The sequence below is a fragment of the Thermococcus sp. MAR1 genome, from assembly GCF_012027305.1.
Taxonomy (GTDB): domain Archaea; phylum Methanobacteriota_B; class Thermococci; order Thermococcales; family Thermococcaceae; genus Thermococcus.
In genome coordinates, this window is the sequence record NZ_SNUF01000001.1 from 165,750 (window position 1) to 219,671 (window position 53,922).

Here is a 53,922-nt window from a genome sequence, read left to right on the forward strand (position 1 = left end):
TGATGCTACCGAGGCGCGTTAAGGAAGTTGCTGCATCGCTCTACCGTAAGGCCGTTATGAAGAAGCTCATCAGGGGAAGGTCCATAGAAGGCATGGTTTCAGCGGCACTCTACGCCGCCTGCAGAATGGAGAGCATCCCGAGGACTCTCGACGAGATTGCTGCGGTTTCGAAAGTCACGAAGAAGGAGATAGGTCGGAGCTATCGCTTCCTCGCGAGGGGGCTTGGTCTGAACCTCCGGCCGACAAGTCCGATAGAGTACGTTGACAGGTTTGGTGATGCCCTCGGCGTTAGTCAGCGGACGAAGAAGCGCGCCAAGGAGATACTCCAGGAGGCCATTAAGAGGGGTATCACTAGCGGAAAGGGTCCTACAGGTCTCGCGGCGGCGGCACTCTACGTTGCCTCCCTCCTGGAGGGGGAGAAGAAGACCCAGCGCGAGGTAGCTGAGGTAGCGCACGTGACCGAGGTCACCGTCAGGAACCGGTACAAGGAACTCGTGGAGAAGCTCAACATAAACGTCCCGATATGAGGGATGCCCTTGCTGATAGCGGTAACGGGCGACACGCATCACGGTGACAAAACGAGGAACCTCCCTTCCCTTCTTTTCCAGCATCTTGAAGAGAAAACTCCGGATTTGATACTCCACACGGGAGACGTTACGTCCCATGAACTCCTGGAGAGGCTTGAGGATTTCGCGCCGGTTATAGCAGTTCGCGGCAACGCCGACCACCTCAACCTTCCAGAGGAGAAGCTAATCGATGTAGAGGGCGTGAGTATCGGTCTCCTCCACGGTCATCAGTTTTTCTCGCTCAACGCTCAGTTTTTGACGCTTAAGGCACTGGACATGGGTGTGGACGTTCTAATTTTCGGTCACACCCATCGCTTTTACCACGATACATACTCTGTCCACGGGAAAAGAGTGGTTCTTCTCAACCCCGGCTCGCCAACGTTTCCGAGGATGGATTCCGCAGGTTTTGCATTTTTGAGGGTCAGCGACGAAGGCGTTAGAGTCGAAAGAATACGTTTCTGGTGAGGGTTTAAAACTTTCAGAAAAGCTAAGGAAGGAAAAGAAAGGCCATCAGCTCTTGATGGCGAGCTTGATGTCCTCGGCCTTGACGGTCTTCCTGCCGGCGTGGTGGGCGAGGTCGACCGCCTTCTTGGCGATCTCCATGGCCTTCTCCTCAAGGTGCTCGGCCAGGAGCTTGGCGGCGTCCTCGCTGACGCGGGCGGCGCCGGCCTTCCTTATCAACCTGTCAACTGGGGCAATCGGCAACTCAGCCATTTTCCCAACCTCCTAAACGTTGTTTTGCAGGTATCTGCGTTCTATTTTAGGAAGGAAGGTCTATATAAACCTTTCGGAAACTGGGGCCTCTGGAGCCAATAATCGGCCATTTTTGGGTGAGATGTTGAGAAATCTATTATCCTTAGCCTACTGACTTATGAACGGGCAAATACTAACTTGAGGGCAAAGTTTCAAAAACGACAAATCGGGCGTTAAATCGTATTTAGGGGCCCACTAAACCTTTGATTTCTAAAAGGAAAGCAGGAGTTTGGAGCGTTGACGCAGGAAAAGCGTCTCCAATACTCACATAGAGGCAGGAATGCCCCAGTTCTGCACCACAGCATTTTTATAGGTGGCGGTGATATCTTTAGGTTACTCAGGAGGTGAAAGCATGGTAGAGAAGTTTGACAAGATATACGACTACTACGTGGACAAGGGCTATGAGCCCAACAAGAAGAGGGACATAATAGCCGTGTTCCGCGTAACCCCTGCCGAGGGGTACACCATCGAGGCGGCCGCGGGAGCTGTTGCTGCCGAGAGCTCAACCGGAACCTGGACGACCCTCTACGAGTGGTATGAGAAGGACAGGTGGGCGGACCTTTCCGCCAAGGCCTACGACTTCCACGACATGGGCGACGGCAGCTGGATAGTGAAGATAGCATATCCCTTCCACGCCTTCGAGGAGGCAAACCTTCCCGGGCTTCTTGCGAGCATAGCGGGCAACGTCTTCGGAATGAAGCGCGTTAAAGCTCTACGCCTTGAGGATCTGTACTTCCCCGAGAAGCTCATCAGGGAGTTCAACGGCCCGGCATTCGGTATAGACGGTGTCAGGAAGATGCTCGACATAAATGACAGGCCCCTCTACGGTGTCGTTCCAAAGCCCAAGGTCGGCTATTCACCCGAGGAGTTCGAGAAGCTCGCCTACGACCTGCTCTCCAACGGTGCTGACTACATGAAGGACGACGAGAACCTCACGAGCCCCTGGTACAACCGCTTTGATGAGCGCGCAGAGATAATGGCAAGGGTGATAGAGAGGGTTGAGAACGAAACCGGCGAGAAGAAGACCTGGTTTGCCAACGTAACCGCGCCGCTCCTTGAGATGGAGCGCAGGCTGGAGGTTCTGGCCGATCTCGGCCTCAAGCACGCGATGGTCGACGTCGTTATAACCGGCTGGGGCGCACTCGAGTACATAACCGAGCTCGCCGCCGATTACGGTCTGGCAGTCCACGGTCACAGGGCCATGCACGCGACCTTCACGAGGGACCCCTACCACGGCATCTCGATGTTCGTCCTGGCGAAGCTCTACAGGCTTGTCGGTATCGACCAGCTCCACGTCGGAACCGCCGGAGCCGGCAAGCTCGAGGGAGGAAAGTGGGACGTCATCCAGAACGCGAGGATCCTGAGGGAGAAGCACTACAAGCCGGACGAGAACGACCTCTTCCACATGGAGCAGAAGTTCTACGGCATAAAGGCAGCATCCCCGACCAGTTCGGGCGGCCTTCACCCAGGCAACATTCAACCCGTCATAGAGGCCCTTGGAAGGGATATCGTCCTGCAGCTTGGCGGTGGAACGCTCGGACACCCCGATGGACCGGCCGCTGGAGCCAGGGCAGTCAGACAGGCGATAGATGCCATCATGCAGGGCATCCCGCTCGACGAGTACGCAAAAACTCATGAGGAACTCGCCAGAGCCCTAGAAAAGTGGGGCCACGTCACTCCAGTCTGATACTGCCAACTTTTTTCTTCCATTTTCGTCTTCCGTTCAAATTTCCAGCCGGAGGAGATTTAACAGCTGAAAACCTTCTTTTCTTGGTGGGAATCATGGTTCACCCAGGCGGATTCTTGGAGGTAATCACCGGTCCGATGTTCGCTGGAAAGACAACCGAGCTGATAAAGCGCATTGAGAGGCAGATGTTCGCGAAGAGGAAGGCGGCTCTCTTCAAGCCGAGCATAGACAACAGATATTCCGAGGATGAAGTCGTTGCCCACAACGGTTTGAAGTATGAAGCCTTCGTTATCCCGACCGATGAGGAAGGGGTTAAGAGGATTGTGGAAATAACGAAAAGAGAGGGCTACGAGGTCATAGGCATTGACGAGGTGCAGTTCTTTCCCATGGCAATCGTGGAGACCCTTGAGAAACTCGCCGACGAGGGAATCTACGTGATTGCGAGCGGGCTCAACCTCGACTTTAAAGCCGACCCCTTCCCCGTCATGAGGGAACTGCTCGTTCGGGCGGACAACATAGTATATCTTACTGCCGTGTGCACGGTCTGCGGGAAGCCAGCTACCCGGACCCAGCGCCTCATAGACGGAAAACCGGCACCCCGTGACTCGCCCGTGATACTCGTCGGCGGAAGCGAGAGCTACGAAGCCAGATGCAGGGAGCATCACCTCGTTCCTTAATTTCTTCCAATTTCCCAAATCACCGAAAAGCTTAAAGTAATCTTTTCTTACATCAGGTTAGGGAAAGGGGGTGAGACCATGGAGTCAAATAAGAACATGGGGAGGTTACTTGACATACTCGGAAACGAGACGCGAAGGAGGATACTCATCCTGCTCACCAAGAGACCGTACTTCGTGAGCGAGCTTAGCCAGGAGCTTGGAGTGGGCCAGAAGGCAGTGCTTGAACACCTCAGGATACTCGAGAGCGCGGGGCTCATTGAAGGGAGAACCGAGAAGATACCGCGCGGCAGGCCCAGGAAGTACTACACCATAAAGCGCGGCTTCCGCCTTGAGGTCCTGCTCACACCCTACGCATTCGGCACGGAGATGTACGAGCCCAAGGCCCCGAGACAGACCAAGGAGTACGCCCAGGCTAGGGCTCTTATAAAGTCAACGGAGCCGGCCGAGGAGAAGATAGACGAGCTTCTGGCTTTTCTGGCCGAAATACAGGGCAGAATAGAGGAGATAATCAGGATGAAGCAGGAGCTCGAGGAGGTTCGCCTGCTCACGGAGACCTACATCGAGAGCCTCTTCCGCCGCATTGCCCAGGAAAACGAGAGGGAATTCGAGAGGCTGATGAAAGAGTTCAGGGCCAGACTTCCGAGAAAAATACTCGAAGACCTTGAAGACTTTTAGGAAGCGGCTTGAAGAGAATAAATCCTAGAAAAGGGCCTCAGAGCATCTTGCCCTCTTCCTTCATCCTCACGAGCCGGGTTATGTAGCCCGCTATCCTGTTCCTGATGGTCTTGCTGGTGACGTTGGTGAGCTCCTCAACCTTCTTCTTGTTGTGCTCAAAGTCCCTCGTGAACTCGTTCGGGTAGCGGTCAAACAGCTCGCGGGCAACCCTCTTGATGAACGTCTGCTTGATGTTTCCCATCATCAATCCCCCCGTTAGCTTGATTCTTACAGCCGTAACTCACATTATAAGAGGCCTTTTAAAAGTTTTCCCAGAACCGGCAAAAACAAAGCTGTTCCTCACTCCTTTATGAGCTTCCTGCGGAGGAGTTCGAGCACGTCAACGCTGGTTTTTCCGGGATAGACTTTCCCAAGGGAATTCACCCTCACGATGGCGAACCCAGCGTTGATCCTCAGGAGGCCCTTAACGGCGCGCCCCAGGTTCATCCTATCACCCTGTGTGGTATTTCTCCGCTACACTTAAAAAGTTTTTCACTCATTTGACCGGAGATTTATAAACCCCCGCTCGAAGCTGAAATCATGCTAAGGGAGGTAATCCGCTGCAGGGGTCATGAGAACGTCAGGGCAACGCACAGATCAACGCTGGAGTTCACGAAGGAGGATTACCTAACACCCCGCGGTGACTGCATACTCTGCATCGAGGCCGACAAGGGGTTAAAAGACCTTAGCGATGAGTTCAAGGCCGCTCTAAAGGCCGGAAGGAAGCTCCTAATACGAATAAAGGTTGGGGATCTGGTTGATGAGGTTCTCGCCGAGGGAAGTCCAGACCTGATCCTCGACCACGAGTACTCAATGGTCGTCCGTAAGAGCGAATACATTGACGCCAGAACCCTTGCCATAAGGGCGAACAAAGCAGCTAAGGACATAGACAGGAAAATAGTGGAGCTCCTGAAAAAACCTAAAACCGAGGCCGAAGTTGAGCTCATCGTCCTTGGGTAGCCGATTGGTCCCCCCGTTCTTCCAATGTCCCTTTATCATTTGCCTCCAGATCGTCCCTGGAAAGGACACCGAAGAGTGCTATCTTCTCCACGTCTGTCAGGACATCTTCAATGTTGAGGGGAGGCAGTTCCCTCCTCAGGATTGAGAGCTGGGTTTCCTGGAAGGAGCTTTCTTCGACCGCAACGATCAGGGTGGACCCTGTCATTATCATGTAGTCCCTCAGGGCGGAGAGAAGCTTCATGACGCTCTTGAAGTCGTTGTACAGCAGGAGATGCTCAAGCCCGTCAAGGACTACGAGCACTCCTCCACCTTTCTCGGAGATGAACTTCATTATCTCCCCCTGGAGGACGTGGAGTTTGGAGGGGTCGACGGAATCAGGGGCGCCTATGCGGGTTATCCATATTTTCCTGTCAAATTCACGACACCCCTTGGTGGTCAGGCTCCTCCCGAGGTAGAGGGTCGCCGTGGCGAACTTGCACAGAGGCTCTATTTTGGGGAGCTTCGATGCCGGAACTGTGAAACCCCCCACGGGGAGAGGGTTTTTCTCACCCTCTGGAGGGGCTGATGGAAGTTTTGGGGGAAGTTTGGGAATTCCGGGCGCTTCTCCCTGCCCTAACTGGTGGAGGAGTTCGAGATATGTGAAAATAGCGACCAGGATGGTGACGTAGGAGAGCGTGAAGAAAGTTGCCATAATCCACCATACCCTGAGGCCGGTTCCGGACTCCAGTATCGTTCCTATGCTTCCTATCATGGAAAAAACGCTGGAGACCAGTGCGAGATAGGCAAGTTTTCTCGAAATTGGAGTCTCAAGGATTCTAAGGTACCCCCATGCCCGGTAAGCGGCAGCCGTCGAGATTAAGAGTATAAGGGCGCCGGCAACGAGACCCGGAAGGTTGTAGATATCCATGAAAGTCCCTCTCGCTAATTTTGTCCCCTCAACTACTTAAGATTTTGGTGGCTTTTTATCTCTCCCCTCGCAAGACCCACGTGTCTATCGGCCGCACCGTAGTAGAGGTAGCATCTACCCTCGTGCTCTATCATTGCCTCCGCGAACACCACGTTGTCAACCCACCCGTGCAGCTCCCAGTCGAAGGTCGGCCTGAGGATGGGCTTCTCGGTCCTCCATATGAGCTTTCTTGGGTCTTCCAGATCAAAGAGAGCCGCGTGCGTGTAATAAACGAGCTTTTCGCCCTCGTGGAAGGCTTCGCTGTGTATCAGGAGTATTCCGTCCCCTGTGCGGATTGGAGGGGGTCCGGGCTCAACGAGATGACCCCTAGGCATCAGGACGGGTTCCCTCTCATACTCCCAGTGAATGAGGTTCTTTGAGTAGGCGAGCCAGACGTTTGAGTCGCCGAAGTACATGATGTAGTGTCCCTTAAACGGCCCAGACTTCATTTTCTCCGGCAGAATAGCCCCACTCTTTGTCCAGTTGAGCTTTCCGTTCTTGGGGAAAGGAAACTCTTCAAAAACCACGCCATGTTTCTCCCAGTTCAGCAGATTCTTCGAGGTGGCGATGCAGAGCCGTGCCGTCTTTCCATCGTAGCCCGTGTAGGTCATGTAGTAGGTCTCTCCAATCCTCACAACGCGTGGATCCTCAACGCCGAGGCCCTCCCAGCTGTATTCCGGTTCCATGACCGGCTCGGGGTGCCTGATGAAGTTGACTCCGTCCTCACTCAGTGCCAGGCCGATCCTTCCGGTTGTCTTGTCACCTTTGGCCTCCGCACGGTAGAGCATGACCACCTTTCCTCTCCTTTTGACCACCGCGGGGTTGTAGACGTTCTTTGAGTCGAATCCTTCATCTGAAGGGGAAAGCACGGGTTTTGGAAGCTTTTCAAACCTGAACTCATAGGGGCTCAACGCTAACACCCCCATTGGCCACTATGAGATATTTCCTTCCTCCAAATGAAAGGCCTCTCAGGACGATGTTTATTCCTTCTGCCGGCTGGATGGTAAGCCCATCCCCCGTCTCCATTCCCAGTGAGGCTGTGACGAAGGCGAAAACGCTCGCCGCGCTCCAGACCTGGGGGGAGTTGGCCCTAGGCACCGGGACGAGTTCGTCCAGTCCGCTGTACAGCTCAGGAAGTTCTTTCTCGGGCATGAGCTTCGCTGCTGCGAGTATTCTGTCCGTGAGCTCCTTCGCAAGGTCGGCCCTTCCAGCCCTCGCGAGACCGAGGGCTATCAGCGCGTTGTCGTGCGGCCATACGCTTCCGCGGTGGTAGCTGAAGGGGTTGTAGGCTTTCTCTCTGGCACTGAGGGTTCTTATCCCGTACCGGGAGAGCATGTCCGGCTGGAAAAGCCTCTCCGCTAGTTCCCTCTCGTGATCGGCTATACCCGTCAGGAGCAGGTGCCCCATGTTCGAGGAGACGACTCTGAGTGGCCTTCCATCCCCGTCCAGCGCGAGGGCGTAGTAGGAGCCGAGCCAGAAGTCGCGGTTGAACCTTTTCCTGAGCCGTTCTGCCTCCCCGATTAAGGCCCCTCCATCGAGGTCGGTCAGCCCAAGCTCCCCTGCGAGCTTGAGCGCCCAGTAGGCGTAGCCCTGTACCTCGACGAGCGCTATCGGCGGCTTTGGAAGCTTCCCCTCTTCATCAACTATGGCATCCCTAGAATCCTTCCACCCCTTGTTGCCGAGTATCCCCGGGACGTAGGTTATGTAACCATCATCGAGCTTTCCGAGTATCCACTCGACGGCAGCGGTCAGGTTCGGCTTCAGTTCCTCTATCAGCCTCCTATCCTTGGTCCAGCGCAGGTACTCGCCCGCCAGCGCCACGTAGAGTGGGGTGGCATCGACCGTGCCGTAGTAGGGCGCGAAGGGAACCCTCCCAGACTGGGCGAGCTGACCAAGGCGGAACTCATGCGGTATCTTCCCCGGCTCCTCCTCGTTCTTCGGGTCGGTTTTCTTCCCCTGGAGTCTCCCGAAGAGCCTCAGCGTGCCGGCGGCGTATTCCGGGTAGTACGGCAGGAGAAAGAGTGAGGTTATTATAGCGTCCCTTCCGAAGGGGCATGCGAAGTAGGGAATTCCCGCGAGGGGAACCAGCCCGAAGCGCGTGAACAGCGTCAGGGCGTTTATGTTCTCAACCGCCCTCTCGAATATCCCGTCGATGGCGGGTGAGCCTGTGAAGGCGACGTTTTTTATCGTTTCCCTTTTCTCTGCGAGTATCTCCGAGACCCTGCCCTCGATTTTAGGAATGAACCGGACGTAGAGGACCGCCTTCCCGAGGGGAGGTAGCTCAAGTTCCGCCCTTAAGAGACTTTCCTCCCTCTCCATGTTGGTCTCGATGAAGAGGCTCCTCCTTCCGGCGGGGCTTTCCCTCAGGTGCCTTCCTCCGGCTGGGGCTATTGCCTCCCCGCCCTTCAGCCCCATGAAGCCCCGGACTTGGAATATGTCCTCAAGGGGAGCCTCGTAGGTGTATCTGACATTGACACCGAGCGGTTTTTCGGATGTATTGTAAAAGGAGAACTTCTCCTCGTAAACCCCGTCAAGGGTTCTCAGCCTCACAAGGATTCCCCGTTCGCCGAGGGAGAAGTGTGAAACCGCCCGGGTAAAGGTAGACGATGCCCCGATGAAGCCCGGCTCCGGAGAAACTTCAAGCTTGGCTTTTCTGACGAATCTGGTGTCAAGAAAATAAAAGCCGTCGTAGTGGGAGGGCATGTCTCCCCTCTCGTCGCTCAGGACGAAGGCCCCGTTGCCGGCTAGGATGGTTCTCATGGCTACCCCTCAAGGAAGGACTTTACCTCACCTGCATCGCCAAGGTCTATCGCCTTTACCCCCCATAGCCTCGCGGTAAAGCGGAGCTCCTCGGTGTAGTCGCCGGGGACCAGCGAGAGGTGGTTGGCCCCCATGGCGGAGATGAACGTTTCTTTGTCGAGCGGGTTCCTTATGGCCGTATGCGGCCACTGCTTGCCCCATTTGAGCTTTGATTCCATTTCCCCCGTTATCTCAAGGCCCTCCGCGAGGAAGTAGAGGAGGTAGTACTCTCCCCCGCGACGTATGAGCCTCGCCACGGTGAACTCCGCCGGAGGGGTTCTGTAGGTTAGCGCCCCGCCGCTCGCCCCCTGGCACTGTCCCTGGACGGTTGTTGCCTTGAGGTTCTCCTCCGGGTTCTCGCTCAGCCTTGCGTAGTAGAGCGAAGCCGCGCCGCAGTTGGCTATCATGACGACCTCGTCGTCCACATACTTTATATCTCCGAAGAGCGGGGGCTTTCCGCTCAGATAGAAGAGGAGCGCCGAGCTTATCGTGCCCTTGACGTCGCCCTCGCACGTCGCCGGGACTACCTCCTTCTCGCCCTCTGCATCGAGGCTGAACGGAAAGAGTGCGGGAATCAGACAGGCCGTAACGCCGTAGACCTCGCTCAGCTCCGGCTGACACTTTACCGAGACGGCTGAGACGTTACTCTGCTCTTTCCAGCTCTCCTTTGCGGCGAGGTAGAGCGCTATCTGTCTCCTCAACACCTCAGGCGTCAGCATGAGGTCGTCGAACTTGACTTCCATTTTCTCGGTCAGCCAGTCGTAGAACTCCTCCACGCGGACCCTCAATCTTTCGTCCGAGAGCATCTCCTCTGCCTTCCTCACCAGGACGTACTGGTCAAGGGTTATGAAGTCGCCGACGATTCTCTTAAGCCTCGGCAGGTCGTCCATGAGGTGCTCCATTCCGAGGGTGTACGGGGCTCCCCAGAGGAGGAGGGACTTCTTGGACAGCTTTGAGACGGCTTCAACGGCCCTTGCCCAGGCCTTTACCTTTTCAACGTCTCCTTTGAGGCGGACGTGGTTGAGGGCGTACTCGTTCACAGCGCTCTCCCAGAGCGAGGCACCAACGGATGTGACGCATGTAGTCCCGGCCCACGCAGGATCATCGTCGGCGTAGAGCAGTATTGGCCTCTTGGTCTCCCTAACGAGTGCTGTAACGAGGTTGCTCTCCGTCCAGTGCCACAGGCCCGCTATGATTCCGGAGGCGGAGCTCCCCCCGACTATCTTGGCGGCCCTGAAGCTCTCATCCATCGAATCTACCCCGAAGTTCTTACCGGCCTTTAAAGCCCCGTATTTTCCAAGCCTCTCGTTCACGTCGAGGACTTCAAAGCCTGCTCTCCTCAGCTCCCCAATGAGGGCGGAGTGCTTCTCCATCAACGCCCTCTCGCGCTCGATCGAGAGGGCCGTTGGCCGGGGGTCGGTGAAGGTGATAACGGCTATCATGGAACAACACCTTGGTATCCCAATTGCAGGAAACGTATATAACGGTTGTCGGAGGAAACAACCAAAAGTTGTTGCTTGTGGTGATGACGATGATGGTCTCCATCGGCGAAGTCCTCATCGACTTCATAGCCCTGCAGGAGGGGAAGCTTAAGGATGTGAAGTCCTTCGAGAAGCACCCCGGCGGCGCTCCTGCGAACGTTGCCGTCGGCCTTTCCAGGCTCGGAGTTGAGAGCGCCCTGGTGAGCAAGGTCGGAGACGACCCTTTCGGGGACTTCCTGATCGAAAGGCTCACAGATGAAGGTGTTAAGACATTCATCCCGAGAGACCCTGAGAGGCACACCGGCGTCGTTTTCGTCCAGCTCATCGGTGCCAGGCCGGAGTTCATACTCTACGACGGCGTTGCCTACTTCAACCTGAAGCCTGAGGACGTGGAGACTGCCCTTCTTGAGAGGGCGGAAGTTGTCCACTTCGGGAGCGTTCTCTTCGCCAGGGAGCCTTCGCGTTCGACGCTCTTCGGGATTCTGGAGGGACTTAAGGGAAAGGTTCCGCTGAGCTACGACGTCAACATAAGGCTCGACCTCTGGCGCGGAAGGGAGGATGAGATGCTCCAAGATATTGAGAGGGCCCTGAAACTTGCCGATATAGTCAAGCTCGGTGATGGGGAGCTGGCGTACCTTAGAGACAACGGAATAAGCCCCGAAGACTTCGACCTCAAACTATTCGCGGTGACTCTGGGTGCAGAGGGAAGCGAGCTGAGGATCGGAGGCGCTGAGGTTCATATCCCTGCTTACAGTGTCGAACCGGTTGACACCACCGGGGCTGGAGATGCCTTTATGGCCGCCCTCCTGGCTGGTCTCCACTACTCGAACCTGCTCGGTGAGAATTCCATAGATGAGGAGCACCTCAGAAAAATCGGCCGCTTCGCAAACCTCGTAGCCGCGCTCTCAACGACCCTACGGGGGGCCTGGAGCGTTCCAAAAATGGAGGAAATAGTCCTGATGAAAGAGGTGAGGGAGCTCTACCACCGCTCCAGCAGGTAGTCCTTTTCCTCAAGGAATACCTTCGCCCTCTCCTCTATCAGTTTTTCAGCCTCAAGGGTGCTCATGTCCATCGTTCTTTTGACGAAGTCCGCCGTCTTCGCGAAGTACAGCGGCACGAGGGGTTCCGCCTCGGTTAGAATTCCGTTCCTGTACGCCACGGCTCCGTCGTAGAGGACGTGGCTCCAGAGCCTGTCGTCGAACTCAAAGGTCTTGAGTGCACTCACCACCCCCTTGAGCGTCTCTTCACTAAGCGCCCTCCTCAGCACAGGTTCGTGCTGGGCGAATAGCTCCTTCGCCCTTATCTCCAGGAGCTCCAGGGTCACCTTTACCGGCTCGGGTTCACCTTCCTCAAGCTCCCCGAATACCGGGACGGGCTCTATCGTTCTCACGTGCTTCCAGATGTCCTCGTACTTCTTCATCAGCATGAACAGCGTTCCGACGACCTGGTTGAACATGGGGCCGAGGGAAGCGGCAGGATCCTTGGGGTCGTGTATCTTCATCCCCAACGCCGCCTGGGTGATTTTGAAGCCCCTAGCTATGGCAGTCGTCGTCAGGAAAATATCCACGCCGAAGCGCGCCACGTGTGTCTTCCAGACCTCCTCGTCTTCGAGGTAGGCCTCCATGAGCCTTCTGCTTATTCCGAAGTCCCCCCCTATCGGCTGTCTGACGTTCTTTCCGTAGAGAGAGGCCGTCATCGGGTAGGCTATGTTGTTGGTTATCGTGCCGTCCCACTTGTGCCTTATGTAGAGCGGCGCCACGAAATCGTAGCCCTCCTCGATGGGCCTGGCAAAGCGGTATATCCACTCGGGGGTTATGCTCCTTAAATCACTGTCGACGAAGACTATGGCATCGGCGTCTCTCCCGAGGGCGAACTCCATGAGCTCCTTCATGGCACTGCCCTTTCCCGGGATGGGCCATCTGTAAACGAAGCTGTGAACTTTGACACCATCCGGAACCTCTGTTCCCAAAACGGCGTCCCTCGTCCCATCGGTGCTTCCCCCGTCGGCGTTGACGACTATTCCTCCACCGAAATACTTCTTCAGCCCCTCAGCGGCCTGCTTCACGACAAAAGAGATTGTTTCCGCGTTGTTGTAACTGGGAATTCCAACGATGACCTTCATCTTTTCCACCCCATAAATTTACAACCATTTAAAGTGGTTTATTTTGAAAAGGATTATATACCTTTCGACCGTATCTGGAAGCAGGCGATGTCCATGGAGCTGAAGGTCGGAGTGATCGGCTGCGGAAACATCTTCAACCTCGCCCACAAAAAGGCGCTGAGGGGAATAGAGGGGATTAAGGTCGTTGCCTGCATGGACATAGACGCTGCCAGGGCGAAGGAAGGTGCTAAGGAGCTCGGGGCGAAGGCGTTCACGGGGCTCGATGAGTTCCTTGACCTAGACCTCGACGTCGTGGAGATACTGACGCCGACGTACACCCATGCCGAGCTGGCCATTGCGGCCCTTAAGGCTGGAAAGCACGTGGTAGTGGAGAAGCCGATAGCCCTCACCGTTGAAGAGGGCGAGAGGATGATAAAAACCGCCGAAAAGAAAGACCTGCATCTCTTCGTTGGCCACGTGAGGCGGTTTGACAAGAGATGGATTCAGATGAAGGAGGTCATAAAGAAGCGCAACATCCTTCCCATGCACATCAGGAAGGCCGAAGTCCAGAACCTCCCCTTCCCGAAGGACTACTGGTACTGGGACGAAAAGAGAAGTGGCGGCGTCGCCGTTGACCTCGGAGTGCACGTCACGGACTTCCTGCGCTGGTTCTTTGAGAGCGAACCTGTAAGCGTCTACGCCGTTGGAAAGGCGATAAAGGAAGAGGCTAGAGCCAATGGGACGTTCGACCACTTCATGATGATGATAAAGTTTGAGGGAGAAAAGACGGGCATAGCCGAGGTCAGCTGGGCGTATCCCTATCCCTCGCGCTACGGCGTATTCTACCACCACGTCGACATCATAGGCAAGAACGGCAGGATACGCTATACCCCTCTGGATACCCCGGTCGTCGGCGTTGCCAAGGCCAACTTCGAGATGCCCCGCTTCTCACCGCTCCTTTCAACGTTTCCAGACGCCTTCGAGAGGGAACTGAGGCACTTCTTCAACTGCATCAGGGGCAGGGAGGAACCAGTGGTTACAGCGGAGGACGCCCTTATTGCGCTGAAGATTGCAGAAAAGGCCAAGGAAAGCGCCCGGAAGGGGGAGGTGGTTGAGATATGAGGAAGCTCAACTTTGGAATAATCAGCTACGCCCACCCGCATGCCCTCCGTTTTGCCTCGGTAATTGCTAGGGGCAAGAGGACAAAGCTCGTCGCCATATCCGGGGACGGCTCGAACTCTGACGTGGCCAGGGCCGAGGCGAGGAAGTATGGGGCGAAGTTCTACAAGGGCTACGAAGCCCTCTTGAGGGACGAAAACGTGGAGGCCGTTTACATTGCCATAGAGACTTACCGGCACAGGGAAGTAGCCGTGAGGGCCGCGGAGGAGGGCAAGCACATACTCCTTGAGAAGCCTATTGCCTTGAACCTCAAGGACGCTGATGAGGTCATTAAGGCCGCTAAAAAGGCCGGTGTTAAGCTCATGCTGCCCTTCAACCCCAGGTTCACGGAGCCCCTCGTGAAGGCCAAAGAGATGATCGATGCCGGCGAGATAGGTGCTCTGGAGTACATACAAACGATCTCTGAAAACGTTAAGCCTCCGATATTCCTCCAGGGGCTGGATATGGGATGGTTCTTGGACGTCAAAAAGTCTGGAGGCGGTGGCTTCATGGACACTGCGCCTCACGGCGTTGACTCCCTACTCTGGCTAACTGGGGATGTGCCAAAAAAGGTCTATGCGGATATTGGGAGCAAAATATACGGCTTCCCTGTGGATGACATCGGAACGGCGGTTCTTGAGTTCAAGAAAGGTGTTCTGGCAGTTCTCACAGCCGGATGGGGCAATCCCAAGGGCTATTCCTACGGTATCGAGATAAAGTACTACCTCGTTGGCAGGGAGGGGTTCCTCGACGTTAGAACCGCTTATCCCGACTTCACTGTCTATCAGGACAGGGCCGAGAAGATATACTGGGACAGACCGGACGTGAGGGGAATAGTGAGTTCCTTCACGAGGGCCGTCTTGAAGGATGGTGATGTTCCCATAACGGGTGAAGACGCCAAGAAGAACCTTGCGATAATCCTTGCCGCATACGAATCTTCCAGAACAGGGAAAACCGTGAAGCCAAGACTTTAATTCCAAACTTTTACTTTTTTGTAATACAACCACTTTAAGTGGTTCTAAACATAAGCCTTATATAGTTTGCTCACTTAGGTTCGTTGAAGTACCTTATTGAGGGATAGGGTGATGCCCCATGATTAGGAGGTTGTTTGGTGTTCTGTTGGCGGCGGTTGTGTTGTTCGCCGTAGTGTCCAGTGGCTGTATCTCCCCAGGAGGTGGGGAGAAGGTAACAGTGACGTTTCTGTCAACCCAGCTGAATCCGCCCGAAGAGAGGGCCTTTGTCCAGGATGAGTTGCTGAAGGGCTTTACGGACGAAACGGGGATCGAGGTAAACTTCGTACCAATCTCATACACGGACATGGTTACGAGACTTGAGGGCGAGATGCAGACCGGCAAGGTTACCATAGACCTCATCGGTGACCTCCACGGTGGTATGGATTACATGGCATCGAAGGGATGGCTTGAAGACCTTGGAGGAATGCCCAAGCTTGAGGGGAGAACCTTCATCAATACCTTTGAGAGGTACGCCCACATACGCGGCCAGAAGGTGTATATCCCCTGGATGAGCGCCACCTACGTCATGGTTGTCAACAAGGAAGCCTTCAAGTACCTTCCCGAGGGACTGACCGAAGAAGATGTGATGAAGGGAACCGACAAGTGGACTTACGATGCCCTCCTCCAGTGGGCCAAGAACCTCAAAGAGGCCAAGGGACAGCCAGAACTCGGCTTCCCTGCCGGACCGAAGGGCCTCTTCGTCAGGTTCCTCCATGGCTACATCTATCCAAGCTACACCGGCTATCAGGCCAAGGAATTCGACAGCCCCGAGGCCGTTGAGATGTGGAACTACCTCAAGGAGCTCTGGCCCTACGTGCATCCGTCCAGCACCACGTGGGACGCCATGGCCGACCCGCTCCTCAAGGGGGAGGTTCTTATAGCATGGGACCACACGGCTAGGATTAAGAACGCCATAGAGACCAAGCCTGACCAGTTCGTCGTCGTTCCAGTTCCGAGGGGGCCGAAGGGCAGGGGATTCATAGTCGTCCTTGCCGGGCTCGCCATACCGAAGGGAGCACCCCACAAGGATCAGGCCTGGAAGCTCATAGACTACCTAACCAAGCCTGAGACCCAGGTCAAGGTTCTGGAGAAGGTTGGGTTCTTCCCAACCGTTGAAGAAGCCAGCGGAAAGCTGCCGGAGGGACCGCTTAAGATACTCGCCAAGGGTGTTCAGGCCCAGGCCAGCACGCAGGATGCCCTGGTTGTCATGATACCAAACCTGGGAGACAAGGGAGGTCAGTTCAAGGAGTACTACAAGCAGGCCTTCGAGAGGATAGTCCTAAACAACGAGGACCCCGCGACCGTAACCAAGGAGATAAAGCCTGATCTCATAAAACTCTTCGAGGAAGTTGGAGTGCCGGTGCCGTGAGGGATAGCCATGGAACGGCGCTCTCTCGTCCCCTATCTTTTAATTTTACCCGCTTTCCTTTACCTGCTGTTTTTCGTTGGCTATCCCCTTGTTCAGGCCCTGTACCTAGCTTTTACTCAGAACGGTGCTTTCTCGCTGGAGGTTTGGAGGAGAACATTTAGCGATTACTATTTCTGGAGCGCGTTTAAATACACCATCCTTCTCGCTGGTGTCATAGTCCCCACTCAGGTCGCCCTCGCAGTTGTTCTTGCCCTTCTTATGAACCGGGTCTTCAAGGGCAAGGACGCCGCCCTCTACGCCCTGATAATTCCCCTCACCATAAGCGACGTGGCGGCCGGCTTGATATGGTACTCAATGCTCTCCCCATACGGTTTCATAAACAAACTTCTGATGAATCTTGGAGTTATCAGCCAGCCCCTGTACTTCTTCGGCTACGAGTACCGTATGAGGGAGTTCTTCGCAATAGTTATAGCCGAGCTGTGGCGCTCCACGGCGATAGTCTTTGTGATAATCCTCGCCGGCCTTCAGATGATAAGCAAGGAGTACATAGAGGCCGCCGAAGTCTTTGGGGCCAACTACTGGACAAGGCTCAGGCGCATTGTTCTGCCGCTCCTAAAACCCAGCATCCAGAGCGCCCTCATAATAAGGACTCTCTTTGCGATGCAGATCTTCGGTATCGTCTGGATACTGGCTGGTAGGGATATCCCGGTTCTCGCAGGGGAAGGCTACTATCAGCTTACGGAGATAAAAGATGCAGGCGTTGCTTCGGTTTACGCCCTTGTAATAGCGGCCCTCTCCATACTTCTCGGGGCACTCTACATCAAGTTCCTCCGCGCTGAGTACCTGGAGGTGGGAGAATGAACGATGAAACCAAGTACGCCCTCAAAAAGGTGGGGTTCTACACCGCCGTTTTCACGGCCGCCGTCTGGATAGTGATCCCGATCATCATCTCCTTCCTCTACGCCTTCACCACCAAGACCGACTACTATGACCCGACCAAGATAGTTCCGACGAGCTTCACGAGCGAGTACGTTCGCACGATACTCTTCACCCTCGGAGCGTGGGACGGGATAAAGAACAGCGTCATAGTGGCGGTGCTCACCATAATCATAAGCTTTATCCTAGGGGTTCCGGCGGGGTACTCGATAGCCAAATACATGTTCCCTGGCAAGGACCACATAAAACTCTCCATAGTGGCCCTCAGGATGTTCCCGATTCCGGTCATGGCTATACCGCTCCTGGTTCTCTACATAGACCTCCACCTCGCCGACACGCTCCTCGGCGTGGCCCTTGCACACACGGCAATGGCGCTTCCCTTCGTCGTCCTCATAACGTCGAGCATCTTCGCCGGGGTATCCAAGGAGTACGAGGAGGCCGCGATGGTTTTTGGCCTTACCAGGTTCGGCTCTTTCAGGAAGATAACCCTCCCCCTGGCCCTTCCTGGATTGGCGGCGGCTGCCATGTTCACCTTCGTCATGAGCTGGAACGAGGTCTTCGTAGCCTCGATCCTAACCTTGAACAACAGAACTCTACCGGCTCAGATACTCTCGATAATGGCCGGCTCCAGTGGCGGTGCCGCGCCGGACTACTATAAGTTCGCGGCGGCCTTCATAATGACCCTCCCTGCGATGCTGTTCATACTCTTCGCCCGGAGGTATCTGGTCACGATGTGGGGTATAACGCTCAAGTGAGGTGTTACCATGGTTGAGGTCAAGCTTGAGGGAATAACCAAGAGGTTTGGGAACTTCGAGGCCGTTAAGGATCTCACCCTCACGATAAAGGATGGGGAGTTTCTCGTGCTCCTCGGACCCAGCGGCTGCGGAAAGACGACAACGCTGAGGATGATTTCCGGCCTGGAGACGCCAACAGAGGGCAGGATATACTTCGGCGACAGGGACGTGACCTACCTGCCCCCCAAGGACAGGAACATCTCGATGGTCTTTCAGAGCTACGCAGTATGGCCGCACATGAAGGTTTTCGACAACATAGCCTTCCCTCTCAGGGTGAAGAAGTATCCTGAGAACGAGATAACGAGGCGCGTCAAGTGGGCGGCCGAACTCCTTCAGATAGAGAGTCTCCTCGACCGCTATCCCGGACAGCTCAGCGGTGGCCAGAGGCAGCGTGTGGCTGTCGCCAGGGCGATAGTGGTTGAGCCGGACGTTCTACTCATGGACGAGCCGCTAAGCAACCTTGACGCAAAGCTCAGAGTGGCGATGCGCGCCGAGATAAAGAAGCTCCAGACGAAACTGAAGGTAACGACGATCTACGTCACCCACGATCAGGTCGAGGCAATGACCATGGGCGACAGGATTGCTGTCATGAACAAGGGCCGGCTCCTCCAGGTCGGGCCTCCCACGGAAGTTTACCTCAAGCCAAACTCCCTCTTCGTGGCGACTTTCATAGGTGCCCCCGAGATGAACATAGTTAATGCGACGGTTACCGAAAATGACGGGCTGGTACTCGAAGGCGACGGCTTCATCGTCCCCCTGCCCGAGGACTTCAGGGAGCTACTCCTTGACTACATTGGAAAGGATGTCCTCCTTGGCATACGGCCGGAGCACATGACCGTGAAGGGTGTCTCCACCCTCGAACACGTAACAAGAACCGCTGAAATAGAGGGGACGGTGGACTTCATCGAGGCCCTAGGGACGGATACCATAGTTCACGCCAAGGTTGGGGGGAACATCATCAAGATAAAGCTTCCTGGCCACATACCCCTCCCGGTTGGAGAAAAGATTAAAATAGAGATTGACCTTGACAATATCCATATCTTCGACAGGGACACGGAGAAAGCGATAATCTGAGGCCTGCCTATGGAAGAGAAGGAGATAAAGTCCCTCCTCCGTGAGTTCGGTCTTAACGAGTACGAGGTTAGGGCGTACCTTACCCTCATCCGGAACGGCCCGTTAACCGCTGGAGAACTCGCGACGCTCTCAAAGGTTCCCCAGCCCAGGATATACGACGTAATAAGGACTCTAATGGCCAAGGGATTCGTCACGACGAGCCAGGGACGGCCAAAGCAGGTCATTCCCCTCAATCCCGAGAGCGTCATGGATGCCATCAAGCAGCGATACGATGAGAGGATAGAGGCCCTTAAATCGGCCCTCGAGGAGATTTACACTCCCCACGGAGAGATAGGCAGCGTAATCGTGGTTAAAAGTCGTATAACCCTTGAAGACTACATCCGGAGGGCCATAAAGAACGCCCGGTTCCACATGAGCATCGCCGTTCCCAGGGGTTTTCTGAAGAAACTGGAGAAGGATCTGAGAAAGAAGAAGGAGAACAATGTCCGCATAAATCTCTTCGTATACGGTGAGAACGACGTCCCTCTCGTGGCCAACGAGATACGCGTCAGAGACGTGCCGGATCCGATAATCATAATTCAAGACAGGGACATGGGTGTATACCTTCCCTACGAGGCCTTGGGCGGTGGCAGCTCCCTACACGGCTACGGCCTTATAATCCAGGACAACAACCTGCTCTTCATGCTTGACCGCTACTTCTACCACGCCCTATGGCCCACCGGCAGGATCGTTTATCGCGAGGAGCGCGAGCTCAAGCTTCCAAGGGAGTACATCCACATAAGAGAGCTGGTCGCGGACCTGAAAACATTTGGACTCGCAGGCATAGGCGTGGAGGTCATCGGAAGGTTCGTACGTTCAGGGGAGCCGGTCCATATCACGGGCACCATCGTTGAGTTTTTTGAAGACGAGCACAAGGTGATATCCAACATAACCGTCGAGACCGAGGACGGGGCCAGATACATAGTGGGCGGCTGGAACGCTTCCCTAGAGGACATAGAGGCCGAGAGGATCGTTCTCTTTGAGTAAGCTTTTTTGCTGGAGATGGTGGGAATGGACGCCAAAACTGTCGCTCTTGAGATTATGAGGGCGGCGATCGAGAATGCAGACCCCTACAGGGCAGTGCGTAGGAGCATCAGCGTCGATGGAAACCGCCTGATGGTTTTTGGAAAGGAACTTCCAGTACGGGGAAAAATCTATCTTCTGGCCTTCGGCAAGGCCGCCTGCTCCATGGCAAAAGCTATAGTTGACGTCCTTGGGGAACGGATTGGGGAAGGGGTAATAGTCACCAAGTACGGCTACGCCGAAAACTGTCCCAAGCTGGGAAGGCTGAAGGTCATCGAGGCCGGGCATCCCGTTCCAGACGAGAACTCCCTTCTGGGTGGAAAGCTCGGCCTAGAACTGGCGGAAAAGGTTGGGGAAGACGATATCCTTCTCGTCCTCATCTCCGGTGGCGGAAGTGCGCTCTTCCTCCTCCCGGAGGAAGGCATAAGTCTGGGAGATAAAATCAGGACGAACGAGCTCCTTCTGAAGAGCGGGGCAAAGATATACGAGATAAACACAGTGAGGAAGCACATCTCTGCGGTGAAAGGCGGTAAGCTGGCAAAACGTGTAAAAGGCACCGTGATAAGTCTCATCCTCTCGGACGTCGTTGGCGACCCGCTTGAGGCGATAGCCTCTGGTCCGACCGTGAAGGATCCGACTACATTCCAGGACGCCTTCCGGATACTGAAGCTCTACGGCGTCTGGGAGAAACTGCCGAAGAGCGTTAAGAGGCACATCGAGCTGGGGCTTGAGGGAAAGGCCGGGGAGACCCTCAAGGAAGATCTGCCCAACGTCCACAACTTCGTAGTCGGAAGCAACACCCTCGCCTGCGAATCAGCGCTGAAAAAGGCGAGAGAGCTCGGCTACAACGCGGCGATACTCACCACAACCCTCGAAGGCGAGGCCAGAGAGGTAGCTTTGGCGATAGGCTCTATAGTCCAGGAGGTAGCCAGATACGACCGCCCGGTTCCAAAGCCTGCCGTCCTGATAGCCGGCGGCGAGTGGACGGTGACCATTGAGGGAGAAGCCGGCCTCGGCGGGCCGAACCAGGAGTTTGCCCTGAGCATTGCCCGGAAGATAGAGGGGCTGAACGCCGTCGTTTTGGCCGTTGATACCGACGGGACGGACGGGCCGACCGACGCCGCTGGCGGGATAGTGGACGGGAAAACGCTTGGGCTTCTAAGGGAAGCGGGAATAGACGTCGAGGAAGCCCTCAGGAGGCACGACGCATATAATGCGCTGGAAAAGGCCGGCGCGCTCCTCAAAACAGGACCGACCGGAACGAACGTGAACTCTCTGGTGGTGGCTGTCATTCCGAAGAGGCTTTAAGGAAAACCTTTCAATATTACTGGGTGAAATCATGAACCGCATTCCACGAAGGGAGCTCGTGAGAAAGGGCTGGCACGTCCTCCCCGGGATCCTCGGTGCCCCTATAATCGTCTTCACCCCGAAGTGGGTTACCTTAGTGGTCGTCTGGTTCTTCGCCTTTCTCTACACGCTCCAGCACCTCAAGCTCCTCCGCGGCTGGAGCTTTACCGTGCCCATAGCAGACCTGAGCTACAGGACGATGGCGAGAGAGGACGAGAGGGACAACTTTCTAGGGAGCTTTCTGCTGTGGGTCACAATGGCCATAATCTGCACGGTCTTTCCTAAAATAGCCGCCCTCTCGGCCCTGTGGGTTTCGACCTTCGGCGACTGCTGCAACGCCATAGCCGGCCAGCTCCTCGGAGGGCCGAGAATTCCCTGGAACCGGAGAAAAACCCTCATCGGGAGCACCGTGATGCTGGTGGTTTCAATCCTGGCACTCTGGGCCAGTCACAGGGTTCTTGAGCTTGACCCATCTCCCGCTATCATAATGGGGGTTGCGATGGTCGCAACCCTCCTTGAAAGCCTCCCTCTCCACTCCGCCTACGATGAGTTCACCGTTCCATTCTCAACCGCGTTCCTTGTCTGGCTGGCCTACGGAGGGGCTCTGCTCTCCCCTGTGTGGTGACTTTTTCTTTCCAAGCCTCGCCCTTTAGGGTTGGGTACAGTACTCTGCAAATTAGTCATTAAGCGGGAAAGCAATACTCTTTTAAAGCCTGAAACGCATACTATCTCCTGGAATGAAGCGTTCTGTAACGGTTAAACTTCAACCATCAAAGGCGCAGGAGAAAATCCTCTTTGAGTTAGCTTACGCTTCAGCCATAATCTGGGACAAGCTCAATTATCAGCGTTTAAAACAGTTCAAAGAATTCGGCAAAATCGACTTTGGAACAACGGAAAAAGAAGCTTATCACGAGTTCAAAAACTGGATTGGTGGTTCGACAGTCCAGCAATTAGCCAGAAAAAACGCTGAGGCATGGCGTTCATTCTTCTCACTCAACAGGAGGAAAAAGAAGGGGGAACTTCCAGAATGGTTCAAGCCAAGACCGCCCAAATTCGTTAGGGAAGAGAACGGCAGAAAACTCTTCGTAATTCCCCTGAGAAACGACCAGTACCGGATTAATGGCAACGTCCTCGAATTGAGAAGACTCGGAAAATTCGGCAGGCTTAAACTCCAGTTCAAAGGCAGAATACACTTGAGAGGCAAACAGGGAAGGTTGGAAATAACTTACGACCCCATTAAGAGGAAATGGTACGCTCACGTGAGCTTTAACGTTGAGGAAAAGCTTGAAAATGGCGAGTGGGTTAAGCTTCCAAGAACTCCAAAAGGAAGCCTCTCAGCAGGAATTGACCTTGGAGTAAACAACTTGATGGCCGTTTACGTTGAGAATGGTGAAAGCTTTCTCGTGAACGGGAGGCCGTTAAAGAGCATTGATTTTTACTGGAGAAAGAGAATGGCGGACTACCAGTCCAAACTCAACAAGAGTGGGGCGAAAACGAGCAGGAAGTTAAAAAGAATGCACGAGAAGGCGAAACTTCGAGCGAAGCACTACATTAATACCGCAGTTAGACAGACCGTTAGAAGGCTTTATGATTTGGGTGTTTCTAAGATTGTCGTTGGTTATCCTAAAGGCATAGCCCGGAGTTCTGATAAGGGTAAGAAGCAGAATTTCCTCCTCTCCCACGTTTGGCGGTTCAATACTGTGATTCAACGGCTTAAAGAGGTCTCGGAAGAGTATGGTATTAGGGTTGTGGTTGTTGGTGAGGCTTTTACTTCGCAGACTTGCCCTCTCTGCGGCCAACGCCATCCTAATGCTCGCTTTGTTAGGGGTTTGTTTAAGTGCCACAGAGAGGGCGTTGTTATGAACTCTGACTTGGTTGGAGCGTTTAATATTTTGGTGAAGGTTAAAGCTATAACCCCGAGCCTGCCGGGTTTATCGGGAGGTAGGGGTAATTGGCCTAAGACCGGGCCAGAGGGGTTGAAAACCCGCTTTATTTTGGGTTTGAATGAGACCCCTCAAACCTCCCTGCCCTTGGGTTAGGGGGTTCTCCAGTGGAACCCCCGCCCTCAGCCGGGAGGAGGTCAGATGACGATGCTCCCGGAAACGTGCTTTCTAGCCAGGTCGGGCGCGTTGGTCTTGACCTCGACCCAGCTCCCCCATCTCCCGTAGTCCTTCCACCTCGTTAGAAACTTGGCGTAGCAGTACTCACAGGCGAAGGCACAGCCGACGTACTGGTTGACCGCCCACTCTACGCCAGGAATTTTGGATCTGGTGTAGATGCTCTTGGCGCGCCTCTCTATAACCCGAACCTTCATAAGGACTTTTTATCCATTCTCCTTAAAAGGTGAGCGGCAATGCTGAGGGTTCGCCGTCGGCCGGTTAAGTACGCGAGGCTTGAGGTGAGGCCGGACGGGACGGTCGTGGTCACCGCTCCGGATGGCTTCGACGTCGATGCCCTGATCGAGAGGCACCGCGGCTGGCTTGAGGGCAAGCTGGCCGAGATAGAGGGCCTTCGCGAGATAGCCGAATCGGGCTTTCCCATCAACGGCGAGTTCTACGGGGTCATCCACGGGAGAAAGCCCAAGGTTCACGAGCGGTTTAAGACCGTCGTCCTCTCACCCAATCCCAGCGATGTCCTTGACTGCCTGAAGAAAATCCTCCGAAGGGAACTCCTGCCCCTCGTGGATTCCTATGCCCACAGGATGGGAGTTAAATATGGAAAGGTCTATATTCGCCATCAAAAGAGCCGGTGGGGGAGCTGCTCCCCCAGGGGGAACCTGAACTTCAATGTCCGTCTTATAGCCCTTCCCAGGGAGCTTAGGGAGTACGTTGTAGTCCATGAGCTCGCCCATTTAAGGCATCTCAACCACTCGAAGGCCTTCTGGGAGCTCGTCGAAAGGTTCTACCCCGACTACAAAACCGCGAGGAAGGAGCTCAAGAAGTGGTGGACAATAGTCGAGCTGAACCCGTACTGGAAGTGGCTGGCGAGGGGCGAGGTTTAAAAATGGGGCGTGTAAAAACCAGGAACCTTCTCAGGTTCCTCGCGCTGATGGCCGACGAGGTAATAGTCGGCATTTTTATCTTCCTGATACTTCCAGGGATAGGCGTGGAGATTCCCCTCTGGGCAGGCTTGCTCGTGATAGCCGTTCTCTTGGCCAAGGACTTCCTCATAGCGCCCTTTGTTCTCGGCGGTGGAGCGGACAAAAGGCCCGAAACCGGCCCAGAGAGTCTGATGGGGAGAACTGCCCTCGTTGTTGAAGACCTTTCACCTGAGGGAGTCGTCAAAATTGACGGTGAACTCTGGAAGGCGGAATGCATGAACGGAACCGCAAAGGCCGGCGAGGGGGTCAGGGTGGTATCAGTTCGGGGCACTAAGGTGCTCGTGGAACGCCGAGGGTAGCTAAAATCCTTGCGACCTCTTCGGGGTTGTTGGTCGTGAACGAGACAGTCCAGCCCTTTCTTTGATGTATCGTGACGCAGCCTTTAGCGGGAAGGTTGAAGTGTATCGTTCCGTAGCAGGAGGTCCATCCCTCTCCAACCCTAAAGCTAGCGATGTTCTCGATGGGGATCGTTTTCCTAACCACAAGCCCAATGACGCCCCTTATCCTCAGCTCGCGCTCGTCTATCTCGATTCTGATTGCAATGACATCGAGGAGCAGAACCGTAACTCCAACCGTGGTCGCGAGCATTATTTCAACGCCTTCGCCTGCCTGATACGTAGCGTAGAGGCCCGCGAACATCGCAAGGATCGGGGTCAGCATGATTATCTGAAATACCCTGTTCGTTAGGGTCTCTTCGTAGAGTGCCATATCCTCACCAGGGGAACTTCTCGGTTAGAGCTTTAAAGTTTGACCTCCAAACTTTCCCGGTGGTACTATGGTGAGAACTATGCCCGTAGACAGGCTGAGCGACGATGAGATTAGGGAGATTTTGACAAAGTACAGAAAGATCGCCCTCGTGGGCGCTTCACCTAAGCCCGAACGCGACGCAAACGACGTGATGCGCTACTTGATCGAACACGGCTATGAGGTCTATCCCGTGAACCCCCGCTATTCTGAAGTCCTCGGAAGGAAGTGCTATCCGAGCGTTCTTGATATTCCCGACGAGGTGGAGATAGTCGACCTCTTCGTAAGGCCGGAGTTCACGATGGACTACGTCGAACAGGCGGTAAAGAAGGGTGCAAAGGTCGTCTGGTTCCAGTTCAACACCTACAACAGGGAGGCGTTCAAAAAGGCCAAGGAAGCTGGCTTAATAGCTGTGGCCCACCGCTGCATAAAGCAGGAGCACGCGAGGCTGACTGGCTAACCCCGATACCTCAGCACGTGGATGTCCCTGACGAGTTTGTGCCTCTCCTCGTAGTCAGTGTACTTTCCAAGAACTTCGAAGCCGAGCCTGGCCAGCCACTTCCTCTCCTTTCTGTATATCCCCCCTCCGCTCAGCCTGTAGGCAGGGAAGACGAAGACCACCCTTCCGTTTCTCTTGAGAACGTCGCCGAAGCTCTCGAAGACGGAATAATAGAACCTGTCCAGCTCGTTCGCTAATCTTATTGCCTCCCCTCTGCTCGGGTTCCTTTTGAGGGGCTTTCCGAGGTAGGGTTCCGTAACTACCGCGTCGAACCTCTGGCGGAAGCAGCGCTTCAGCTTCCTCGCGTCGCAGACCTCAAGGTGTGCCGAGTTTTTGATCCGGAACTCCTTCCTGAGCCATGAGAGGTTCTTCTTGGCTTCGCTTATTCTCTCCGGATCTCGGTCGCTTCCATAAGCTGAAAGCCCTTGAAGGACAAACTCCTGGACTATCGTCCCTATGCCGCAGAAGGGATCCAAAAAGCTGCCCTTCCTCACTTCCGTTAGGTTTACCATTATCCTCGCGAGTCTGGGAGGGATGGAAAGGATGGGCCTCTGAACCGGTCTCTCCACGTCGAGCTTCTTCAGCTCGAACGGGTCGGTAACCTTCACGGTCTCTCCGACCCAGAAGCTCCCGTCCTCACGGGAAAGAAAGACGAAGTCCTTAACCTCGGGGAAGCCTTTCAGGATTAGTTCAGCCGGCATCGCGTAAACTTTAGCCGGCTTAAAGAACTTTGAGGGCCCCTCGGCTTTGAACTCCCTCTTTACCGCGCTTCCCAGCTTCCGCCAGAGCTTCCAGTCGCTCTTCCCGTAGAGGCTGACCGTGAAAAGCCTCGCATATTCGAGTTCTTTTATGGCATCTTCGCCTTCACTAAGGATCTTCACCAACTTGAGAGAGCCGCCGAGCCAGTGGAAGTAGCGCTCAAGCTTGGGGCTTGAGTTAAATACCATCCAGTCACGGTTGGAGTCAATGATTCCAACCTTTAGGTTGAACCTTCTCACAAACGCATGAAATTCCGCTTCACTCAGGAGGGGATTCTTTCCGAATATCACGGCGTACATAGTCGTTCACTCCGCTTACGGTCTTAAAAACGTTCCGAGGGTTAGATTAATAAGAAGAAGCGCGTAATATACTAATTGAGGATTTGGGTAAAATCTACAATCTAATGGGGGATATGTCGTATGATTGCCAAAGAGGTGCTGGCCTCCGTTGAGGTAATTCCAGACCCCTATATAAAATCTGCAACTTATGCTAAAATTGGTGAGAGATTAGCCAAAGCAAGGGACAACCTCTACAAGACCGCCTTTCTCCGCGCAATTGAAACTGCAAAGGAGATAGAGGACCCAGTGACGATGTTCCGTGCCCTCCTTTCCGTTGGGTACTCAATGGGTCGTGCGGGACTCAAATCCGCCAAGAGAATATACCAGGGGGTTCTCGAGGATTCCAGGATGCTTCCGAAGGCCCAGAGGGACCTGATAATGCAGAGTGCCGCCGGCTACATGCTGGCTCTTGGTGAGGTTAATGAGGCGATAACCTACGCCCTGGAGATAGAGAATCCAAAAGCCCGGAACGAAATGCTCCTTGAAATACTGCGCGTCAACACCAGGATGATAGGAAAGGAGCACCTGAAGGTGGCATACAGGCTCAGGAAGAGCAAGCTAATCGTTGACTACATAGATTCTGAACCATATCGCTCAAAGGCTATGCTGGAGCTGATAAAGGCCTATCTGTTCCTGGACAGCTATGAGAACGCCATATCCCTCCTTCTGGAGGTTCAGGTTAAGGACTGGGCCAAGCAGGCCTTCAAGGAGGTCGCTTTCTATCTAAAAGAGAAGGACGTGCTTGGTCATTACATAGACGCCCTGGAGACGGTTGCCAACGACCTCATCAGAAAGTTTGGAAGAGACTTCACGGTGGAGCTGGCGTTTGTATTCGCCCTCAGCGGTGAGGGTGTGCCCGCCCTTGACCTCATAAGGCGCCTTGAGAACAGCGACTCCATCATCGTTGAGATGGCACTGGAGCTCCTCGAAAGGGATCACGATGTGTTGCCCAGCTTCATCTCTGCCATGAATGAGGAAGAGGTGGCCCTCGTCGGGAAGGTCGTTATGAACAAGATCCTTGAGAATCCGAAGAAAGGTAGCTGGGCGATAGTTAAAGCTATCGGAAACGGAACCTCCAGCGAGGAGGTCTGGGCCAAGATAGCCCGCTATCACGTCCTCAAGGGTGAGCTGGAGGGAGCGATGAGAATAGGAAGCCTCATACAGAGCGAGAGACTGCGCTCGATAATAATGGCCGACGTTGCTCACCACTTGGTCAAGAGGGGAGAAGTTGAGAGGGCCATCGATGCAGCGCTTGAGGTCAGAAACTCGAGGTTCTCTTCAATACTGGTCTCCGAGATACTCATCAAGGCTCTGGAGCAAGAGCTTCCGGGGAGGGTTAAGTCATGGAACGGCTCAAGGCACTGATAGGACGAAAGGAGGACAGGGTTGACTTCGTCAGCTACCTCATAACCATCCTCCTGACAAACAAGGAGCTTTACTCCGACGAGATACTGTTCAGGGACGCTGTTGAGGAGATATACCGAACCCTCCGCTCGGAGGTGATGGATAACGGCAGAAAGGACTTGATTGATGCCTACGAGAAGGCGGTTCTCCTGAGGGCGGTCGTTTCCGGCTCGATTGAGGCCCCCGATAAGCTTTTACTGGAGATAAAGAAAGGACTCACCCGGTGGGAGTGATGCTGTTTGAAGTCAAGATCTCCACCGAGGAGAAGTTCCAGATAGTTGATATAACCGACGAGATTCAGCACCTCGTGTGGAAGAGCGACGTGACCAGCGGCATCGCTGTTGTTTTCACGACCCATACCACGACTGGTCTCGCCATAAACGAGAACGAGGCTGGGCTTATTCAGGACATTAGGGCAAAGATGAAGGAACTGATTCCTAAAGGCGAAGGCTACGCCCACGACCGTATAGACAGCAACGCCCACTCACACCTGAGGGCGATCCTCCTTCTGAACCCAGAGGTCGTCGTACCGATAGAGAACGGCGAGTTGCTCCTCGGAACCTGGCAGAGAATCCTGTTCATTGAGCTGGACGGCCCGAGGCACAGGAAGGTCCTGGTGAAAATCTGCAGGTGCTAGACGTACTGTGCGTAATACGCCAGCCTCCTGATTAGCTCGTTGAACCCCTCGTAGGTGACCAGTGACAGGGGTATTGCATCCTGCTCAAGGCGCTTCTTTATTATCTGCCTTATCTCCTCTACCCTCTCCCTCGGCACGAGGTCTATCTTGTTTATGACAACTATTATGGGCTTCTCGTAGCGGAACTTGAGCATGTGGTGAAGCTTCTCCATGCCCCTGTGCAGGCCGACCGTGGCATCGACCATGTGGATGACTATGTCAGACGAGACTATCTCGTTGATTATCTCCCTGAACTTCTCCTCACTGAGAACCTTTCCCCTGAACTCCCTCTGGGGGTCGAAGAGCCCGGCGGTGTCTATGAGGACGAACTCGTCGGCTCCTCCTAGGGGGTTCTTCATGCTCTTCGGTATCTTGAGCTTTCCGAAGCGTCTCCGTATCGTCCCCTTGGTCGTCCCGGGGAGGTTCTCCACCTCTGAAATTTTACCTCCTATGAGGGCGTTCATGAGCGTTGACTTGCCGACGTTCTCGGCACCGATAATCGCAACCTTTATCATACCCTCACCCCACAGATATTTACAAGGCTGGCCTATAAAGGTGATGAGCATGCCCAAGCGGGTCAAACTCGGTCATCATTACTATTACATCGTTACGGTTGATGAGCTGAATTCCGGTGGTTTTCGCGGTAAGAACGTCGTCATCGAGGGCACCATCGAGGACAAGCCTCTGGTGGAGTTCCTCCCCATGGAGTTGCCTGGTTACAGGACGACCTTTAAAGTTTCCGGCCTCAGGGTGGAGTTCTCGGGAAGCCCGTGCCTCGGAAAGGGCGAATGGGTGAAGGTCTATGGGAGATTCCTCGGCGACTGCATAATGGCGAGCGCCATCGAGACCGAGAGGGCAGTTTTCACGACGGAGGAGTGAAAATGTCCCTTCTCGACCTTTTCCTGGAAGCCGGAAACCTGAAGAGGCTCCCCAGAACTGGCTGGCTCCTCAGGGGTGTTTCAAACCCCGAGAGCATAGCAGACCACAGCTACCGAGTGGCGTTGATAACCCTCTTTCTGGCCGATGAGCTAAAAGCGAGAGGCGTTGAGATAGACGTTGAGCGGGCCCTCAAGATAGCCCTTCTCCACGACTTGGCGGAGGCGAGGGTCACAGACATACCTCTGACGGCGCAGTACTACCTCGACAAGGGCAAGGCCGAGAAGAAGGCGGCGATGGAGCTCTTCATCAAAACATCGAGTCCGAGGGAGTACTTCAGGCTGTGGAGGGAGTACGAGGAGGGGCTTAGCTTGGAGGGCAGGCTCGTGAAGTTCGCCGACAAGCTGGAGATGCTAATTCAAGCGTATGAGTACGAAAGGGCCGGCTTTTCCAATCTCGACGAGTTCTGGAAGGCCGTGGATTCCCTCCGGAAGAGCGAGTTCTACGGGCACTTCCGGGAGCTGGTGGAGGGGCTTGTGGCCTTGAGAAAACAAAATCGTTAACGTTAATTCTTTTGTTTGCTCAAAACGTTTAAATACACGCTTCTGCCCATTCCATTGGTGGTTCCAATGAGGTGGAAGGGCATTGCACTTATGGCTCTCCTCGTGCTCTCCGTTATCTCAGCTGGTTGTATAAACGGCTCCGGAAACTCCGAGCTAAAAGAAACCACCCTCGTGGTCTTTCATGCCGGTTCTCTGAGCGTCCCTTTCAAGCAGCTGGAAGATGAATTTGCCAAATACGCGGAGGAAAACCTCGGTTATAAGGTCACCTTCCAGGACGAGGCGAGCGGGAGCGTTAAAGCCGTTAGAAAGGTCACCGACCTGGGCAAGAAGGCCGATATTGTTGCCGTCGCTGACTACACCCTCATTCCCCAGCTGATGGTGCCGAACTTCACGGACTTCTACGTCCTCTTCGCCACCAACGAGATAGTTATAGCCTTCACAGAAAAGAGCAAGTACGCCGAGGAGATGAAGGCTCACCCGGATAGATGGTACGAGATTCTCGCGAGGCCCGGCGTTAGTTTTGGCTTCTCCGACCCGAACCAGGACCCCTGCGGTTACAGGAGCGTCATGGTCATGAAACTGGCCGATTACTACTACGGCAAACCGGTATTCGAGGCCCTAGTCGAGAGGAACACGAACATATACTTCAACGGGAGCATAATAGTTGCTCCAAAGGAAATCCAGGTGAAGAGCGATAAGGTCGTCATAAGGCCCAAGGAGACGGATTTAACGGCCCTCGTGGAGAGCGGGAGCCTGGACTACTTCTTCATCTACAAGAGCGTGGCAGAGCAGCACAACCTCACCTACATAACCCTCCCGGACGAGATAAACCTCAAGGACTTCAAGATGGCCGACTTCTACGGCAAGGTAAGCATCTACATCGGCTCCACCGGGAAAACGATAAAGGCCAAGCCCATCGTCTACGGCGTTACCGTTCCGAAGGACGCGCCCAACAGGGAACTCGCCCTTGAGTTCCTCAGGTACCTCCTGGGCGAGAACGGGAGAAAGGTTTTCCAGGAAAACCACCAGGACTTCATCTGGCCGCCCAGAGCTTTCGGAAACGCTCCGAATGAGATCAAGGACGAGGTCAAGGTTGAGGGGTGAGGTTTTTATTCCCCTTTATCCAACTCTATGGGGATCGCCATGGGGAGGGATTACACGCTCTACTTCTTTGCAGCCCTGGGGAGCTTCCTAATCCTCTACATAGCCCTGCCCCTGCTCGTCATACTGGCAAAGCAGGCCTCGGACGTGAATATGCTCCTCAAAACCCTTCACGACCCCTACGTTATCGAGGCCCTCAGGAACTCCCTCCTTACAGCGACAGCGACCGCTTTGATAGCACTTCTCTTCGCCGTTCCCCTCGGCTACGTTCTGGCGAGGAAGGAGTTTCCAGGAAAGAGCCTCGTTCAGGCCCTGGTTGATGTTCCCATAGTCATCCCGCACTCAGTCGTCGGAATAATGCTCCTCGTTACCTTCTCCAGCGCAATCCTCGACAGCTACACCGGCATAATAGCCGCGATGCTCTTTGTTTCGGCCCCATTCGCGATAAACGCCGCGCGAGATGGCTTCTTAGCTGTTGACGAGAAGCTCGAAAACGTTGCCAGAACCCTCGGGGCGTCGCGTATGAGAGCGTTCTTCTCAATAGCGCTCCCGATGGCGTTTCCGGCCATAGCGAGCGGGGCCATAATGACGTGGGCTCGCGCTATAAGCGAGGTGGGTGCGATACTCATCGTCGCGTATTATCCTAAAACGGCCCAGGTTCTCGTTATGGAGTACTTCAACAACTACGGCCTGAGGGCTTCGAGACCGATTTCCGTTGTCCTTATCGTGATGAGCCTCACCGTTTTCGTTATCCTGCGCTGGCTCGTGGGGAGGAAGGCCAATGCTTGAGGTAAGGTCGGTTTCCAAGGACTGGAAGGAGTTCCGGCTGAGGGGAATAAGCTTTGACGTGAGCGAGGGGGAGCACTTCATAATCCTCGGCCCGAGCGGGGCCGGGAAGACTGTGCTCCTTGAGATAATAGCGGGCATAATCGAACCCGACGACGGAAAGATAGTCCTCAACGGTGAGGACATAACCCACTTCCCTCCCGAGAGGCGTGGGCTCGCTTATATCCCCCAGAACTACGCCCTCTTTCCCCACATGAGCGTTTTCGACAACATAGCCTTTGGACTTAAGCTCCGGGGGGTTCCAAGGTCTGAAATCGAGAGGAAAGTTAAGGAAATATCCGGGATTCTGGGAATAGACCACCTCCTCCGCAGAAAACCGAAGACCCTGAGCGGTGGCGAGCAGCAGCGCGTGGCCATAGCGAGGGCCCTTGTTGTGGAACCCGAGCTTCTGCTCATGGACGAGCCATTCGCGAACCTCGACGTCCAGACCAGGGCGAAGCTTTTAGGAGAGATGAAGCGCTGGAAAAGAGAACTGGGCTTCACGGCGTTGCATGTCACCCACTCCTTCGAGGAGGCGGTTAGCTTGGGCGACAGGGTAGGCGTTATGCTCAACGGAAGGCTTGTGCAGGTTGGCCCCGTCAGGGACGTCTTTTCGAGGCCGACGAGCGAAGAGGTCGCTCGCTTTTTGGGATTTGAGAACATCATAGAGGGCACTGCGGAGGGAAGAATTCTGAGGAGCAACGGGGTCGAGATAGAGCTTCCCGCCGAGACCATGGGCAGGGTTCGCGTTGGCCTAAGGCCGGAGGATATAATACTCTCCCTTGAACCCATCAGGAGCTCGGCCAGAAACGAGTTCAGGGCAACTGTCGAGTCGGTTGAAGAGCTCGGCCCGCTCGTCAGGGTTCATTTGAGAATCGACGGGTTACACCTCAGGGCCTTCATAACCCGCTCCTCGATGCTGGAGATGGGAATAACGAAGGGAAAAGAGCTCTACGTCAGCTTCAAGGCGAGTGCATTACATGTGTTCTGAGCTTGTCCTTTATCTCCACGGGCAGGTTCTCGTATATTTCCTTCAGAGCACTGATCAGCTCGACCAGTTCCTTCGCCGTAAGCACCTCTGTCATCGGCCCCAGCTCAAGAACCAGCGCCTCGTATTCCTCAGGGGAGACCTCCTCCAGCTCATCGAGGTGCTCGCTCTTGCGGGGTATCAGGTTGACCTCTCCGATCTGCCTCGATGAGGGTATATCAAGCTCCTCCTCCGGAATCGGAGTCTCCCTCGGACAGTCAAGCCTTTCCACGAGAATCTTGATGTCAAGGACCGGCGTCCCGTCCATCGCGTCTATCCAGTCGATGTAGAGCCTGTTCTCCTCGATGCGGTTTATTCTCACCGCGTAAATCGCCAGAGGGTTTGGCCTGACCGGTGAGCGCGTGGCAAAAACTCCCCTCAGCGGATTCTCCGGGTTGTTGTAGGGGTGAACCTTCAGGACGTTCCTCCTTTCCGGGGTGTCGCTGGCGTGGAACCAGAGGATCAGCTTTATCCAGTCGCCCTCGGCGAGGCCGTCCATAGCTTCCCTGAACTCCGGGAGGATCTCGATGAAGGTCTCTCCGTCCTTTCTCACGTAGCCGACGGGAACGAGTTTGAAGGGCTCGAAGTTCATAGCCATCACCCGAAAAGAAAAGGGACTCAGGTCCCGTGCTCCCAGCTTTCCAGGTATTTTCTCTGCTCCTCGGTGAGCTCCTCGATTTTTATCCCCATCGAGGCGAGCTTTATGCGAGCGACCATCTCGTCTATCTCCCTCGGGAGCACGTAGACCTTCGGCTCAAGTCTTTCGTGGTTGTTCAGTATGTATTCGGCCGCCTTCGCCTGCAGGGCGAAGCTCATGTCCATTATCTCCGCCGGGTGCCCGTCTGCCGCGGCAAGATTTACAAGCCTGCCCTCAGCGAGAAGGTAAAGCCTCCTTCCATCTTTGAGCTTGTACTCGGTTATGTTCGGCCTAGGCTGGTTTATTTCAACTGCAAGAGCCTCAAGGTCCGGTTTGCTTATCTCCACGTCGAAGTGGCCGGCGTTGGCTAAAATGACCCCATCCTTCATGACCTCGAAGTGCTCTTTCCTTATGCAGTTGATGTCGCCCGTCGAGGTGATGAAGATGTCGCCTACCTTAGATGCTTCCATCATGTCCATGACGAGGAAGCCGTCCATTCTGGCTTCCAGAGCTCTAATCGGGTCCACCTCAACGACTATCACCGTCGCGCCCAGTCCCTTTGCCCTCATCGCTATGCCCCTGCCGCACCAGCCGTAGCCGACAACGACGACGTTCTTGCCCGCTATCAGCAGGTTGGTGGTTCTCAGGATTCCGTCCCACGTTGACTGGCCGGTGCCATATCTGTTGTCGAATAGGTATTTCGTATAGCTGTCGTTCACCGCTATGATTGGGAACCTCAGCACGCCGTCCTTCTCCATGGCGCGGAGCCTTATGACGCCCGTTGTCGTTTCCTCGCTCGCCCCCCAGAGTCCGTCTATCAGCTCGGTTCTCTCCTTCAGCACCGTCGAGACCATATCCGCGCCGTCGTCTATGATGATGTTCGGTTCTATGTCGAGCGCCTTGTGCATGAACTCATAGTACTGCTCCCTGTCCTCCCCGCGAATCGCGTAGACCTTGACCCCTGCCTTTGCCAAGGCAGCGACAACGTCGTCCTGGGTTGAGAGCGGGTTGCTGGCCGCCGCCGAGACCTCCGCACCGGCAGCCTTGAGCGTGAGGAGCAGGAAGGCGGTCTTCATCTCAAGGTGCAGTGTTGCCGCGATCCTGACTCCCTCGAAGGGCCTTTTCTCCTCGAAGTCCTTTCTTATTGCCTGGAGAACAGGCATGAACCTAGAGACCCAGTCTATCTTTTTCTCGCCGTCCGGGGCCAGGTTGATGTCCTTAACGCAGTAATCCCTCGTACAGTTCATCATCATCACCGCAGGGTTTTTAATCAAAGACATTAAAAAAGGATTGGTGTTCCCATGATAGTTGACCTATCGGTGCCCCTCTCAGAGGATACGCCGGTCTATCCCGATGATCCAGGGATAAGCATAAGGCTCTGGGCCGTCATCGACAGGGACGGCTACTACATGAACGTCCTGAAGATGGGGGAGCATTCTGGAACGCACGTTGACGCGCCGGCGCACTTCGTGCCGGGGGGGAAGACCATCGACGAGATGCCCCTGGAGAGATTCGTGGGAAGGGGAATGGTCGTTGACGTGAGGAATGGTGAGGGACCTATAAGGCTCGACGAGATTCCGGACGAGGGATACTTTGACAGGATCGTGCTTTTCCTGACTGGTGGCAGGGAACTCTCTCCGGAGGTGGCTCTGTTTCTCGTGGCCGAGGGAATTAAAGCCGTTGGTACTGATGCAATGAGCATCGGAGACGATGCCGTCCACAGGATACTCCTCAGCGAGGAGGTGCCGGTGTTTGAGAACCTGACCAACCTGGAGGCCCTCGTAGGAAAAGACTTCACGTTCGTGGCGTTTCCTCTCAAGATCGAGGGTGGTTCCGGGAGCCCCGTAAGGGCAGTGGCCTTTGTGGAGTAAACTGCACCTGATTCCCGGTCGGTTAACCCTCCTGAAAATTATCCTTGCTCGTTTCGTTTCAGTGATCTTGCTTCTTTTTGCCGCTCCCTTCTCTTCTCCTTCTGCTCCCTTACGTAGGGATACCTCATTATGTGGCCGCAGTTGAGGCATTTGATAACGACGTGGGGGTACGGCTTATCCCTGAGCCTCACCCTGGCGTTAACGCCCGGAACGAGGAAGGAATGGCATTTCTTGCAGTATCGCCTTTTCCACTTTCTCGGCATCCTTATTCTCGCTTTCTGCTGAACCGCGAGGGCTATCTCAACGTAGCGGTTGGCCAGCTCCGGCTCATAGGGGAAGACCCTCTCAGCGAGGGTGAAAAGGGTCTCAATCCTCTCTCGGGCAATCTTGCGCTTTTCCCTCTGCTCCCTCTGGCGGATGAATTTCTTTGACATGACATCACCTTATCAGCCTTAGTTTCCCCGGGAACGGTTCGTATACGTATCCGGCGGCTATAAACTTTTCAAGGAGCTCTGTGGCATCCTCTCCTGAGAACCCGTCCTTCACAAGTTCCCGGATGAAGTCCTCCCTCGTTACCTCGTTTGCAGGGCTTACTGATGCCAGGTCGTGCAGTATCTCCAGAGCTCTTCTGGCCTTAAGCGTTCCCGGGACGTACATCCGGTATTCCCTCAGGAGCTTTATCATCTCCGAGGGATGGTCCTTGAGAACGACCATCCAGTCGTTCACTATGGCCTCGTTTATCAGCTTGACCTCCTTGGCGGCCCTCTTGGTAATCCTCCCGTTGAACCGGACTATCGAGCCGAAGACTCTTTTGCCCAGCTCCACCCTAAGCCTAACGCTCATCGGTCCACTGGGGGCTGTTAACGCCCTGAATGGGTCTCCGTAGTCATCCCTTGACTCCCTGAGCCACCTCAGAAACTCCTCCTCAACCGCGTGGGTCTTTTTCCGGTCAAGGGCGCCCAGCCTTTCTCTCTGGATGAATATTGTGACGAGGAGGTTGGGGATGAGCTGGAGAAACTCCTGGTTCTCCTCGAAGTAGGGTTTTTCCTCCGAGGGTACGAGCACGAAGGGCGTCTCTGAGAGCCTTGCCATCCTGTCGAGGGGATTAGCGTCGACATTCTTGGGGAGCAGACCAATGGCACGCTTGCTCAGTATTCTTTCGGCGACCCACTTGGGCAGGCTGACGGTACCTCTCTTTGTCGGCGGGGTGTAGTACCTCATATCGCTTCCGTTGGGGTTTCCGAGCCTGAAGTCTATGCCAAGAAACGGGTCGTCTATTTCAAGAACCCTTTTTCTGGTGAGGCGAACCTCCCAGGGAAGGCTTGAGTAAAAGTACTTTAGGGCCTTCCAGAGGGCCAAGAGCCCGGAATCCTCCCGGTATTTAAACACGGTGAACTCGAACCCCTCACCCCAATCCTCGCCCGGTATGTAGGGGACGCCGTATATCGAGTAGATGAGGGCCTTTCTCATATCGTCGCGTAGGTAAACCGTCCTCTCGAAGAGGTCGAGAACCTCCCGTCTGCTCAGTGCAAACTCGTGGTAGTCCTTCCAGTACTCCGAGTAGTCCCTCCCCTCGATCCTTGCCGCGCTGACCATCCGGAGGTTTCCCCAGGGATATGCGTCGATGATTCCCTTCACAAGCACGTAGCTTCCGGGCTTTGTCCTGCCGGAAAGGGCCGTTTCTTCCGTCACCCTAACAACGAGATACGTGCGGAAGTCTCCCCTGCGCAGGGATGACAGTTCCGAGGGCGACAGGGGGGAGAGCATGTAGTAGAGGGCATCTTTCGGTGCGTAGGGCGGCTTCCTGCCCAGCAGAAAACCTGCTATCTCAATTTCATCCCCGTTTTTGAGCCGCTGGATCTTCATCTGAAACTCTCTCAGCCTTTTCCCGGGACTGAGCGGCTCTCGTGTTCTTTCCAGCCTCAGCAGTTCAACTAACTCCTCCATCATCCACCCTCATCGACCGCAAGATTTATAAATGCACCGCGACAGGTATAGAACGGTACGGCGGTCATAGCGGCGGGGTCACACCCGGTCTCGTTTCGACCCCGGAAGTTAAGCCCGCCAGCGATCCCGGTTGTACTGCCCTCCGGGAGGGGGCGGGAAGCCGGGGACGCCGCCGGCCAATCAAACGCCCGGGTGGTGTAGCCAGGCCCATCATACGGGACTGTCACTCCCGTGACTCGGGTTCAAATCCCGACCCGGGCGCCATAGAAACTTTTACCAAGCAAAAGTTTCATCAAAGTTTGTGGTTCCCTTTAAATTTGTCAGTTTGAGGGGGATTCCATCGAAACACGCTGGAGTGAATTTTGAAAATTCTGCTTTTGTTATTTTGCTTTTTAATGGGAGTTCAATTTTAACCGACACCCGAAGAGCGTCAAAGAAGAGGAACTCCTTGAGAAAGGCATTGATGGGGAATTCAAATCCAAAACAGCTCGTAAAAGGAATCCTCTTGAGTTTTAGCATTCCAAAAATGAACCACAAGCCTTGATCAAACTTTGCCTGCGCGAAGTTTGTGTGGCGGGCCGGACGGGATTCGAACCCGCGGCCACGGGGTTAAAAGCCCCGCGCTCTAACCAGGCTGAGCTACCGGCCCACGCCCGATGGGATAACTGCGAGGAGATTTTATAAGCTTTGCCCCGGAAACTTTGTGCAGGCAAGCTTCCCTGCTGCGAAAACTACTTAAACATTTTTGGCCAACCTAACAACAGGTGAGGTCGTTGGTAAGCAAGAGGGAAGAGGAATATCTCGAGACCATGTATATCCTTCACAAGAACAAGGGCGTAATAAGGGTCAAGGACATCGCCAAGATGATGCGCGTCAAGCCACCGAGCGTGGTGGATGCCCTGAAGAAGCTCTCGGATAAGGGACTGGTGGAGTACGAGAAGTACGACCGGATTCTGCTCACCGAGGAGGGCAGGGAGATAGCCGAGGCAACCTACTCGAAGCACCTGCTCCTCACGCAGTTCTTCATCGACATCCTGGGCATTCCGCCGGAGATAGCCGAGCACGACGCCTGCCAGTTCGAGCACTACGTCAGCGAGATAACCGTGCAGAGGATAAGGGAGTTCGCCCAGTTTATTCAGGAGCAGTGCCCCTATGTCCTCAAACAGTTCATAAAAGAGAAGCTGGCCGAGAACGCCGAATCCAAGTGATTCCCCCAAACTTTTGCTATTCTTTAAGAAAGAAAAGTGGAATCAAAAGACCCCGCCGAGGTAGGCGAAGTACGCCACGAATATCAGAGACAGGACGTACATCAACGGGTGTATCTCCTCTTTTCTGCCACTGAAGAGCTTGAGTATCGTGTAGCTGATGAAGCCTATGCCTATTCCATCGGCTATCGAGTAGGTGTAGGGTATGGTTATGAGCACGAGGAAGGCTGGAATCGCCTCGGTGTGGTCCGTGAAGTTCACTTCCTTGATGGCGCTCAGCATGTAGTAACCCACTATGACGAGTGCCGGAGCCGTTGCGAAGGCCGGTATGGCCTGAGCCAGCGGTGCTATGAAGAGGCCTATGCCAAGGAAGAGCAGGCCGGTGACGAGCGCCGTCATCCCAGTCCTCCCGCCCTCCTCTATTCCGGCCGCGCTCTCGATGTAGGTCGTGACGGTTGAGGTTCCGAGGACTGCTCCCACGGTGGTGCCTATAGCATCTGTGAGGAGAACCTTTTCGGCGTCGGGAACCTTGCCCTCTCTAGTCAGAAAACCTGCCTTGGCGCTCAGGCCCGTAACAGTTCCCAGCGTGTCAAAGAAGTCCACCATGAAGAAGGCGAACACTACTCCTATCGCACCGACGTTGAGAAGGCCCTGGAGGTCCATCTGCATGAAGGTGTAGCTGATGTCCGGCGTTGAGAACAGGTGCTCGGGCCAGGGGGCCAGGCCGGTGACCCAGCCGATAATGCTCGTGGCGAGGATTGAGATGAGCAGTGAGCCCTTAACGCGGAGGGCTATAAGAACCATCGTCAGGAACAGGCCGAAGAAGAAGAGCAGTATTTCACCGCTGGTCAGTGCAGAGGCGTTGAGTCCCGTGAACTGAAGTACTCCCGCGTCATTCACGACCGCCGTGAGGAGACCCACGTCGTTCAGACCTATGAAGGTCAGGAAGAGACCTATGCCGGCTCCTATCGCATACTTCTGACTTATGGGTATCGCATGGATTATTGCGCTCCTCACCTTGGTGACGCTGAGGGCGATGAAGATTAAACCCTCAACGAAGACCGCGGCGAGGGCAACGCGCCAGTCGTAGCCCATTCCCAGAACAACGCTGTAGGCGAAGTAAGCGTTTAACCCCATTCCCGGGGCGAGGGCGAAGGGCTTCTTGGCGTAGAGGCCCATCAGAATGGTCGCGAAGCCAGCGGCCAGAGCTGTGACGGCGACGAGTGAATTGAATGCCTCCTTACCCATGGCATCGCTGAGTATAGCTGGGTTCACGAAGAGGATGTAGGCCATGGTCATGAAGGTAGTCATTCCGGCGAGCACTTCGGTTTTCATATCCGTGCCGTGCCTATCAAACTCGAAGTAGTTCTCAAACCATCCCATGAGTTTCACCCCTTGAGTTGACTGATTTTTGCTAATAACTTGCTTTTTTAAAGATTTTTTTGACGTAAAAATGTCAAAGAAAAGGAAGACGGAACGTAGGCACTATTTGGACGGGCGGAACCTTAACCCTCACCGCCCACCGCGGTGAAACCTTCCGCGTAGGCCTTCACGACTTCCTTTTCCTCAGCGAGTATCATGAGAACCCTGACCAGGTCCAGACCCTTCACCTGGGCGAACTCCACGTAGAGGTACCGTTCACCTTTGCGGTAGAGTTTAACGCTGAGGGGCTTGAAGCAGTCGTTTTCCCTGGGTGTGGTCCAGAGTTCGGTCTCTTCGAAGCCCTGGGATTTGATGGAAGCATCGAACCTCTCAATCAGCGTTTCTACAGGACAGGTGCAGGTTGCGTTCAGCTCTACCGGAGTCTCAAGGAAGAGGTGATAGTCCTTGAAGTCAGTCCAGGTCTTGGTTGGAGTCAAGACAGTAAATTTCCAGGTTGCGTTGGCCGTTGGAATGAACTTGACCGCGAAGTAGGCCTTTCCCGGCGGCAGTTCCAACCACCGCCCTTTTCTTCCATCCCAGCACTCCATTTCGTGTTTGGGAAAAGTCTCGTTAATCAAAGCTGCCTGGTAGAAGGATTGCCCGCTCTCCCTTCCCACCAGGGCCATTGTAAAGCCTCCCATGGAGCACGGCACAGTCAGGTTGAACTTCTCCGGCCAGTAGATGAGGTAGGCGTTCCAGCCTTCGGGTGGGGAGGTGTGGTTCATGTGGGGGTAAACGGCGAACCAGTCCTTCAGTGTGATTTCGGAGCCGTTGGTTACTTCGGTGATTCTATTGTCTATCCACCCGCTGATTTGGGCGTTTTTAGGGGTCTTGGAACTAACGTTGAGGTAACACGTAACGTCTGATTGGTTCATCGGCGGGTTTTCCTTCCGTGTGCTTGGATGGAAACTGTCTCCCACCAGAACCGCCATTATCGCCAGTGCAAGGACCAGCAATAACGCGCCAGCAAGGGTCCTCCTCACTATCCCCACCTGCTCTATGTTGGGGATCTCCTATTTAATCATTTCCATTGTTAAGAGTGAGAGGTTTAATGGCAGTGAGTTAAACTGCATCTCACTCCGCTTCGAGCACCGAGAAGTTCCTCACCTCGACATCTACCCTCGCTGGTATCTCCTCCACGATGAAGGGCAGCTCGTCGAGGAAGCGCTCCGCGAGGATAACACTGCCTTCGATTTCAAGCTTGAGCCTTATCCTCCCCGGCAGGAGTTCGTAGTCGATGATTTCGGCGGTATCGCCGGGTTTTACGTAGGCACTCTCCGGCCTGAAGAAGATTCTCACCTTCCCCTCTCTTCCGACGTCAAAGCACAAGTTATTGAGACAGGCCCTCCCGTTTTCCGCTTTAAGCTCCAGTATGTTGCTTAAGCCCAGAAAGCGCGCCACGAACTCGGTCTTTGGACGGTAGTAGAGCTCCAGCGGTTTCCCTACCTGCTCAACTCTTCCAAAGTTCATAACGGCAATCCTGTCGCTTACCGCCATCGCCTCCTCCTGGTCGTGGGTGACGTATATCGTCGTTATGCCGAGCTCGCGCTGGATTCTCTTTATCTCTCCCCTCAAACGCTCCCTTATCTTGGCGTCGAGGTTGCTGAGGGGCTCGTCCAGGAGTAGCACATCGGGCTCAACCACCAAAGCCCTCGCGAGAGCTACGCGCTGCTGTTGTCCACCGCTCAACTGCTCCGGATAGCGGTTTTCTAATCCAGAAAGGCCGACCAGCTCAAGCGCCCATCTCACCTTCCTTTCGATTTCGGCCTTCGGGAGCTTTTTCATCTCCAGCCCGAAGGCGATGTTTTTGAAGACCGTCATGTGTGGAAACAGCGCGTAGTCCTGGAAGACTATGCCTATCCCGCGCTCGTAGGGGGGCAGATCGTTCACTGGCCTTCCATCGAATAATATCTCTCCCTTATCCGGCTTTTCAAAGCCCGCTATCATTCTGAGCGTCGTGGTCTTTCCGCAGCCGCTAGGCCCGAGGAGCGTGAGAAACTCGCCGTCCTTAACTTCCAACTCGCTTATCTCAAGCCGGAAATCCTCCCACTCCTTGAGGACTCCTCGCAGCTCTACCCTCACCATACTTCCTCACCTACCCTCTCGATTATCAGGAAACTGAGCGTTGAAACCGCCATAAGGAGAACTGATAGGGCAGAAGCAGAGCCGAACTGCCTCGCCCCGAGGAACTTGTATATGGCCACGGTCATGGTGGTGTACTCTGGTTTGGCCAGCATGTAGGTCGCTCCCAGCTCGGCTATGCTCATGGCGAAGGCGAATATCGCGCCGACGATGACCCCACCCAAAGCCAGCGGAAGCTCCACCCTCAGGAAGGCCTTCCACTCTTTGGCTCCCAGGCTCAGCGCCGCCTCCCAGAGGTTCGGTCGTATCTTCTTTAAGGAGGTGGAAACCGCCCTTAAGACGAAGGGATAGGCTATGACGGTGTGGGCGGCGATGATTATCCAGGCGGTGAAGTAGAGCCTCGTGCTGTGGAAGACCCTTATGTATCCCAGACCGAGGGTTATGGCTGAACTCGCCAGCGGGAGCATAACCAGGACGTCAAAGAGCCTTTTGGCCTTAAAGTCCCAGCGGTGGAGGGCGTAGGCTATTGGCAGAGCAACGAGAACAGACAGAAATATCGTCGCCAGGCCGAAGGTCAGGGAGTTCCTTACCGCGTCGAGCGTTGTCGCCCCGAACATCGGGTTGTACTCGGTCGAGAATATCCTCCGGTACCATTCGAGGCTCCAGGCATCATTGAAGCGCAGGGAGTCGTAGAGGACAGCTAAGAGCGGGGAAACTATGAAGAGGAAGATGATTATGGAATAGACCCCAACGAACAGTCCCTTGAGGCTCAGCCAGTCACGCCTCGTGAAGGGGCGGGGCTTTCTAAATACGCGCTGCTCCTCGCGCTTGGCGTATGCATCAAGCGCCCTAAGATAGAGGTACATGAAGCCCATGCTCAGGATTATCTGGATTATTGCCAGTGCCGAGCCGGTCTTGAAGTCCAGGAGCACCATTATCGAGGTGAAGATGTCCACCTCTATGGTGGCATAGCGGTAGCCGCCGATAATGAGGGGAATCGAGAAGCTCAGGAAGCAGAAGACAAAAGTCAGCATCGCGGAGGCAAAAATCGCCGGGGAAATCATCGGGAGGGTAACCTTTCTGAAGAGCGTCCAGCCTTTGGCCCCGAGTGCCATCGCCGCCTCCTCGTAGTGAGGATTAACGCGCTGCCAAAGCGACGAGACCATGCGGATAACTATAGGGAAGTTGTAGAAGGCGTGGGCGAGGAGGATTCCCTTCCAGGAGTAGAGGATTCCAAGGTCTCGGCCTATGAGCCCGGTTATGAAGCCGCTTTTTCCGAATAGGAGTATGTAGCCAAGGGCCACCATCACGCTGGGCATGACGAACGGGACGGTTAGAATCGCCTTTATGGTGCCCTTTCCCGGAAAATCATAGCGGGCGAATATGTACGCCCCGGGAAGGCCGAGTGCAAGGGTAAGGAGGGTTGAGGCTATCGCCTGCCCTATCGTGAAGGCTATGACCCTCCTGTGGTAGTCGTTGGCCAGAACGGCGGAGATGTGCCTAAGGGTGAGGCCGTTCTCCCAGAGGCCGGTTTTTAGAATACTGGCTAACGGGACGTAGAAGAAGACCACGAGGAAGACCAGCGGGATGAGCAGGAAGAGCTTCGAGAGCCTTGACCCCATGGGGACAACTCGGTTTTGTAGGTTTATAAGTCTTGATTGGGCAAGGTTGTTAAATCCGGCATGCTATTTATCACCGGTGATACCATGAAGGCTCCCGAGCTGGGGATAAGGATAGGTCGCTACGAGCACGGAAGGAGAAATTCAATAGCCGACCTGGGGGTTAAGGTTGGCAACTCAACGATAATCGAGGGAGACGATATTAGAACTGGAGTTACAGTCCTCGTCCCGCCGGTGGGGAACCCCTTCAGGGAGAGGCTCTTCGCGGGGGTTTACACCTTCAACGGCTTTTCCAAACCGATCGGGTTTATCCAGGTGGAAGAGCTCGGCTATCTCGAAACTCCAATAGCTTTAACCAGCACGCTCAACGGCTACCGCGTTGCGGACGCGCTGATAAGCCTCTGGGCCAAAGAGAACCCCGAAGGGATATCTGTCAATCCCCTCGTGATGGAGTGCAACGATGGCTACCTGAACGATAATAAAAAGCGTGCCGTTAAGGAGGAACACGTCTTTGAGGCCTTCAAAAACGCTTCACTCGACTTCGAGGAAGGTTCGGTTGGAGCTGGCACCGGTATGAGCGCCTTTGAGTTCAAGGGCGGTATAGGGTCATCCTCTAGGATTGTTGAGGTTGGTGGCGAGGAGTACACCGTTGCGTCACTCGTCCTCAGCAACTTTGGCAAGAGGGAAGATTTAATCATAGCGGGCGCTCCCGTCGGCCTTGAGCTGAAAGACTATCCCGGAAGGGGGCTCTCCATGAGGGGGAGCATATCGATTGTAATCGCCACAGACGCGCCCTTAACCTCTCGCCAGCTGGCCAGACTGGCAAAGAGGGCAGTTCTGGGGCTTGCCAGGACAGGCTCCTACGGTCACAACGGGAGCGGGGACATAGTCCTGGCCTTCTCGACGGCCCAGACCGTCCCGGGCGGTAAGGAAGTCCAGTCAATAGGCTTCTTGCCCGACGACGCGCTCAACAGGCTCTTTATAGCAGTGGCGGATTCCACGGAGGAGGCGATAATAAATTCCCTCCTGCAGGCCAGGACGATGGAGGGCAGAAACGGCAGGATCCGCTACGCCCTTCCGGTTGATAGGCTTGTGGAGATCATGGAAAGATACGGGAGGATTGAGAGGGCTTAAATCGGTATCTCCTCGTATTTCTTCTTCATCAGGATTGCATCGCCTTCGATGTTCGGGCTTTCGCTTATGACGACGCCCTTAACGCGGAACTCCTTGAGGACCCTGAGCAAATCCTCCCAGTTCATGTCGCTTTCCCCAAGGTTCAAGTGGTTCCTCTCCCCCTTTGCTGTATAGTTTATGCCGCTTATGTGGATGTGCATGTTGTCTAAGGCATCTCTTCCAAGGCGGTCCTCCATCAAGGAGAGCATCTCACGCCATTCTTCAACGCTGTTGCATTTGCCTTTGTTCCTGGCATGGGCGTGGGCGAAGTCTATCGTCGGCAGGACCATCTCTATCTCTTCGCTCAGCTTCACCAGCTCCATCAGGTCTCCGAACTGGGTTGGCTTGCCGGTCAGCTCGGGCCTTATCCACACCTCTATGCCTCTGTCCTGAAGGTTCTTTACGATGTCCTTTATCTCGCCTTTGATTTTTTCGTAGACCTTCGCAGGGTCCTGCTTGAGGTAGTAACCGGCGTGGAAAACAACACTCCAGCCGCCCGCTTCATGGAGCCGCTCGGCGCTCTGGATTATTCTCCTCTTGCTGGCCTCGATCTTGGCCTTCTCGGTCGCGTTGAGGTTGATGTAGTAAGGTGCGTGGGCCGTCAGGAGAACGTCGTGCTTCTTCGCCACGTACTTTATTTTCTTGGCCAGCTCCGGTTTTAGATTGACCCCCCTGACGAACTCAAGCTCCATCGCATCGAGCCCGAGGTTTCTCACGTGGATTATTCCGTCTATAGTTGAACGTTTTGGGGTTGAGATGGGTATTCCTGCGGTGCCGAATCGAAGCCTGTCAACTTTAAACATGCTCATCACCCAAAAGAATTAGGGGAACCTAATTCATAAACCTATCGCTCGATTTTCGTCCCGAGGATATCCTCGAGCTTTGCCAGGTTCTCATCCAGCTCCTTCTCCAGGTGCTCAAGCTTACGCTTGAGCTTCCGTATTTCGGCTTCCTTCTCTTCGATGAGCCTCTGAATCTCCCAGATTTCCTTTTTCATGGCCTCCCCTTTGGCCAGAATCTCGTCCCTCTTCCTTTCAAGTTCGGAGAGCCTCTTCCTCTCCCTTTCGATGGCATCTGCCCTCTCTTTGAGATTCTCTATCAACCACTGGGCGGTTTTCTTGTATTTGCCGTCGAGCCTTGGGTATATCCTCTGGAGCAGGGAAATTGACTCGTCCGGCTTCTTGATAGCCACGGAACTATCCCTCACGAGTTCGTCCGCTATCGGCTCGTGGAGGCGCATCCGCTTTATTGGTTTCTGGAGCTTCGAGGCCTTCGAGCGGACTTCCATTTCGACAGTTCGGAGCGATGAGGAGAGACTTTTTATATTCGCCTCAAGCTCCCCCAACCCATGTTCCCTGTAGAACTCATCCAACTCCTCTTTCTTTGCTTCCAGCTCCTTCTCCAGCTTCAGCTTCTCCTTCTCCGCGGTGGCAATTCTTTCCCTCGTTATCTCCTCTTCCTTAAGGAGCTCCCTAAGTCTGAGGTTGGGCAGCCCCTTTCTACCCAGCTCGTTGTAGTATCTCATATACTCATCGTTGAGCTCCTTCAGAAGCCTGTTTATCGCGTAAACATCCTTCTCGAAGATTATGAGGAGATACTTTCCGTGTCCTACGTGGAGCCTGGCTAAATCCGGAAGGCGCTTTCCGAGGTCCTCCATGTCACTTATACTGCTCAGTGCATTCCTCAATGCCGTGACGTAGTTCTTCTTCTCCGCGGTTACGATTTTCTTTATCTTGTCGTCCACGTTTTTGGGAACGTCCTTCTTCTCCAGAGAGTTTATTCTCTTTAGAATCTCCTGGATTCTCTTCTCAAGGTTCTTCCTGTACTTCTTTCTGACCTTTTCGACTTCTTTCTCGGCCTTCTTCTTCCTCTTTTCATACTCATCAAGCGCTCGTTCCAGTCTCAACTCTCTCCCATCCCCTAACTTTTCCCCTCATGTATATTCCAACGAGAACCGCAATGGCGACATCCGCGAGGGCAAGCAGGAACTTCGCGAAAACATCGATGTCGGATATCGTGAGTATTGCCATCGCGTACCTGGTCGTCAGGTCGATGGTTATCCAGAGTGCGGGCATCAGTAGGAGTGCTGAGATATGGTACCAGATATGATAATCTCTCTTTAGATAGGCCTGGATGGTCTTTCCCATTATCATCACGGAGATTCCAATTATCAGCGGAGCCGCCATGGCGTTTATGTAGATGAGCGTTGCCAGAAGTGGCGTTCCCGGCCAGCCGCCTATTATCTCCTTTGCGTACTCCTCCAGTCTGAAGTAGGCGTTTATGGCACCGCCGCCGATTATGAGAGCGCCCGCGATGACGGATATGACAAAGATGAACTGCTTTGCTATGGTCTCTCTGAAGTTGAACCGGAAGCCCTTGGTGAAGAAGTAGCCGCCGATGAAGAGGAGTATCGTACCTGTTATCGTGGCGGAGATTATCTTTACGCTCTCGGGATACCAGACGCCGATGAGGCGCGCTATCCCGTAGAGCAGGAGTATCATTCCTGGGATTCCGAGGACTACCTTCGCAACCTCCGGGTCGCTGAGTATTTCCCTCAGGTAGCGGTAGATGATGTAGTAGGTCGTTTCTATGCCTTCGCTCTGTTTGACCACGACGCGGTGGGAGCTTATTATCGGCACCTTTGAGGTTATTATCGGGAATATCTGCTCGTCTTCGGCGCCGTCTGTTACTGTGATGACGCCATCTGCCGGAAACCTCTCAAGAACCAGCTCCAGCTGTTTGGCCAGTTCCAGGTCGCTCTTAACCCCCACTTTGGGGTGTCCGGTTATCAGTGCAACTTCAACGTCATCGAAGTCCCCGCTCTCCCGCAGGCTCTCGTACAGCTTAACGGCGGCATAGACAACGTTGGCGTCGCTGTCCTCTGGGTCGGCCAGACTGAGCTTTAAAGCTGCATCTATGCAGGCCTCTCGCCCGATGACCGGCCCCTCAACGCCGGCTTTCTGTCCAAAATCATCATCGCGGTCTATAGCGAGAATCAGTGCTTTGATCTCAATCACCCCTCGCCTTTTCGAGGACTGATTTCACCTTGTCTTCCATGCGAACGCGCTTGTCGCGTCTGTCATCGATCCTCACGGTCGTTGAAACCCTCGAAGCGCCGAGTTTGAATACCAGCTCGTGCGCCTCCTCGATTATATTGAAAGCTTCCCTCACGGTTGGAACCTCTATTATAGTTGCCATCGGTGTCAATTGATATTTAACACCCTTTCTCTCTAAAAGCTTTACCACCTCGGCGATGTACCTGCTCAGACTTCTCTCCCCGAGGGGAACTATAACGAACTCAACTATCACCACTTTCGACACCCGACTTAACTTCCTTCGGCAATTTTTTAAGCTTTGCGGGAAAGGTAAATAACCCTTCCCACCGTAGGAGCCAAGGGTGAGGGGGATGTACAGGATCAAGGACGAATGGGGGGAGTTCCTCGTCAGGCTCGCAAGGAGAGCTATAGAGGAGTACGTTAGAAACGGCAGAACGATAAAACCGCCAGAGGATACGCCCCCGGAGCTGTGGGAGAAGATGGGCGTCTTCGTGACCATCAACAAGCGCCATTCACCGCCCCAGATGGCACTAAGGGGATGCATAGGCTTCCCTTTGCCGATATATCCCCTGGTTGAGGCTACTATAAAGGCCGCCATATACGCTGCTGTCGACGACCCGCGCTTCCCGCCAGTGAGGGAGAGCGAGCTGAATGACCTGGTTATTGAGGTGAGCGTCCTGACGCCACCTGAGCCAATTGAGGGACCGCCGGAAGAAAGGCCGAAGAAGATTAAGGTCGGTAGGGACGGTCTGATAGTCGAGAAGGGAATTTACTCTGGTTTACTACTCCCACAGGTTCCGATAGAGTGGGGCTGGGACGAGGAGGAGTTTTTAGCCCAGACCTGCTGGAAGGCCGGCCTTCCACCCGACTGCTGGCTCGACGAGGACACGAAGGTCTACCGCTTCACGGCCGAGATATTTGAAGAGGAAAAACCCTGGGGGCGGGTTAGGAGGAAGCCTCTTTAGTACTTTAAAAACTTCTACTGGGATTTTGAAAAATGTTAAATAGTTGGACGTTCATAATTAAGACTGGGTGAACCTAACATGCGGAATAAAAGCTACACCCTAGTTTTGATTTTGATCCTGCTTCTCGGCGGGATTTCTCTGGGTCACGTTACTGCCACGTACGGTGACGTTGTTACGAGAGACGCGACGGATGAAGTTATGGCCATTCTGAATCCCAGCTTTGAAAGCTCCCTCGTGAGTGCCGAATTTCACGGTGTTGACGAGCAGATTTTGGTAACGAGTATTCCAGCGGCCGGTTTTCCCGTGGATGGGGATTCCTACATAATCCTCAGCTCAGGTGATGCGAGGTACGTGATAACAGGAAACAATACCTACGATATTGAAGATGTTGAGGGAGTTTACATTGAAGGAGGGCATCCCGCCACCGGAGCGGATGCCTACGACGTTGCCACCCTTAAAATAGTCCTCAGGGTACCTTACGGGGCAAATAAGCTGTTCTTCAAGTGGAGACTTTTGACCGATGAGTATCCCGACGACGAGGATTATCAGGACTTCTTTTATTCATACGTACTTTTCCCCGACGGCACCAGGATACCCGCCGCAAAGCTTCCAAACGGTGAAGTGCCCTACGTAGGAATATTAGGGCCTTACGTTCGTGATACTGACTCAGATAACGATGGAGTGTACCTCTATTCAATAATGAACTACACTTACATGGCCTCTGTGGACGTCTCCTCTTGGCAGGGGAAGGAAATAACTGTAGTGTTCGAGATAGCCGATTCAGGGGATTCCATAGTGGATACCGCTGTCCTGATCGATGACCTTAAGTTCGACGTTCCCCAGTCTTTCTTTGTGTACAACCGTATGATGGCAGTTGCTCAGGTCTGGACGATGTACTTCTTCAAACTACACGATGAGTTTGACGAGGTATACGCCAACGCCACGGCTGCAGGTGTTGACAACGAGACACTTTCGCTGGCGAAAGAACTTCACGAGAACGCAACTCAGATGATAATGGAAGCCTGGAACACCGACAACCTCGACGACATAAAGCTCCGCGTCTGGGGGGCCATACCGACGTATCCGAAGATGCACCTCGTTAGAAGGGCCTACGTCACCGAAAGAAACGCCGTTTACATGCTTCTGGAAGCCATAAAAGAGCTTGAGGGCAGTTAGCCCTTTTCTTTTCTCAATTTTGCGATAAAAAAGCTGTTGCAGTCGTGCCTGTGCGTCCACGCTCTAAAGACTTTATCGCCGATTTCAAGGAAGCCCCGGTCGCCCCAGCCGAAAGGATACTCCATCAGCTCAAGCCCGACTCTCTCAATGGCAAACAGAACGTTCTCCTCGTCCTCGTCTATTCTAATCGAACACGTAGAGTAGGTCATCTCACCGCCGTCGCGAAGGTTCTCGTAAGCATTGCGGAGCATGTTCCTCTGGACGTTTATTATGCGCTTGATTTTCTCCTCGTTGAAGCGCCATTTCACCTCAGGGAACTGCCGGTAGGTTCCCGAGCTTGAACACGGCGCATCGAGGATGATTTTGTCGAACTTCTCTTTATCCCTGAAGCTCTGGCCGTCGGCGTGAACAAGCTTGACGTTTTTGATTCCGAGGAGCTTCATCTTCTCCCTCATGCGCATGAGCCTGTCGTAGGAGTAGTCAATCGCGATTATCTCTCCTTTGTTCTCCATTAGAGCGGCGGCATGGAAGGTCTTGCTCCCCGGTGCGGCCGCCAAATCCAGAACCCTCTCACCTGGCTCTGGGGCCAAAACGTGTGCGACATATGCAGAGGCCAAATCCTGGATAACGAACTTCCCTTCCCGGTACCAGTCGAGCCTCGTTACCGGTGTTCTGTATTCGAGGACCTTCAGCACGTCCGGAACGGGAGTTAAGGCTGTCCTCACGCCGTTCTCCTCAAGGTAATCGCGGAGGGAATCAACGTCCGTCTTGAGGGTGTTTGCCCTCACGTAGTAGCGCTGAGCTTTGTTGTTGCTGAGGAGCAAACGGACAGCTTCGTCGTAACCAAGGAGGTCTATAGCGTACTCGACGTACCACCTCGGATGGGAGAATCGGACGGAGAGCCATTCTATCCTGTCCCTCTCCTTGAGCCTCTTAAGTGCCTTCTCCACGTCAAACTTCTCTATCGAGTGCATCAGTGCGTTCACGAACTTGGCGCGGGAGAAATCAAAGCGCTCCTTAACTACCCGGATTATTGAGTCGGTCGCTATAGCAGGCGGAACTTTCCGGAAGTGGATTTCAAAGGTGCCTATCCTCAGGAGGTTGGCCAGGTAGGGGTCGAGGTCTTCGACCGTTGAGCCTTTGAGGACGGAGTTTATTATGAAGTCTACCTTTTTTCTCCACTTCTCTATCTCGAAGACGTAGGCGTGAGCCAGTCCGCGCGCCTTCTCGCGGTCTTTCCCAGCTACCCGCTTAAAGACCCTCTCAAGCGCGTGCTTCGATGAGAGCTCGCGCTCCTCAACTAAGCTTAAAGCGTCCGCCACCACTTCCTGAAAGCTCACGCGGTAAAACAGCTCCATGGACGGGGCTTTGAGATGAAGTTTAAAAAGGTGGTGGTGCCTTATACTCTGGCCACCGAAACACTTATTACCTTTGGAAGTGGGGTTTTGTAAGGGGATTTTATGAAATGGGGAAACATGATAGCTATTGTTTTGCTGCTGGTGATTGCATTCTCGGCCTTTCATCTCTACGTCCAGAAAGAGCGTCTGAACGCCCTGATTGAGGGGCAGATGGACTGTGAGAGGGGCTGGCTCCACACCGTGACTTTTTCCACGATGGTTGATCTCCAGTTCCACTCCAAGAATGCGCTTGAGGCACTCGACTCGAATTCCATCCCGGCCTTTAATATTTCCACGGTTGAGCTTGAACGGGACTTTCTGAGGCTCCTCAACCACCTTCTTGAGGCTGAGAGCTATCTCAGACTGGACACCTTCAATGAGTCGGTTTTTAAGATGGCCGACACGGGGGGATGTATGGAGTTTCTAAACGCGTCAAGAACTGCTTTTCTCAATGGAACCGCCAACATCTCTGCCGTCCGTGAGGGATTAAGCCTGATCCACGACTTTGCAACGGAGTGGCGGAGGAACGGCAACTATCCCAGCGAGGAGCTTTTGAAGGCCAACGTTGAGCTTCAGGAGAAGTGCAGCGCCCTTATCCAGAAGGTTGAAAATCCATGATTGTCCCTTTCCGCTGCTATTCTTTATTTAAGCATGGCGAAGTTTATTAGTTCTGGATTCGATAATCCCACAGGTGTTGGTCATGATCCTCGATGCCGACTACATCACCGAGGACGGAAAACCCGTCGTAAGGATATTCAAGAAGGAGAACGGCGAGTTCAAGATTGAATACGACCGCGAGTTCGAGCCGTACATCTACGCGCTCCTGAGGGACGATTCTGCCATAGAGGACATCAAGAAGATAACCGCCGAGCGCCACGGAAAAGTTGTCAAGGTCAAGCGCGCCGAGAAAGTTAAGAAGAAGTTCCTCGGCAGGCCAATAGAGGTCTGGATTCTCTACTTCACCCACCCCCAGGACGTTCCAGCCATTAGGGACGAGATAAGAGCCCACCCAGCGGTTGTGGACATCTACGAGTACGACATACCCTTCGCCAAGCGCTACCTCATCGACAAGAACCTCGTCCCTATGGAGGGTGACGAGGAGCTCAAGATGATGTCCTTCGACATCGAGACGCTCTACCACGAGGGCGAGGAGTTCGGAACCGGGCCGATCCTCATGATAAGCTACGCCGACGAGGACGGGGCGAGGGTCATAACGTGGAAGAAGATCGACCTGCCCTACGTTGACGTCGTCTCCACCGAGAAAGAGATGATAAAGCGCTTCCTCAAGGTCGTGAAGGAGAAGGATCCGGACGTTCTCATAACCTACAACGGCGACAACTTCGACTTCGCCTACCTCAAGAGGCGGTGTGAGAAGCTCGGAATAAAGTTCACCCTCGGAAGAGACGGGAGTGAGCCAAAGATACAGCGCATGGGTGACCGCTTCGCCGTGGAGGTTAAGGGAAGGATTCACTTCGACCTCTACCCAGTCATAAGGAGGACGATAAACCTTCCAACCTACACCCTTGAGGCGGTTTACGAGGCAGTCTTTGGAAAGCCGAAGGAGAAGGTTTATGCAGAGGAGATAGCCTTAGCCTGGGAGACCGGCGAGGGGCTTGAAAGGGTGGCGAGATACTCAATGGAGGACGCTAAAGTTACTTTTGAACTCGGCAGGGAGTTCTTCCCGATGGAGGCTCAGCTCTCCCGTTTGATAGGCCAGAGCCTCTGGGACGTATCGCGCTCAAGCACCGGCAACCTCGTGGAGTGGTTTCTCCTGCGGAAGGCCTACGAGAGAAACGAGCTCGCCCCAAACAAGCCCGACGAGAGAGAACTGGCGAGGCGGCGCGGGGGCTACGCTGGGGGATACGTTAAAGAACCAGAACGGGGATTATGGGACAATATTGTGTACTTGGACTTTCGTAGTCTTTACCCTTCGATCATCATCACCCACAACGTCTCGCCCGACACGGTCAACCGTGAGGGCTGTAAAGAGTACGACAGGGCCCCCCAGGTAGGCCACAAGTTC

The 53,922-nt window shown here is 54.3% G+C and carries 60 protein-coding genes, 2 tRNA genes, 1 rRNA gene and 1 pseudogene (2 of these 64 running past the window's edge); 37 read left to right on the forward strand and 27 right to left on the reverse strand.

Going from position 1 to position 53,922, the window contains the following annotated elements; translation table 11 throughout:
• Positions 1-527, forward strand: partial view of a transcription initiation factor IIB gene (locus E3E25_RS00925; RefSeq protein ID WP_088865095.1) — the 3' portion only. It extends 385 nt beyond the left edge of the window; 527 of the gene's 912 nt are visible here — the last part of the coding sequence; the start codon falls outside the window, past its left edge; it ends in the stop codon at positions 525-527.
• A 9-nt stretch (positions 528-536) separates the two neighbouring features.
• Positions 537-1,031: a YfcE family phosphodiesterase gene (locus E3E25_RS00930; RefSeq protein ID WP_167892555.1), complete on the forward strand. Its 495-nt coding sequence runs from the start codon at positions 537-539 to the stop codon at positions 1,029-1,031.
• Positions 1,032-1,076: 45 nt separating this feature from the next.
• Here E3E25_RS00930 and hpkB read toward each other — a convergent pair whose 3' ends face one another.
• Entirely contained in the window at positions 1,077-1,280 is a 204-nt protein-coding gene (gene hpkB / locus E3E25_RS00935; protein ID WP_088853105.1) for an archaeal histone HpkB, read from the reverse strand.
• 391 nt (positions 1,281-1,671) lie between these two features.
• Here hpkB and rbcL point away from each other — a divergent pair, with 391 nt between their 5' ends.
• From rbcL to E3E25_RS00950, 3 genes are all read left to right on the forward strand, one after another.
• Positions 1,672-3,006: a type III ribulose-bisphosphate carboxylase gene (gene rbcL / locus E3E25_RS00940; RefSeq protein WP_167891476.1), complete on the forward strand. Its 1,335-nt coding sequence runs from the start codon at positions 1,672-1,674 to the stop codon at positions 3,004-3,006.
• Positions 3,007-3,101: 95 nt separating this feature from the next.
• Positions 3,102-3,683 (forward strand): thymidine kinase, encoded by a 582-nt coding sequence (locus E3E25_RS00945; RefSeq protein ID WP_167892556.1) that lies wholly within the window; start codon positions 3,102-3,104, stop codon positions 3,681-3,683.
• Between the two features lie 78 nt (positions 3,684-3,761).
• Positions 3,762-4,358: an ArsR family transcriptional regulator gene (locus E3E25_RS00950; protein ID WP_167891477.1), complete on the forward strand. Its 597-nt coding sequence runs from the start codon at positions 3,762-3,764 to the stop codon at positions 4,356-4,358.
• A 37-nt stretch (positions 4,359-4,395) separates the two neighbouring features.
• On the opposite strand, the gene E3E25_RS00955 is transcribed toward E3E25_RS00950, so the two are convergent.
• Positions 4,396-4,599 carry a 30S ribosomal protein S17e gene (locus tag E3E25_RS00955; RefSeq protein WP_088865793.1) on the reverse strand — a complete coding sequence of 68 codons (204 nt, stop codon included), beginning with the start codon at positions 4,597-4,599 and terminating at the stop codon, positions 4,396-4,398.
• Positions 4,600-4,697: 98 nt separating this feature from the next.
• Positions 4,698-4,844, reverse strand: a complete 147-nt coding sequence (locus E3E25_RS00960; RefSeq protein WP_167891478.1) for a hypothetical protein — start codon at positions 4,842-4,844, stop codon at positions 4,698-4,700.
• Positions 4,845-4,937: 93 nt separating this feature from the next.
• Here E3E25_RS00960 and E3E25_RS00965 point away from each other — a divergent pair, with 93 nt between their 5' ends.
• Positions 4,938-5,357 (forward strand): DUF371 domain-containing protein, encoded by a 420-nt coding sequence (locus E3E25_RS00965; protein WP_167891479.1) that lies wholly within the window; start codon positions 4,938-4,940, stop codon positions 5,355-5,357.
• On the opposite strand, the gene E3E25_RS00970 is transcribed toward E3E25_RS00965, so the two are convergent.
• Genes E3E25_RS00970 through E3E25_RS00985 form a run of 4 tightly spaced genes read right to left on the reverse strand, consistent with a single transcriptional unit; the run spans position 5,341 to position 10,544 of the window.
• Entirely contained in the window at positions 5,341-6,264 is a 924-nt protein-coding gene (locus tag E3E25_RS00970) for a DUF835 domain-containing protein (protein WP_167891480.1), read from the reverse strand. The two genes, E3E25_RS00965 and E3E25_RS00970, sit on opposite strands and share 17 nt — an antisense overlap.
• A gap of 32 nt (positions 6,265-6,296) precedes the next feature.
• On the reverse strand, positions 6,297-7,214 hold the full coding sequence (locus E3E25_RS00975) for a glycoside hydrolase family 130 protein (RefSeq protein WP_167891481.1): 918 nt from the start codon (positions 7,212-7,214) through the stop codon (positions 6,297-6,299).
• Positions 7,201-9,063, reverse strand: a complete 1,863-nt coding sequence (locus tag E3E25_RS00980) for an amylo-alpha-1,6-glucosidase (RefSeq protein ID WP_167891482.1) — start codon at positions 9,061-9,063, stop codon at positions 7,201-7,203. Before E3E25_RS00980 ends, E3E25_RS00975 begins: the two co-directional genes overlap by 14 nt.
• A 2-nt stretch (positions 9,064-9,065) precedes the next feature.
• Entirely contained in the window at positions 9,066-10,544 is a 1,479-nt protein-coding gene (locus E3E25_RS00985; protein WP_167891483.1) for a fucose isomerase, read from the reverse strand.
• Between the two features lie 89 nt (positions 10,545-10,633).
• Here E3E25_RS00985 and E3E25_RS00990 point away from each other — a divergent pair, with 89 nt between their 5' ends.
• Positions 10,634-11,584, forward strand: a complete 951-nt coding sequence (locus E3E25_RS00990) for a carbohydrate kinase (RefSeq protein WP_167892557.1) — start codon at positions 10,634-10,636, stop codon at positions 11,582-11,584.
• Here the strand turns inward: E3E25_RS00990 and E3E25_RS00995 are convergent.
• Positions 11,563-12,705 (reverse strand): glycosyltransferase, encoded by a 1,143-nt coding sequence (locus tag E3E25_RS00995; protein WP_167891484.1) that lies wholly within the window; start codon positions 12,703-12,705, stop codon positions 11,563-11,565. The two genes, E3E25_RS00990 and E3E25_RS00995, sit on opposite strands and share 22 nt — an antisense overlap.
• Before the next feature lie 87 nt (positions 12,706-12,792).
• Here E3E25_RS00995 and E3E25_RS01000 point away from each other — a divergent pair, with 87 nt between their 5' ends.
• The 10 genes from E3E25_RS01000 to E3E25_RS01045 all read left to right on the forward strand — a co-directional run bounded on the left by E3E25_RS01000 (position 12,793) and on the right by E3E25_RS01045 (position 23,476).
• Complete coding sequence (locus E3E25_RS01000; protein WP_206204596.1) at positions 12,793-13,806, forward strand: Gfo/Idh/MocA family protein; 1,014 nt, start codon at positions 12,793-12,795, stop codon at positions 13,804-13,806.
• Positions 13,803-14,816, forward strand: a complete 1,014-nt coding sequence (locus E3E25_RS01005; RefSeq protein WP_167891485.1) for a Gfo/Idh/MocA family protein — start codon at positions 13,803-13,805, stop codon at positions 14,814-14,816. Before E3E25_RS01000 ends, E3E25_RS01005 begins: the two co-directional genes overlap by 4 nt.
• Before the next feature lie 121 nt (positions 14,817-14,937).
• A complete protein-coding gene (locus tag E3E25_RS01010) occupies positions 14,938-16,224 on the forward strand; it encodes an ABC transporter substrate-binding protein (RefSeq protein WP_370456662.1) in 1,287 nt (428 codons plus the stop codon).
• A gap of 9 nt (positions 16,225-16,233) precedes the next feature.
• On the forward strand, positions 16,234-17,085 hold the full coding sequence (locus E3E25_RS01015; RefSeq protein WP_167891487.1) for a carbohydrate ABC transporter permease: 852 nt from the start codon (positions 16,234-16,236) through the stop codon (positions 17,083-17,085).
• A complete protein-coding gene (locus tag E3E25_RS01020; RefSeq protein WP_167891488.1) occupies positions 17,082-17,915 on the forward strand; it encodes a carbohydrate ABC transporter permease in 834 nt (277 codons plus the stop codon). Before E3E25_RS01015 ends, E3E25_RS01020 begins: the two co-directional genes overlap by 4 nt.
• Positions 17,916-17,924: 9 nt before the next feature.
• On the forward strand, positions 17,925-19,028 hold the full coding sequence (locus tag E3E25_RS01025) for an ABC transporter ATP-binding protein (protein ID WP_167891489.1): 1,104 nt from the start codon (positions 17,925-17,927) through the stop codon (positions 19,026-19,028).
• Positions 19,029-19,037: 9 nt separating this feature from the next.
• Positions 19,038-20,054, forward strand: a complete 1,017-nt coding sequence (locus E3E25_RS01030; protein ID WP_167891490.1) for a TrmB family transcriptional regulator — start codon at positions 19,038-19,040, stop codon at positions 20,052-20,054.
• 24 nt (positions 20,055-20,078) lie between these two features.
• Positions 20,079-21,398: a glycerate kinase gene (locus tag E3E25_RS01035; RefSeq protein ID WP_167891491.1), complete on the forward strand. Its 1,320-nt coding sequence runs from the start codon at positions 20,079-20,081 to the stop codon at positions 21,396-21,398.
• Positions 21,399-21,429: 31 nt separating this feature from the next.
• Positions 21,430-22,062, forward strand: coding sequence for a diacylglycerol/polyprenol kinase family protein (locus E3E25_RS01040; protein WP_167891492.1), 633 nt, complete (start codon positions 21,430-21,432; stop codon positions 22,060-22,062).
• Positions 22,063-22,174: 112 nt separating this feature from the next.
• Positions 22,175-23,476, forward strand: coding sequence for an RNA-guided endonuclease TnpB family protein (locus E3E25_RS01045; protein WP_167891493.1), 1,302 nt, complete (start codon positions 22,175-22,177; stop codon positions 23,474-23,476).
• Positions 23,477-23,520: 44 nt separating this feature from the next.
• On the opposite strand, the pseudogene E3E25_RS01050 reads toward E3E25_RS01045, so the two are convergent.
• Positions 23,521-23,751, reverse strand: a pseudogene (locus tag E3E25_RS01050) (radical SAM protein); the annotation flags it as partial.
• Positions 23,752-23,790: 39 nt separating this feature from the next.
• Here E3E25_RS01050 and E3E25_RS01055 point away from each other — a divergent pair.
• Positions 23,791-24,438, forward strand: a complete 648-nt coding sequence (locus tag E3E25_RS01055) for a M48 family metallopeptidase (protein WP_167891494.1) — start codon at positions 23,791-23,793, stop codon at positions 24,436-24,438.
• A gap of 2 nt (positions 24,439-24,440) precedes the next feature.
• Positions 24,441-24,836 (forward strand): NfeD family protein, encoded by a 396-nt coding sequence (locus E3E25_RS01060; RefSeq protein ID WP_167891495.1) that lies wholly within the window; start codon positions 24,441-24,443, stop codon positions 24,834-24,836.
• Here E3E25_RS01060 and E3E25_RS01065 read toward each other — a convergent pair.
• Positions 24,808-25,245 (reverse strand): hypothetical protein, encoded by a 438-nt coding sequence (locus E3E25_RS01065; protein ID WP_167891496.1) that lies wholly within the window; start codon positions 25,243-25,245, stop codon positions 24,808-24,810. The two genes, E3E25_RS01060 and E3E25_RS01065, sit on opposite strands and share 29 nt — an antisense overlap.
• A gap of 67 nt (positions 25,246-25,312) precedes the next feature.
• Here E3E25_RS01065 and E3E25_RS01070 point away from each other — a divergent pair, with 67 nt between their 5' ends.
• A complete protein-coding gene (locus E3E25_RS01070) occupies positions 25,313-25,741 on the forward strand; it encodes a CoA-binding protein (protein WP_167891497.1) in 429 nt (142 codons plus the stop codon).
• Here the strand turns inward: E3E25_RS01070 and E3E25_RS01075 are convergent.
• A complete protein-coding gene (locus E3E25_RS01075) occupies positions 25,738-26,838 on the reverse strand; it encodes a TRM11 family methyltransferase (RefSeq protein ID WP_167891498.1) in 1,101 nt (366 codons plus the stop codon). The genes E3E25_RS01070 and E3E25_RS01075 overlap by 4 nt on opposite strands.
• A gap of 120 nt (positions 26,839-26,958) precedes the next feature.
• Between E3E25_RS01075 and E3E25_RS01080 the strand changes: the two genes are divergently transcribed.
• The 3 genes from E3E25_RS01080 to E3E25_RS01090 are packed head-to-tail and all read left to right on the forward strand — an operon-like array spanning position 26,959 to position 28,918.
• Positions 26,959-28,242, forward strand: a complete 1,284-nt coding sequence (locus tag E3E25_RS01080) for a prenyltransferase (RefSeq protein ID WP_167891499.1) — start codon at positions 26,959-26,961, stop codon at positions 28,240-28,242.
• Positions 28,221-28,514 carry a hypothetical protein gene (locus E3E25_RS01085; protein ID WP_167891500.1) on the forward strand — a complete coding sequence of 98 codons (294 nt, stop codon included), beginning with the start codon at positions 28,221-28,223 and terminating at the stop codon, positions 28,512-28,514. Before E3E25_RS01080 ends, E3E25_RS01085 begins: the two co-directional genes overlap by 22 nt.
• Positions 28,514-28,918, forward strand: coding sequence for a secondary thiamine-phosphate synthase enzyme YjbQ (locus E3E25_RS01090; RefSeq protein WP_167892559.1), 405 nt, complete (start codon positions 28,514-28,516; stop codon positions 28,916-28,918). Before E3E25_RS01085 ends, E3E25_RS01090 begins: the two co-directional genes overlap by 1 nt.
• Here the strand turns inward: E3E25_RS01090 and E3E25_RS01095 are convergent.
• Positions 28,915-29,472 carry an Era-like GTP-binding protein gene (locus tag E3E25_RS01095; RefSeq protein WP_167891501.1) on the reverse strand — a complete coding sequence of 186 codons (558 nt, stop codon included), beginning with the start codon at positions 29,470-29,472 and terminating at the stop codon, positions 28,915-28,917. The genes E3E25_RS01090 and E3E25_RS01095 overlap by 4 nt on opposite strands.
• A gap of 49 nt (positions 29,473-29,521) precedes the next feature.
• Between E3E25_RS01095 and E3E25_RS01100 the strand changes: the two genes are divergently transcribed.
• From E3E25_RS01100 to wtpC, 5 genes are all read left to right on the forward strand, one after another.
• Positions 29,522-29,836: a hypothetical protein gene (locus E3E25_RS01100; RefSeq protein ID WP_058938761.1), complete on the forward strand. Its 315-nt coding sequence runs from the start codon at positions 29,522-29,524 to the stop codon at positions 29,834-29,836.
• A gap of 2 nt (positions 29,837-29,838) precedes the next feature.
• Positions 29,839-30,396 (forward strand): HD family hydrolase, encoded by a 558-nt coding sequence (locus E3E25_RS01105; RefSeq protein ID WP_167891502.1) that lies wholly within the window; start codon positions 29,839-29,841, stop codon positions 30,394-30,396.
• Between the two features lie 66 nt (positions 30,397-30,462).
• A complete protein-coding gene (gene wtpA / locus E3E25_RS01110) occupies positions 30,463-31,500 on the forward strand; it encodes a tungstate ABC transporter substrate-binding protein WtpA (RefSeq protein ID WP_167892560.1) in 1,038 nt (345 codons plus the stop codon).
• A gap of 39 nt (positions 31,501-31,539) precedes the next feature.
• Positions 31,540-32,286 carry a tungstate ABC transporter permease WtpB gene (wtpB, locus tag E3E25_RS01115; protein WP_167891503.1) on the forward strand — a complete coding sequence of 249 codons (747 nt, stop codon included), beginning with the start codon at positions 31,540-31,542 and terminating at the stop codon, positions 32,284-32,286.
• Positions 32,279-33,313: a tungstate ABC transporter ATP-binding protein WtpC gene (gene wtpC / locus E3E25_RS01120; RefSeq protein ID WP_167891504.1), complete on the forward strand. Its 1,035-nt coding sequence runs from the start codon at positions 32,279-32,281 to the stop codon at positions 33,311-33,313. Before wtpB ends, wtpC begins: the two co-directional genes overlap by 8 nt.
• Here wtpC and tsaA read toward each other — a convergent pair.
• Positions 33,285-33,941 (reverse strand): tRNA (N6-threonylcarbamoyladenosine(37)-N6)-methyltransferase TrmO, encoded by a 657-nt coding sequence (gene tsaA, locus E3E25_RS01125; protein ID WP_167892561.1) that lies wholly within the window; start codon positions 33,939-33,941, stop codon positions 33,285-33,287. The two genes, wtpC and tsaA, sit on opposite strands and share 29 nt — an antisense overlap.
• Positions 33,942-33,967: 26 nt before the next feature.
• The gene (locus E3E25_RS01130; RefSeq protein ID WP_167892562.1) at positions 33,968-35,233 is read right to left on the reverse strand and encodes an adenosylhomocysteinase; all 1,266 of its coding nucleotides are present in this window, start codon (positions 35,231-35,233) and stop codon (positions 33,968-33,970) included.
• Between the two features lie 54 nt (positions 35,234-35,287).
• Here E3E25_RS01130 and E3E25_RS01135 point away from each other — a divergent pair, with 54 nt between their 5' ends.
• Positions 35,288-35,857, forward strand: a complete 570-nt coding sequence (locus E3E25_RS01135) for a cyclase family protein (RefSeq protein WP_167891505.1) — start codon at positions 35,288-35,290, stop codon at positions 35,855-35,857.
• 38 nt (positions 35,858-35,895) lie between these two features.
• On the opposite strand, the gene E3E25_RS01140 is transcribed toward E3E25_RS01135, so the two are convergent.
• Positions 35,896-36,291, reverse strand: a complete 396-nt coding sequence (locus tag E3E25_RS01140) for a ribonuclease P protein component 4 (protein WP_167891506.1) — start codon at positions 36,289-36,291, stop codon at positions 35,896-35,898.
• Between the two features lie 4 nt (positions 36,292-36,295).
• Entirely contained in the window at positions 36,296-37,807 is a 1,512-nt protein-coding gene (locus E3E25_RS01145; protein ID WP_167891507.1) for a hypothetical protein, read from the reverse strand.
• A 53-nt stretch (positions 37,808-37,860) separates the two neighbouring features.
• On the opposite strand from E3E25_RS01145, the gene rrf reads away from it, so the two are divergent.
• A 5S ribosomal RNA gene (gene rrf / locus E3E25_RS01150) occupies positions 37,861-37,982 on the forward strand.
• Positions 37,983-37,990: 8 nt separating this feature from the next.
• Positions 37,991-38,068: transfer RNA gene (locus tag E3E25_RS01155), tRNA-Asp, on the forward strand.
• A 9-nt stretch (positions 38,069-38,077) separates the two neighbouring features.
• Here E3E25_RS01155 and E3E25_RS01160 read toward each other — a convergent pair.
• On the reverse strand, positions 38,078-38,323 hold the full coding sequence (locus E3E25_RS01160; protein WP_167891508.1) for a hypothetical protein: 246 nt from the start codon (positions 38,321-38,323) through the stop codon (positions 38,078-38,080).
• A 52-nt stretch (positions 38,324-38,375) separates the two neighbouring features.
• A tRNA-Lys gene (locus tag E3E25_RS01165) sits at positions 38,376-38,453 on the reverse strand.
• A gap of 124 nt (positions 38,454-38,577) precedes the next feature.
• On the opposite strand from E3E25_RS01165, the gene E3E25_RS01170 reads away from it, so the two are divergent.
• A complete protein-coding gene (locus E3E25_RS01170) occupies positions 38,578-39,012 on the forward strand; it encodes a metal-dependent transcriptional regulator (protein WP_167892563.1) in 435 nt (144 codons plus the stop codon).
• Between the two features lie 42 nt (positions 39,013-39,054).
• Here E3E25_RS01170 and E3E25_RS01175 read toward each other — a convergent pair whose 3' ends face one another.
• From E3E25_RS01175 to E3E25_RS01190, 4 genes are all read right to left on the reverse strand, one after another.
• The gene (locus tag E3E25_RS01175) at positions 39,055-40,392 is read right to left on the reverse strand and encodes an NCS2 family permease (RefSeq protein ID WP_167891509.1); all 1,338 of its coding nucleotides are present in this window, start codon (positions 40,390-40,392) and stop codon (positions 39,055-39,057) included.
• Between the two features lie 122 nt (positions 40,393-40,514).
• Positions 40,515-41,423 carry a hypothetical protein gene (locus E3E25_RS01180; protein WP_370456629.1) on the reverse strand — a complete coding sequence of 303 codons (909 nt, stop codon included), beginning with the start codon at positions 41,421-41,423 and terminating at the stop codon, positions 40,515-40,517.
• Between the two features lie 82 nt (positions 41,424-41,505).
• Positions 41,506-42,516: an ABC transporter ATP-binding protein gene (locus E3E25_RS01185; protein ID WP_167891510.1), complete on the reverse strand. Its 1,011-nt coding sequence runs from the start codon at positions 42,514-42,516 to the stop codon at positions 41,506-41,508.
• Entirely contained in the window at positions 42,510-44,135 is a 1,626-nt protein-coding gene (locus E3E25_RS01190) for an iron ABC transporter permease (RefSeq protein ID WP_167891511.1), read from the reverse strand. Before E3E25_RS01190 ends, E3E25_RS01185 begins: the two co-directional genes overlap by 7 nt.
• An 84-nt stretch (positions 44,136-44,219) precedes the next feature.
• On the opposite strand from E3E25_RS01190, the gene E3E25_RS01195 reads away from it, so the two are divergent.
• Positions 44,220-45,266 (forward strand): P1 family peptidase, encoded by a 1,047-nt coding sequence (locus E3E25_RS01195; protein WP_167891512.1) that lies wholly within the window; start codon positions 44,220-44,222, stop codon positions 45,264-45,266.
• Here E3E25_RS01195 and E3E25_RS01200 read toward each other — a convergent pair.
• The 4 genes from E3E25_RS01200 to E3E25_RS01215 are packed head-to-tail and all read right to left on the reverse strand — an operon-like array spanning position 45,263 to position 48,617.
• Positions 45,263-46,108, reverse strand: coding sequence for a deoxyribonuclease IV (locus E3E25_RS01200; protein WP_167892565.1), 846 nt, complete (start codon positions 46,106-46,108; stop codon positions 45,263-45,265). The two genes, E3E25_RS01195 and E3E25_RS01200, sit on opposite strands and share 4 nt — an antisense overlap.
• Before the next feature lie 41 nt (positions 46,109-46,149).
• Positions 46,150-47,211 carry a hypothetical protein gene (locus E3E25_RS01205; protein WP_167891513.1) on the reverse strand — a complete coding sequence of 354 codons (1,062 nt, stop codon included), beginning with the start codon at positions 47,209-47,211 and terminating at the stop codon, positions 46,150-46,152.
• Positions 47,189-48,322, reverse strand: a complete 1,134-nt coding sequence (locus E3E25_RS01210; protein ID WP_370456630.1) for a DUF373 family protein — start codon at positions 48,320-48,322, stop codon at positions 47,189-47,191. The genes E3E25_RS01205 and E3E25_RS01210 overlap by 23 nt, the downstream gene beginning before the upstream one ends.
• Positions 48,315-48,617 carry an MTH1187 family thiamine-binding protein gene (locus E3E25_RS01215; protein ID WP_167892566.1) on the reverse strand — a complete coding sequence of 101 codons (303 nt, stop codon included), beginning with the start codon at positions 48,615-48,617 and terminating at the stop codon, positions 48,315-48,317. The genes E3E25_RS01210 and E3E25_RS01215 overlap by 8 nt, the downstream gene beginning before the upstream one ends.
• 94 nt (positions 48,618-48,711) lie before the next feature.
• Between E3E25_RS01215 and E3E25_RS01220 the strand changes: the two genes are divergently transcribed.
• The gene (locus E3E25_RS01220; RefSeq protein ID WP_167891514.1) at positions 48,712-49,326 is read left to right on the forward strand and encodes a TIGR00296 family protein; all 615 of its coding nucleotides are present in this window, start codon (positions 48,712-48,714) and stop codon (positions 49,324-49,326) included.
• Between the two features lie 78 nt (positions 49,327-49,404).
• Positions 49,405-50,502 carry a hypothetical protein gene (locus tag E3E25_RS01225; protein ID WP_167891515.1) on the forward strand — a complete coding sequence of 366 codons (1,098 nt, stop codon included), beginning with the start codon at positions 49,405-49,407 and terminating at the stop codon, positions 50,500-50,502.
• On the opposite strand, the gene E3E25_RS01230 is transcribed toward E3E25_RS01225, so the two are convergent.
• Positions 50,499-51,860, reverse strand: a complete 1,362-nt coding sequence (locus tag E3E25_RS01230) for an RsmB/NOP family class I SAM-dependent RNA methyltransferase (RefSeq protein WP_167891516.1) — start codon at positions 51,858-51,860, stop codon at positions 50,499-50,501. The genes E3E25_RS01225 and E3E25_RS01230 overlap by 4 nt on opposite strands.
• A gap of 102 nt (positions 51,861-51,962) precedes the next feature.
• Here E3E25_RS01230 and E3E25_RS01235 point away from each other — a divergent pair, with 102 nt between their 5' ends.
• Both E3E25_RS01235 and E3E25_RS01240 read left to right on the forward strand, forming a co-directional pair.
• Positions 51,963-52,517 carry a hypothetical protein gene (locus E3E25_RS01235; protein WP_167891517.1) on the forward strand — a complete coding sequence of 185 codons (555 nt, stop codon included), beginning with the start codon at positions 51,963-51,965 and terminating at the stop codon, positions 52,515-52,517.
• A gap of 82 nt (positions 52,518-52,599) precedes the next feature.
• Positions 52,600-53,922, forward strand: partial view of a DNA polymerase domain-containing protein gene (locus tag E3E25_RS01240; protein WP_167892568.1) — the 5' portion only. 2,613 nt of this gene lie beyond the right edge of the window; the window shows 1,323 of its 3,936 coding nt (coding positions 1-1,323); its start codon is at positions 52,600-52,602; the stop codon falls past the right edge of the window.

What these genes read in the sequence shown, in the direction of transcription:
- hpkB (WP_088853105.1), bottom strand. Translation starts at nt 1,280, where the DNA reads ATGGCTGAGTTGCCGATTGCCCCAGTTGACAGGTTGATAAGGAAGGCC.
- rbcL (WP_167891476.1), top strand. Translation starts at nt 1,672, where the DNA reads ATGGTAGAGAAGTTTGACAAGATATACGACTACTACGTGGACAAGGGC.
- E3E25_RS00945 (WP_167892556.1), top strand. Translation starts at nt 3,102, where the DNA reads ATGGTTCACCCAGGCGGATTCTTGGAGGTAATCACCGGTCCGATGTTC.
- E3E25_RS00950 (WP_167891477.1), top strand. Translation starts at nt 3,762, where the DNA reads ATGGAGTCAAATAAGAACATGGGGAGGTTACTTGACATACTCGGAAAC.
- E3E25_RS00955 (WP_088865793.1), bottom strand. Translation starts at nt 4,599, where the DNA reads ATGGGAAACATCAAGCAGACGTTCATCAAGAGGGTTGCCCGCGAGCTG.
- E3E25_RS00960 (WP_167891478.1), bottom strand. Translation starts at nt 4,844, where the DNA reads ATGAACCTGGGGCGCGCCGTTAAGGGCCTCCTGAGGATCAACGCTGGG.
- E3E25_RS00965 (WP_167891479.1), top strand. Translation starts at nt 4,938, where the DNA reads ATGCTAAGGGAGGTAATCCGCTGCAGGGGTCATGAGAACGTCAGGGCA.
- E3E25_RS00970 (WP_167891480.1), bottom strand. Translation starts at nt 6,264, where the DNA reads ATGGATATCTACAACCTTCCGGGTCTCGTTGCCGGCGCCCTTATACTC.
- E3E25_RS00980 (WP_167891482.1), bottom strand. Translation starts at nt 9,063, where the DNA reads ATGAGAACCATCCTAGCCGGCAACGGGGCCTTCGTCCTGAGCGACGAG.
- E3E25_RS00985 (WP_167891483.1), bottom strand. Translation starts at nt 10,544, where the DNA reads ATGATAGCCGTTATCACCTTCACCGACCCCCGGCCAACGGCCCTCTCG.
- E3E25_RS00990 (WP_167892557.1), top strand. Translation starts at nt 10,634, where the DNA reads ATGATGGTCTCCATCGGCGAAGTCCTCATCGACTTCATAGCCCTGCAG.
- E3E25_RS00995 (WP_167891484.1), bottom strand. Translation starts at nt 12,705, where the DNA reads ATGAAGGTCATCGTTGGAATTCCCAGTTACAACAACGCGGAAACAATC.
- E3E25_RS01000 (WP_206204596.1), top strand. Translation starts at nt 12,793, where the DNA reads ATGTCCATGGAGCTGAAGGTCGGAGTGATCGGCTGCGGAAACATCTTC.
- E3E25_RS01005 (WP_167891485.1), top strand. Translation starts at nt 13,803, where the DNA reads ATGAGGAAGCTCAACTTTGGAATAATCAGCTACGCCCACCCGCATGCC.
- E3E25_RS01015 (WP_167891487.1), top strand. Translation starts at nt 16,234, where the DNA reads ATGGAACGGCGCTCTCTCGTCCCCTATCTTTTAATTTTACCCGCTTTC.
- E3E25_RS01020 (WP_167891488.1), top strand. Translation starts at nt 17,082, where the DNA reads ATGAACGATGAAACCAAGTACGCCCTCAAAAAGGTGGGGTTCTACACC.
- E3E25_RS01025 (WP_167891489.1), top strand. Translation starts at nt 17,925, where the DNA reads ATGGTTGAGGTCAAGCTTGAGGGAATAACCAAGAGGTTTGGGAACTTC.
- E3E25_RS01030 (WP_167891490.1), top strand. Translation starts at nt 19,038, where the DNA reads ATGGAAGAGAAGGAGATAAAGTCCCTCCTCCGTGAGTTCGGTCTTAAC.
- E3E25_RS01035 (WP_167891491.1), top strand. Translation starts at nt 20,079, where the DNA reads ATGGACGCCAAAACTGTCGCTCTTGAGATTATGAGGGCGGCGATCGAG.
- E3E25_RS01040 (WP_167891492.1), top strand. Translation starts at nt 21,430, where the DNA reads ATGAACCGCATTCCACGAAGGGAGCTCGTGAGAAAGGGCTGGCACGTC.
- E3E25_RS01045 (WP_167891493.1), top strand. Translation starts at nt 22,175, where the DNA reads ATGAAGCGTTCTGTAACGGTTAAACTTCAACCATCAAAGGCGCAGGAG.
- E3E25_RS01055 (WP_167891494.1), top strand. Translation starts at nt 23,791, where the DNA reads ATGCTGAGGGTTCGCCGTCGGCCGGTTAAGTACGCGAGGCTTGAGGTG.
- E3E25_RS01060 (WP_167891495.1), top strand. Translation starts at nt 24,441, where the DNA reads ATGGGGCGTGTAAAAACCAGGAACCTTCTCAGGTTCCTCGCGCTGATG.
- E3E25_RS01065 (WP_167891496.1), bottom strand. Translation starts at nt 25,245, where the DNA reads ATGGCACTCTACGAAGAGACCCTAACGAACAGGGTATTTCAGATAATC.
- E3E25_RS01070 (WP_167891497.1), top strand. Translation starts at nt 25,313, where the DNA reads ATGGTGAGAACTATGCCCGTAGACAGGCTGAGCGACGATGAGATTAGG.
- E3E25_RS01075 (WP_167891498.1), bottom strand. Translation starts at nt 26,838, where the DNA reads ATGTACGCCGTGATATTCGGAAAGAATCCCCTCCTGAGTGAAGCGGAA.
- E3E25_RS01080 (WP_167891499.1), top strand. Translation starts at nt 26,959, where the DNA reads ATGATTGCCAAAGAGGTGCTGGCCTCCGTTGAGGTAATTCCAGACCCC.
- E3E25_RS01085 (WP_167891500.1), top strand. Translation starts at nt 28,221, where the DNA reads ATGGAACGGCTCAAGGCACTGATAGGACGAAAGGAGGACAGGGTTGAC.
- E3E25_RS01090 (WP_167892559.1), top strand. Translation starts at nt 28,514, where the DNA reads ATGCTGTTTGAAGTCAAGATCTCCACCGAGGAGAAGTTCCAGATAGTT.
- E3E25_RS01095 (WP_167891501.1), bottom strand. Translation starts at nt 29,472, where the DNA reads ATGATAAAGGTTGCGATTATCGGTGCCGAGAACGTCGGCAAGTCAACG.
- E3E25_RS01100 (WP_058938761.1), top strand. Translation starts at nt 29,522, where the DNA reads ATGCCCAAGCGGGTCAAACTCGGTCATCATTACTATTACATCGTTACG.
- E3E25_RS01105 (WP_167891502.1), top strand. Translation starts at nt 29,839, where the DNA reads ATGTCCCTTCTCGACCTTTTCCTGGAAGCCGGAAACCTGAAGAGGCTC.
- wtpA (WP_167892560.1), top strand. Translation starts at nt 30,463, where the DNA reads ATGAGGTGGAAGGGCATTGCACTTATGGCTCTCCTCGTGCTCTCCGTT.
- wtpB (WP_167891503.1), top strand. Translation starts at nt 31,540, where the DNA reads ATGGGGAGGGATTACACGCTCTACTTCTTTGCAGCCCTGGGGAGCTTC.
- wtpC (WP_167891504.1), top strand. Translation starts at nt 32,279, where the DNA reads ATGCTTGAGGTAAGGTCGGTTTCCAAGGACTGGAAGGAGTTCCGGCTG.
- tsaA (WP_167892561.1), bottom strand. Translation starts at nt 33,941, where the DNA reads ATGAACTTCGAGCCCTTCAAACTCGTTCCCGTCGGCTACGTGAGAAAG.
- E3E25_RS01130 (WP_167892562.1), bottom strand. Translation starts at nt 35,233, where the DNA reads ATGAACTGTACGAGGGATTACTGCGTTAAGGACATCAACCTGGCCCCG.
- E3E25_RS01135 (WP_167891505.1), top strand. Translation starts at nt 35,288, where the DNA reads ATGATAGTTGACCTATCGGTGCCCCTCTCAGAGGATACGCCGGTCTAT.
- E3E25_RS01140 (WP_167891506.1), bottom strand. Translation starts at nt 36,291, where the DNA reads ATGTCAAAGAAATTCATCCGCCAGAGGGAGCAGAGGGAAAAGCGCAAG.
- E3E25_RS01145 (WP_167891507.1), bottom strand. Translation starts at nt 37,807, where the DNA reads ATGATGGAGGAGTTAGTTGAACTGCTGAGGCTGGAAAGAACACGAGAG.
- E3E25_RS01160 (WP_167891508.1), bottom strand. Translation starts at nt 38,323, where the DNA reads ATGCTAAAACTCAAGAGGATTCCTTTTACGAGCTGTTTTGGATTTGAA.
- E3E25_RS01175 (WP_167891509.1), bottom strand. Translation starts at nt 40,392, where the DNA reads ATGGGATGGTTTGAGAACTACTTCGAGTTTGATAGGCACGGCACGGAT.
- E3E25_RS01185 (WP_167891510.1), bottom strand. Translation starts at nt 42,516, where the DNA reads ATGGTGAGGGTAGAGCTGCGAGGAGTCCTCAAGGAGTGGGAGGATTTC.
- E3E25_RS01190 (WP_167891511.1), bottom strand. Translation starts at nt 44,135, where the DNA reads ATGGGGTCAAGGCTCTCGAAGCTCTTCCTGCTCATCCCGCTGGTCTTC.
- E3E25_RS01195 (WP_167891512.1), top strand. Translation starts at nt 44,220, where the DNA reads ATGAAGGCTCCCGAGCTGGGGATAAGGATAGGTCGCTACGAGCACGGA.
- E3E25_RS01200 (WP_167892565.1), bottom strand. Translation starts at nt 46,108, where the DNA reads ATGTTTAAAGTTGACAGGCTTCGATTCGGCACCGCAGGAATACCCATC.
- E3E25_RS01220 (WP_167891514.1), top strand. Translation starts at nt 48,712, where the DNA reads ATGTACAGGATCAAGGACGAATGGGGGGAGTTCCTCGTCAGGCTCGCA.
- E3E25_RS01225 (WP_167891515.1), top strand. Translation starts at nt 49,405, where the DNA reads ATGCGGAATAAAAGCTACACCCTAGTTTTGATTTTGATCCTGCTTCTC.
- E3E25_RS01230 (WP_167891516.1), bottom strand. Translation starts at nt 51,860, where the DNA reads ATGGAGCTGTTTTACCGCGTGAGCTTTCAGGAAGTGGTGGCGGACGCT.
- E3E25_RS01235 (WP_167891517.1), top strand. Translation starts at nt 51,963, where the DNA reads ATGAAATGGGGAAACATGATAGCTATTGTTTTGCTGCTGGTGATTGCA.